Source organism: Arthrobacter sp. JUb119 (genome assembly GCF_024807995.1).
Taxonomy (GTDB): domain Bacteria; phylum Actinomycetota; class Actinomycetes; order Actinomycetales; family Micrococcaceae; genus Glutamicibacter.
In genome coordinates this window covers 1-57,472 of record NZ_JANUFE010000008.1, presented here as the reverse complement: position 1 = coordinate 57,472, position 57,472 = coordinate 1, and the positions used below count along the sequence as shown (strand labels likewise).

Annotated in this window: 54 protein-coding genes and 2 pseudogenes (1 of these 56 cut by a window edge); 36 read left to right on the top strand and 20 right to left on the bottom strand. The window is 54.0% G+C overall.

What is annotated here, in order from left to right; translation table 11 throughout:
• The 6 genes from M2368_RS17115 to M2368_RS17090 form a co-directional block, all read left to right on the top strand.
• Positions 1–172 carry the 3' portion of a hypothetical protein gene (locus M2368_RS17115; RefSeq protein WP_133834556.1) on the top strand. Its footprint begins 53 nt before the window's first position, so only the last 172 of its 225 coding nucleotides appear in the window; its start codon lies off the left edge, out of view; it ends in the stop codon at positions 170–172.
• A gap of 142 nt (positions 173–314) precedes the next feature.
• Positions 315–3,332: a LysM peptidoglycan-binding domain-containing protein gene (locus tag M2368_RS17110; protein ID WP_166650832.1), complete on the top strand. Its 3,018-nt coding sequence runs from the start codon at positions 315–317 to the stop codon at positions 3,330–3,332.
• Positions 3,322–3,960: a prepilin peptidase gene (locus M2368_RS17105; RefSeq protein ID WP_133834554.1), complete on the top strand. Its 639-nt coding sequence runs from the start codon at positions 3,322–3,324 to the stop codon at positions 3,958–3,960. The genes M2368_RS17110 and M2368_RS17105 overlap by 11 nt, the downstream gene beginning before the upstream one ends.
• 15 nt (positions 3,961–3,975) lie before the next feature.
• The gene (locus tag M2368_RS17100) at positions 3,976–4,212 is read left to right on the top strand and encodes a DUF3263 domain-containing protein (RefSeq protein ID WP_133834553.1); all 237 of its coding nucleotides are present in this window, start codon (positions 3,976–3,978) and stop codon (positions 4,210–4,212) included.
• A 108-nt stretch (positions 4,213–4,320) separates the two neighbouring features.
• On the top strand, positions 4,321–4,983 hold the full coding sequence (locus M2368_RS17095; RefSeq protein ID WP_133834552.1) for a hypothetical protein: 663 nt from the start codon (positions 4,321–4,323) through the stop codon (positions 4,981–4,983).
• Positions 4,984–5,024: 41 nt separating this feature from the next.
• Positions 5,025–5,282 (top strand): glutaredoxin family protein, encoded by a 258-nt coding sequence (locus M2368_RS17090; RefSeq protein ID WP_133834551.1) that lies wholly within the window; start codon positions 5,025–5,027, stop codon positions 5,280–5,282.
• 804 nt (positions 5,283–6,086) lie between these two features.
• Here M2368_RS17090 and M2368_RS17085 read toward each other — a convergent pair.
• Together M2368_RS17085 and M2368_RS17080 are read right to left on the bottom strand one after the other, a co-directional pair.
• Positions 6,087–7,073: a hypothetical protein gene (locus M2368_RS17085; protein WP_133834550.1), complete on the bottom strand. Its 987-nt coding sequence runs from the start codon at positions 7,071–7,073 to the stop codon at positions 6,087–6,089.
• Between the two features lie 451 nt (positions 7,074–7,524).
• Complete coding sequence (locus M2368_RS17080) at positions 7,525–8,136, bottom strand: hypothetical protein (RefSeq protein WP_133834549.1); 612 nt, start codon at positions 8,134–8,136, stop codon at positions 7,525–7,527.
• Positions 8,137–8,494: 358 nt separating this feature from the next.
• Here M2368_RS17080 and M2368_RS17075 point away from each other — a divergent pair, with 358 nt between their 5' ends.
• From M2368_RS17075 to M2368_RS17060, 4 genes are read left to right on the top strand one after another with little or no spacing between them, the layout of a single operon-like run.
• A complete protein-coding gene (locus M2368_RS17075; protein WP_133834548.1) occupies positions 8,495–9,841 on the top strand; it encodes an MFS transporter in 1,347 nt (448 codons plus the stop codon).
• A 33-nt stretch (positions 9,842–9,874) separates the two neighbouring features.
• Entirely contained in the window at positions 9,875–10,714 is an 840-nt protein-coding gene (locus M2368_RS17070; RefSeq protein WP_133834547.1) for a class II fructose-bisphosphate aldolase, read from the top strand.
• A gap of 15 nt (positions 10,715–10,729) precedes the next feature.
• Entirely contained in the window at positions 10,730–12,175 is a 1,446-nt protein-coding gene (locus M2368_RS17065; RefSeq protein ID WP_166650829.1) for an FGGY-family carbohydrate kinase, read from the top strand.
• A complete protein-coding gene (locus tag M2368_RS17060) occupies positions 12,172–13,632 on the top strand; it encodes an FGGY family carbohydrate kinase (protein WP_133834545.1) in 1,461 nt (486 codons plus the stop codon). The genes M2368_RS17065 and M2368_RS17060 overlap by 4 nt, the downstream gene beginning before the upstream one ends.
• A gap of 68 nt (positions 13,633–13,700) precedes the next feature.
• Here the strand turns inward: M2368_RS17060 and M2368_RS17055 are convergent, their stop codons facing one another.
• On the bottom strand, positions 13,701–14,456 hold the full coding sequence (locus M2368_RS17055; RefSeq protein ID WP_133834544.1) for a GntR family transcriptional regulator: 756 nt from the start codon (positions 14,454–14,456) through the stop codon (positions 13,701–13,703).
• A 153-nt stretch (positions 14,457–14,609) separates the two neighbouring features.
• Between M2368_RS17055 and M2368_RS17050 the strand changes: the two genes are divergently transcribed.
• The 3 genes from M2368_RS17050 to glpX all read left to right on the top strand — a co-directional run bounded on the left by M2368_RS17050 (position 14,610) and on the right by glpX (position 18,058).
• The gene (locus M2368_RS17050; RefSeq protein ID WP_133834543.1) at positions 14,610–15,611 is read left to right on the top strand and encodes an alcohol dehydrogenase catalytic domain-containing protein; all 1,002 of its coding nucleotides are present in this window, start codon (positions 14,610–14,612) and stop codon (positions 15,609–15,611) included.
• An 89-nt stretch (positions 15,612–15,700) separates the two neighbouring features.
• Positions 15,701–17,008, top strand: coding sequence for an MFS transporter (locus M2368_RS17045; RefSeq protein ID WP_166650828.1), 1,308 nt, complete (start codon positions 15,701–15,703; stop codon positions 17,006–17,008).
• A gap of 54 nt (positions 17,009–17,062) precedes the next feature.
• Complete coding sequence (glpX, locus tag M2368_RS17040; RefSeq protein WP_133834541.1) at positions 17,063–18,058, top strand: class II fructose-bisphosphatase; 996 nt, start codon at positions 17,063–17,065, stop codon at positions 18,056–18,058.
• 259 nt (positions 18,059–18,317) lie between these two features.
• Here the strand turns inward: glpX and M2368_RS17035 are convergent.
• The 4 genes and pseudogenes from M2368_RS17035 to M2368_RS17020 form a co-directional block, all read right to left on the bottom strand.
• Positions 18,318–19,339 (bottom strand): annotated as a pseudogene (locus M2368_RS17035) (IS110 family transposase).
• Positions 19,340–19,642: 303 nt separating this feature from the next.
• Positions 19,643–20,760: pseudogene (locus M2368_RS17030) on the bottom strand (IS3 family transposase); the annotation flags it as partial.
• 124 nt (positions 20,761–20,884) lie between these two features.
• Positions 20,885–21,391: a hypothetical protein gene (locus tag M2368_RS17025; protein WP_133834540.1), complete on the bottom strand. Its 507-nt coding sequence runs from the start codon at positions 21,389–21,391 to the stop codon at positions 20,885–20,887.
• Positions 21,392–21,397: 6 nt separating this feature from the next.
• Positions 21,398–22,588 (bottom strand): DUF3238 domain-containing protein, encoded by a 1,191-nt coding sequence (locus M2368_RS17020; protein ID WP_133834539.1) that lies wholly within the window; start codon positions 22,586–22,588, stop codon positions 21,398–21,400.
• A 655-nt stretch (positions 22,589–23,243) separates the two neighbouring features.
• Here M2368_RS17020 and M2368_RS17015 point away from each other — a divergent pair.
• Entirely contained in the window at positions 23,244–24,197 is a 954-nt protein-coding gene (locus tag M2368_RS17015; protein WP_133834538.1) for a hypothetical protein, read from the top strand.
• Between the two features lie 213 nt (positions 24,198–24,410).
• Here M2368_RS17015 and M2368_RS17010 read toward each other — a convergent pair whose 3' ends face one another.
• The 5 genes from M2368_RS17010 to M2368_RS16990 all read right to left on the bottom strand — a co-directional run bounded on the left by M2368_RS17010 (position 24,411) and on the right by M2368_RS16990 (position 26,689).
• Positions 24,411–24,728 carry a histone-like nucleoid-structuring protein Lsr2 gene (locus tag M2368_RS17010; protein ID WP_121867936.1) on the bottom strand — a complete coding sequence of 106 codons (318 nt, stop codon included), beginning with the start codon at positions 24,726–24,728 and terminating at the stop codon, positions 24,411–24,413.
• 44 nt (positions 24,729–24,772) lie between these two features.
• Positions 24,773–25,150 carry an A1S_2505 family phage non-structural protein gene (locus M2368_RS17005; RefSeq protein ID WP_133834537.1) on the bottom strand — a complete coding sequence of 126 codons (378 nt, stop codon included), beginning with the start codon at positions 25,148–25,150 and terminating at the stop codon, positions 24,773–24,775.
• Between the two features lie 32 nt (positions 25,151–25,182).
• The gene (locus M2368_RS17000) at positions 25,183–25,446 is read right to left on the bottom strand and encodes a hypothetical protein (protein WP_133834536.1); all 264 of its coding nucleotides are present in this window, start codon (positions 25,444–25,446) and stop codon (positions 25,183–25,185) included.
• Between the two features lie 129 nt (positions 25,447–25,575).
• A complete protein-coding gene (locus M2368_RS16995) occupies positions 25,576–26,277 on the bottom strand; it encodes an HNH endonuclease family protein (protein ID WP_286172273.1) in 702 nt (233 codons plus the stop codon).
• Between the two features lie 10 nt (positions 26,278–26,287).
• A complete protein-coding gene (locus M2368_RS16990) occupies positions 26,288–26,689 on the bottom strand; it encodes a hypothetical protein (RefSeq protein ID WP_498724752.1) in 402 nt (133 codons plus the stop codon).
• Between the two features lie 179 nt (positions 26,690–26,868).
• Between M2368_RS16990 and M2368_RS16985 the strand changes: the two genes are divergently transcribed.
• From M2368_RS16985 to M2368_RS16945, 9 genes are all read left to right on the top strand, one after another.
• Entirely contained in the window at positions 26,869–27,075 is a 207-nt protein-coding gene (locus M2368_RS16985) for a hypothetical protein (protein ID WP_060700378.1), read from the top strand.
• A 61-nt stretch (positions 27,076–27,136) separates the two neighbouring features.
• Positions 27,137–27,631 (top strand): hypothetical protein, encoded by a 495-nt coding sequence (locus M2368_RS16980; RefSeq protein WP_133834534.1) that lies wholly within the window; start codon positions 27,137–27,139, stop codon positions 27,629–27,631.
• Positions 27,632–27,707: 76 nt separating this feature from the next.
• Positions 27,708–27,971, top strand: a complete 264-nt coding sequence (locus M2368_RS16975) for a hypothetical protein (RefSeq protein WP_133834533.1) — start codon at positions 27,708–27,710, stop codon at positions 27,969–27,971.
• Positions 27,968–28,381: a DUF8317 domain-containing protein gene (locus M2368_RS16970; protein WP_166650827.1), complete on the top strand. Its 414-nt coding sequence runs from the start codon at positions 27,968–27,970 to the stop codon at positions 28,379–28,381. Before M2368_RS16975 ends, M2368_RS16970 begins: the two co-directional genes overlap by 4 nt.
• A gap of 13 nt (positions 28,382–28,394) precedes the next feature.
• On the top strand, positions 28,395–29,357 hold the full coding sequence (locus M2368_RS16965; protein WP_166650826.1) for a DUF3560 domain-containing protein: 963 nt from the start codon (positions 28,395–28,397) through the stop codon (positions 29,355–29,357).
• An 80-nt stretch (positions 29,358–29,437) separates the two neighbouring features.
• Positions 29,438–29,710, top strand: a complete 273-nt coding sequence (locus tag M2368_RS16960) for a hypothetical protein (protein ID WP_133834531.1) — start codon at positions 29,438–29,440, stop codon at positions 29,708–29,710.
• A gap of 35 nt (positions 29,711–29,745) precedes the next feature.
• Positions 29,746–30,408, top strand: a complete 663-nt coding sequence (locus M2368_RS16955; RefSeq protein WP_133834530.1) for a hypothetical protein — start codon at positions 29,746–29,748, stop codon at positions 30,406–30,408.
• 402 nt (positions 30,409–30,810) lie between these two features.
• Complete coding sequence (locus tag M2368_RS16950) at positions 30,811–31,014, top strand: hypothetical protein (RefSeq protein ID WP_133834529.1); 204 nt, start codon at positions 30,811–30,813, stop codon at positions 31,012–31,014.
• A 275-nt stretch (positions 31,015–31,289) separates the two neighbouring features.
• The gene (locus M2368_RS16945; protein WP_133834528.1) at positions 31,290–32,057 is read left to right on the top strand and encodes a hypothetical protein; all 768 of its coding nucleotides are present in this window, start codon (positions 31,290–31,292) and stop codon (positions 32,055–32,057) included.
• A 340-nt stretch (positions 32,058–32,397) separates the two neighbouring features.
• On the opposite strand, the gene M2368_RS16940 is transcribed toward M2368_RS16945, so the two are convergent.
• The 4 genes from M2368_RS16940 to M2368_RS16925 form a co-directional block, all read right to left on the bottom strand.
• Positions 32,398–33,225: a TIGR02391 family protein gene (locus M2368_RS16940; protein ID WP_133834527.1), complete on the bottom strand. Its 828-nt coding sequence runs from the start codon at positions 33,223–33,225 to the stop codon at positions 32,398–32,400.
• Positions 33,226–33,319: 94 nt separating this feature from the next.
• On the bottom strand, positions 33,320–33,907 hold the full coding sequence (locus tag M2368_RS16935; protein WP_286172272.1) for a hypothetical protein: 588 nt from the start codon (positions 33,905–33,907) through the stop codon (positions 33,320–33,322).
• 60 nt (positions 33,908–33,967) lie between these two features.
• Positions 33,968–34,156 carry a hypothetical protein gene (locus M2368_RS16930; protein WP_133834526.1) on the bottom strand — a complete coding sequence of 63 codons (189 nt, stop codon included), beginning with the start codon at positions 34,154–34,156 and terminating at the stop codon, positions 33,968–33,970.
• A 1,705-nt stretch (positions 34,157–35,861) separates the two neighbouring features.
• Complete coding sequence (locus M2368_RS16925; RefSeq protein WP_133834525.1) at positions 35,862–36,287, bottom strand: hypothetical protein; 426 nt, start codon at positions 36,285–36,287, stop codon at positions 35,862–35,864.
• Between the two features lie 220 nt (positions 36,288–36,507).
• Here M2368_RS16925 and M2368_RS16920 point away from each other — a divergent pair, with 220 nt between their 5' ends.
• The 3 genes from M2368_RS16920 to M2368_RS16910 all read left to right on the top strand — a co-directional run bounded on the left by M2368_RS16920 (position 36,508) and on the right by M2368_RS16910 (position 38,262).
• A complete protein-coding gene (locus M2368_RS16920) occupies positions 36,508–36,888 on the top strand; it encodes a hypothetical protein (protein ID WP_133834524.1) in 381 nt (126 codons plus the stop codon).
• A 10-nt stretch (positions 36,889–36,898) separates the two neighbouring features.
• Positions 36,899–37,531 carry a hypothetical protein gene (locus M2368_RS16915; protein ID WP_133834523.1) on the top strand — a complete coding sequence of 211 codons (633 nt, stop codon included), beginning with the start codon at positions 36,899–36,901 and terminating at the stop codon, positions 37,529–37,531.
• 179 nt (positions 37,532–37,710) lie between these two features.
• The gene (locus M2368_RS16910; RefSeq protein ID WP_133834522.1) at positions 37,711–38,262 is read left to right on the top strand and encodes a hypothetical protein; all 552 of its coding nucleotides are present in this window, start codon (positions 37,711–37,713) and stop codon (positions 38,260–38,262) included.
• Between the two features lie 1,448 nt (positions 38,263–39,710).
• Here M2368_RS16910 and M2368_RS16905 read toward each other — a convergent pair.
• Positions 39,711–40,520, bottom strand: a complete 810-nt coding sequence (locus M2368_RS16905) for a short-chain dehydrogenase/reductase (protein WP_208294276.1) — start codon at positions 40,518–40,520, stop codon at positions 39,711–39,713.
• Positions 40,521–40,890: 370 nt separating this feature from the next.
• On the opposite strand from M2368_RS16905, the gene M2368_RS16900 reads away from it, so the two are divergent.
• From M2368_RS16900 to M2368_RS16855, 10 genes are all read left to right on the top strand, one after another.
• On the top strand, positions 40,891–42,189 hold the full coding sequence (locus M2368_RS16900; protein ID WP_133834520.1) for an ATP-grasp domain-containing protein: 1,299 nt from the start codon (positions 40,891–40,893) through the stop codon (positions 42,187–42,189).
• A complete protein-coding gene (locus tag M2368_RS16895) occupies positions 42,186–43,409 on the top strand; it encodes an MFS transporter (protein ID WP_133834519.1) in 1,224 nt (407 codons plus the stop codon). The genes M2368_RS16900 and M2368_RS16895 overlap by 4 nt, the downstream gene beginning before the upstream one ends.
• Positions 43,410–43,649: 240 nt before the next feature.
• Complete coding sequence (locus M2368_RS16890) at positions 43,650–44,942, top strand: tetratricopeptide repeat protein (protein WP_133834518.1); 1,293 nt, start codon at positions 43,650–43,652, stop codon at positions 44,940–44,942.
• Entirely contained in the window at positions 44,929–46,437 is a 1,509-nt protein-coding gene (locus tag M2368_RS16885) for an aldehyde dehydrogenase family protein (RefSeq protein ID WP_133834517.1), read from the top strand. The genes M2368_RS16890 and M2368_RS16885 overlap by 14 nt, the downstream gene beginning before the upstream one ends.
• Before the next feature lie 2 nt (positions 46,438–46,439).
• Entirely contained in the window at positions 46,440–47,117 is a 678-nt protein-coding gene (locus M2368_RS16880; RefSeq protein ID WP_133834516.1) for an RraA family protein, read from the top strand.
• Entirely contained in the window at positions 47,074–48,120 is a 1,047-nt protein-coding gene (locus tag M2368_RS16875) for an aldo/keto reductase (protein ID WP_166650824.1), read from the top strand. Before M2368_RS16880 ends, M2368_RS16875 begins: the two co-directional genes overlap by 44 nt.
• Positions 48,117–49,202, top strand: a complete 1,086-nt coding sequence (locus tag M2368_RS16870; RefSeq protein ID WP_166650823.1) for a Gfo/Idh/MocA family protein — start codon at positions 48,117–48,119, stop codon at positions 49,200–49,202. The genes M2368_RS16875 and M2368_RS16870 overlap by 4 nt, the downstream gene beginning before the upstream one ends.
• Positions 49,199–50,458, top strand: coding sequence for a DUF4147 domain-containing protein (locus M2368_RS16865; protein ID WP_133834513.1), 1,260 nt, complete (start codon positions 49,199–49,201; stop codon positions 50,456–50,458). The genes M2368_RS16870 and M2368_RS16865 overlap by 4 nt, the downstream gene beginning before the upstream one ends.
• A gap of 61 nt (positions 50,459–50,519) precedes the next feature.
• Entirely contained in the window at positions 50,520–51,326 is an 807-nt protein-coding gene (locus tag M2368_RS16860) for an SDR family oxidoreductase (protein WP_166650822.1), read from the top strand.
• 170 nt (positions 51,327–51,496) lie between these two features.
• Positions 51,497–51,832, top strand: coding sequence for a hypothetical protein (locus M2368_RS16855; protein ID WP_133834511.1), 336 nt, complete (start codon positions 51,497–51,499; stop codon positions 51,830–51,832).
• 1,868 nt (positions 51,833–53,700) lie between these two features.
• Here the strand turns inward: M2368_RS16855 and M2368_RS16850 are convergent.
• The 3 genes from M2368_RS16850 to M2368_RS16840 form a co-directional block, all read right to left on the bottom strand.
• A complete protein-coding gene (locus M2368_RS16850) occupies positions 53,701–54,804 on the bottom strand; it encodes a CHAT domain-containing protein (RefSeq protein ID WP_133834510.1) in 1,104 nt (367 codons plus the stop codon).
• 457 nt (positions 54,805–55,261) lie between these two features.
• Positions 55,262–55,906, bottom strand: coding sequence for an Abi family protein (locus M2368_RS16845; protein ID WP_166650821.1), 645 nt, complete (start codon positions 55,904–55,906; stop codon positions 55,262–55,264).
• Between the two features lie 216 nt (positions 55,907–56,122).
• Positions 56,123–56,956 carry a hypothetical protein gene (locus M2368_RS16840; protein WP_133834508.1) on the bottom strand — a complete coding sequence of 278 codons (834 nt, stop codon included), beginning with the start codon at positions 56,954–56,956 and terminating at the stop codon, positions 56,123–56,125.
• Positions 56,957–57,472: the final 516 nt, after the last annotated feature.

Below are 57,472 nucleotides of genomic sequence, written 5' to 3'. Positions count from 1 at the left end.
GCAGAACAGCAAGGCACCGTGGCGAGGGACAAATAAATTTTCGCCAACTGTGACCGGTTTTCACCCAGAGAGGGGCTATCCCCTGATGGAAGGCGTTGTTTGCGTTTCACAAGGTGGTACGTCCCCCTTGGTACAAGGATCGAAGATTGAGGTCAACGATGAAATTAGTTAAAGGCCTAGCGGCCCTCATAGTCCTTCTTGGGCTCATTGCGGGTCTGCCATTTGCTCTTTTCGCTGCAGCCGGCAACCCACTAGAACGCCTGCCTGATATCCTTCAGCTAGCATCGCGCCCAGACTACGGGCTCATCATCACGATGAGCACAATTCTCCCGCTACTTGGCTGGGGCTTCTGGCTCTATTTCATGCTCTCAGTGCTTATGGAGTTGCCAGCAGCCATCAAGGGGATCAAAGCCCCACGCATCAAGGGCTTCGGCTCCGCCCAAGGCATCACCGGGGCATTGCTGGCAGCTGTGATCGGCATCTTCGGTATCGCTGGCCCAGCCAACGCCGCCACTGTAGACACCTCCATGAGCAGTCACACGGTGATCTCTGCACCGCAACAATCCGGCAATGTCACCATCGACCAAAAGGCAGCTGCGACCGCAGCACAGAAAACCGACGGCCCGGAAACGTTCAAACACACTGTCCAATCAGGCGATACGCTCTGGGGACTGGCAGAAAAGCACCTCGGTGACGGCGCAAAGTACAAGAAGATCCTGGACTGCAACCCAGGCATCACCGACGCCGACGAGATCTACGCCGGCACCACCATCAACATCCCCAAGATCAAAGCGTCCACTGCGAAATCCGCACCGAAACCTGTCAAGACAGCACCCACCAACGAGTCCGTTCAACAGACCCAGAAAGACACCGCAAGCTCCTCTGAGCAAGACCACACCAATAAAGACGTCTCCGAGGCACTCAGCGCTCCAGCACCTGTTGCTACCCCAGAAGTGCAGGCCGCAGACGAAGCTCCCGCTGTTGAAACCTCCGAGGGCGATCAAGCAGATGACAGCTTCATGGGCAATCAGCTGCTCCAGACCGCTACCGGCATTGGTGGCCTGCTCGCAGCAGGAATCCTGGCACTACTAGGCCGCCGCCGCTTGCACCAGCGCCGCATTCGCACCGCAGGGCAACGCACAGAAGCAGTGAGCGAAACAGCCGCGCGAACCGAACGCGAACTACGCGATGTCGAAGACCCGCTAACCCAAGCCACCATCGATGCAGCACTACGCTTCCTCGGATCCTGGGCCAAAGAAAACGGTACGTCCCTCCCCAAGATCTTCTGCCTCCGCGCAGCCACCGGCAGCTTGACGTTCTACCTCTCAGAAGCCGCAGAACTACCTGCGCCGTGGACTAAAGACGACGTCGACGGTACGGTATGGAGCCTAGCTCCTGACGACGTACCAGACGCCGAAGAAGGCAGCGAAGCACCGTACCCGGCCATGGTCACTTTGGGCGAAGACACCAAAAACGCCCAGATCCTCGTCGACGCCGAGTACATCGGCGCCCTCGGCGTGGAAGACCACCACAACGGAACCAGCCACGAAATCCTCACCGCACTGGCCGTAGAGATGGCCTGCAGCCCATGGGCCGAGCAACTGACCCTGAGCCTTTGCGGAGTTGCAGATGACCTCCCATCAGCCCTCGGCACCGGACGAGTCACCAGCTACGAGAACATCCCAGAACTGCTGACCATGCTGGAAGGCAAAGCAGCTGACGTCAAAGCTGCCATGGAAGCCGCCGGTACCGAAACCATGCATCAAGCAAGGGTGCTCTCTGGACAATCCTGGATGCCAGAAATAGTCCTACTGGGAATTGAACCCACCGACCGGCAGCGTCACCAACTACTGAACCTCGTTGGCCAGATCCCGCGCCTGGGCATCGCAGCGATCACTGCAGGCTTCACCATGGGCGACTGGAAGTTCAATGTCGACGATGACGGCTATGCCACCCTCGACCCCTTGGGTCTGTCGCTGAAACCACAGAAGCTTGACCAAGAACAACAGCAAGCTGTGATGGAACTGCTGGCCAAGAGCAGCAAGCAGCCACAAGCACCAGCAAACGGTACGTCCCCTCAGAAGGAATTCAACGACGAAGAGTTCGTCGTTGAGCTTCGCGCCGTCCCCGAAACAAATGAAACGCTCGTTGAGCCTGGGACAACTGGCCAAGCAGAGCCGGAACAGCAGGAGGTGCCTGCAGAACCAGTTGGCTCCGAACAGCCGGAAGAAGAGGCCTCCTCACCTCAGATCGAAGCAACCGATGCCATCGCACAGGAACACGAAGCTACCGAAACGATTGCGTCTGCAGCCGACGAAAACGCGGAAAGTCCAGATAGCTCACTAGAGCCAGAGGCTCTAGATGCTGCTGGCGCAGAAGACGCGCAGACTACCGTCAGTGACGAAGCCAAACCAAGCCTGGAGATCGTCAAAGACCAGGAGCCTGCAGCTGTTCCCGCAGACGGTATGTCCCCTGTAAACAGCGACGAGCTCGATAACCCTGAAGCTGAGCTGGATTCAGAAGCCCAGCAGCTATTGGCATCCCTCGCTGAAGAAAAGGTCCCAATGATCCGTCTTCTGGGCACCGTCGATGTCCTCAATACACGGGGCAAAATGCCGCTTTCGCCAAATAGTGGAAAAGAATCACCAGGTACTGCAGCCCGCTGCATCTCACTACTGGCCTATTTGGCCATGAATCCAGGGGCAACCACCGAGCAGTACAACGAAGCCTTCTGGCCAGGAACACAACCTTCAGGAGCCAAAGGCGCGCAGAACCGCAACAAGCTGGCCAACCTCACCCGTGACTATCTTGGCCAGGATGAAGATGGCACCATGCTCTTCCCGCACGCCCGCAACGAGCGATACAGCCTCGACGAACGAGTGATGTGCGACTGGACTATTTTCACCAAGCTCATTGGGAACAACGTCTACACCGTTTCCCTGCCTCGACTCATCGCCGCCATAAAGCTGGTCCGCGGTGCACCATTCGAAGGGATCCGCCCGAAGAACTACCTCTGGAACACTGAGCTGCACACCGAAATGATTGAACTGATCACGGAAGCAGCGCACGAACTAGTAGACCGCGCCATGGCCATGAAGAACCCAAAGCTTGCCCGCCTCGGAGCCACCGTCGGTCGTATCGTCGACCCTGCCAACGAGCAGGCCTGGCGAGATGCGTTGAACGCCGAGTACATCGCCAAGAACCGCAACGCGGTACAAGAAATCGCTGACAAGTTGCAGGACTACCTGGGCGCCTACGGAGATGACGACGAGCCAGCTGACGAGACTCAAGAGCTGATCAACCAGCTGCGAGAGGTCGGATATGTCGCCTAACCCCGGAACCCCAGGCACCAGCCGTGGTGCGGTGGCCTTCATGAAAGCAGAAGCAGCGCGCATGAAGGCCAGCGATGGTATGTCCCCGGCCGTAAGCATTCCCATCAGCGTTGCCTGCACACTGCTCCTGGTACTGCTGATGCAACAGACCATCCTGCTGTACCAAATGCCGGCCATGGCACTATCGCTAGTTTTCGGTGCACTGGTCAGCATCAAAGACCTCAAACAGCGGCGGGTCCCAGATGCCTACACTCTGCCTTGGACCGCAGGGCTCCTGGCAGCCTTAGCCATGGTCATCGTCATAGTGCCCCAAGGATGGTCTATTGCCGGGCAAACCCTGGCTCTTACCGGCGTACATGTCGGCTTCTACGGCCTGCTGCTTCTCGGCAAGGCCACCAGCATGGGGGACCTCAAGCTCAGCTTGCCACTCGGCCTGCTCCTAGCTCCCTTAGGCCTCGGTCCCATGATTTGGGCTGTCGCCCTGGCCGGAATCACCGGGCTGATCCACGGCTTGGTACTCAAACGCCAAGGCCAAAGCTCCTATCCGGCAGCTCCCCATATGGTAGTTGCCGCCCTACTCGTTTCCACTCTGGCGATCCTCGCCGAGCTTTCTCAAGTACTTCTCTAACCCAAGGACGAGACCATGGACAATGAAGAGCAGCACCTAGACGAGCTATCCCAAAAAATCCTGGACTTCGAAACCAAGCACTGGAAATACGCGGGCGCCAAAGAAGCGGCTATTACCGAACAGTTGGGCCTGCAGCCAACGCACTACTACCAACTGCTCAACCGCCTTATTGAATCAGACCAAGCCCTGGCCCATAATCCCATGCTGATCAAGCAGCTTCGCGGTAAACGCAGCACCAGGCGCCGACTGTAGTTCAAGTAAAGCTGGCTCATACAGGAACCCCCATGGCTGAAATGCCACCCGTTGGCGACCGGCAAGCTAAGCCACCACCAATCAACGAATTCCGGAAAGATGAGATTCATGAGTTCCCCAGCAACTGGCCGTTCCCGTACCGTCAACGAGATCTCCAAAACTCCGTGGTGGTATGTCCCCGGTGCTGCAGGAATCATGGCGGCAGCCTTCTCCCGGCACGAGCCAGGAGCAGGAATGATGCGCGTGATCACCTACCCGGTTTACCTTTCCCTTGCCTTCGGAGCGAAGCTTCGTGGACGGCTCTATCAGCAGAATCATGCGGTAGGGATCGTCAATGACCTCAAGCCATCGGCGGCCCATAGGCTAGCCGACATGCTCGGCCTTCTAATCGTTTTGATCTCACCTTTCTTGGCGGCTTCGCTCATTGATCCTTTCGGTATCTGGTGGGGCCTGGCACTGGCCTATGCTTTCGTGCCGGTCCTTGCCGTCCGTCGGCAGGGGAGCAGGAGCGCTGAACGGGAAATGAGCCGGAAGAAGCTCGCTAAAGATCTTGGACCGACTGGTGTTGAACTCAGCTGCATTGCCCGCGGAAAAAAGTCGGCTTCTGGTGACGGAAAACTTCTCATCCAGGGGCTAGCTCATCAATACCAGCAGAACCATACTGTGGGGTTGGTTGCTCATACTGACAAGCACCTGACGTTGTATGCGCTCATGGGATTCAAACGCATTGGAACCACGCTGGCCATGAAATATCCAGCTGCAGGGGAGTAGCGACAACTACGATACGTCCCCTCTAAAAGAAGGGGACGACCATGCTAGAGCTATTCTCGAAACCACACTGCGGCCCATGCACCGGAATAAAAAACTACCTGGAGAGCCGCAACGCCGATTTCAAGATCCACGACGTTACCGCTGAGCCGGACGCACTCGAACGCCTGAAAGACCTCGGCTACATCCAAACCCCTGTCGTCTTCGATACCCATACAGGCGATCACTGGTACGGATTCGACCCCACCAAGATCGACGCGGCCATCACAGCAGCGAACGCCCTGGAATTATCGGTTCATTAGACGGCCAGGTCCCCACAGACATGAGCTAACTGAGGGTGGCAGTCGCTGGAAACCTCACCTTATTAACCCGCCATCTTGTCGGAGGAAGAAACTTATCAGCGCAGCCGGTTATAAGGCAACAACCTTCACTCGATGAGAGCGCATGAAACAGGAAAGATTCCTGTTTTACCCGAAGGCAGATATACGGAGCCTAGGGGATGGGTAGCGGTTGAATGTCGACATTCGTGGTTCGGGGCTGGCGCGATTGTCGAGCTTCCGTAGGAGGAAGGCGAGAACGAGTCAGTAGCCGAACTTCTCGCCCACTTGCTTACGAGCGCAGGTAATAACGGATAGGTTTTCTGCTGCAGTGACTAGCGAATCAGTCAGAACAAGGGGAATGGATAGGTTCAGGACCTTCAACCGTTGGTTCCTAAACCGTTATGTCGAGTCCAAACCAATATCCCGATCCTGAATCATCGCATGAAACAGATCAGAATATTAATACCGAAAAAGTGCCTATGATTACAGGAAGACTTAGGACCAATGAAAGTAACATGGCATATTCAGATAACCGATGGTTCCTGGGGAGGGAATCCTTGAAATCTCGCGAAATCAAAAATGACACGAGAAGTCCGATCGGAGGGATTGCGACGGCGAGGACAAATAGGAGTACAGTACGGAACCTTACAAACTCCACTGAACTGGTCGAGTCAATGATAATCACCTATCCCTAAGAACCTTAGACATACCCTTGTAAAGTATGTGGCACTTCGAAAGTATACCAACAACTAGGCCCCTAACGCCCGGCCAGTATTAGGCTGTAAACTATGTATCTCGTTTCATGTTTTTCAGTTGTTTGCCCGAAGTGATAATAAAACAGAGAATTAACGAACAGCTGATACCCAAATAAAATGTCTGCAAGATATTGGTCACCCCTATGGCAAAGTCGTAAAAGACAAAGCCCATTAAAGGCGAAACTGCAGAAAGTATTGAAAATGCAAGTATAAGAGCGAAAAGTTGAATCAAAAATATTTCAATAACTGCAACGATCGTTGATTCGTGCCTTCTGAATCCCAAAGTCATATACAAGAAGAACTCGTGCCGACGAATAAAAATACATAAACTGGCAATCAAGCCAGTCAAGACCCCGGCAGCTACCCAATAATATTGTGATTGCCTTTGGCTCCAACGCTTTTCGATACTTTCAATATCAGTATCAGAAACTTTTTCAAGGGATAGACTTTCGATCTCATGAAAAAACGAACTTAATAACGGGATAACTTTCGTTTGCATTGCTGGAGAAATCTTTATCCAACATTCGGCTACATCTGACGTAGACCTGTACTCTTGGAATACCCACCTGTTCATACCCTCAGAAATAGGTGTAGAGGTCACTCTGTTCAGAGCCTGGGGTTCCCTGTCGCCAGGGAACTTGATCTTCGTCTCGCCAATTTCTTTGATAAGCTCCTCTGTCACCGTATATTTAGTTGCAGGATCAAAATGCTTTTCAAAAACAATTAACATGAAATTTCCGTCTACTTTAGAGACGGTTAGCAAGGTTCCAGGTGCCTTATTGGAAGGCAAAGATTCCTTTTTATATAACATGCCAACTGTTTCGACACCTGAAATATTTTCCGTTCTCTTGCATAGTTCATTGTCTATTCCGCCATCTGCGCGTGCGACAACAATTCCAGCACCTGAGCTAATTGCGACTTCAATTTCAGTGCGATATGTGCGAGCAGCTAATGATTCAGTTAAACATACCCCAAACAAGATTGAAGATAATAGAATTTTCGAATAAGTTGAGACCATTCTGTAATAATCATTGAACTGACGACAACTTGCCCTTGTTCCTTTCTTGCCCGAATCCTGGCAACTGTTACGAATACCGGAAATTCATTCCGTTCGCTTCAGTATCTTCGCAGCACAATGGTCACCGTTAGACTATTTTCCGTTCCTTCACTGTTCAGACATGTTTCAGATCGATGATCAGTAACTTCATGTTCTACCGTCAGTTTTGGCATTTTCGATCCGGTAACCGGTGCCGCGAAAATGGAATCAAGTCATAATATGAGGCTATAGAGGGCCTGTAGGTCAAAAGTGAGTTCGTTTCAGGCAAGAAAAAGCGCCCCGGAGAAGAGGTTGATTGTCAGATCATTCCTCGCAGCTTCACCACAAAGGGAAGCCTCGCGAACGGGGCGCTTTCATATAAATTGTAACAGGCTAGAAGCCTTGCAGGCAGGCCAAACTGGTATGTCCCCGACTATTTACCTGCCAGCAATTGCTGAATGCGTTGGGGAGTCATTCCCATCGCAGCAGCGATCTCATTGTTTCTCCAACCGGCCTTGACCAAGCCCCGAATTCCTTCCAACCGATGCTGCTCCGCCTTCAGGCGTGTAGCTTCTGCCTCGACTGCGAGCTGGCGCCCTGTCTCGAAGTGCGCAGCTTGTTCAGCGGGGAATTCAACGGTGACGTCGACAACCAGTTCTTCTAGCTCGATCCCTAGTTTTTCCGCAGCTTTCATGCGACTCAAGGACCAAGCCCGCTGTAAGGTGTTGGCCTCTACCAGGATGGATGGATCTTCAACGGAAACAGTCCACCCGTTGCCATTGGTAGTCCTGACCGCTGTTCCGGCCACGTGCGTCTGCGCATCGGTATCTTCTGGAACCGAAGTCCGCTCAGACGCTGGAAGCGGCTTCCCGTTCTTTATCCAGGCTGCAAGCTTCTGCGGGCTGTACCGGCGAGCGCGTTCGCCTGGTTCTGGTGGGGTGCGTAGGTCGAGGTTGGTGCCGTTGAGTTGGGACATGAGGTAGCGGAAGTAGGCGGGTTTGATGCCTGCTTTGTCGGCTGCTTGTTCGAGGGTGAGTCCGCGCATGGGGTTGTCCTTGGGTGAGGTTGATCTGACCTTCCTAATTGTAGCAAATTGTATTTTACTAAATTCCGACGATGGTTGGTTGGTTAATGTTGCCTACAAAGGTGTGGCCCTGTGTGGGTTTGCGGGTCGATGTCATGCGATGAACCTGATGGTTGTTTTGGCGCTGTTCGTTTCGATTGTGTGGTCGTGGTTTGGTTGGCGGAGAGGGTTTGTGTGCGGCTCAATTTGGGAGTGTTGCGCGTCTCATTATTCTGGTACAGTCTGTACATACCAGCCAGGCAAGAGTTGTGCGATCTGTCCGGCTTCCTGCCGTCAAGGCCACACTCGCGGATTACCGCTCGGGATCAGAAGGAATCGCATGTCTTCAACGACGAATTCGGGCTCTTATCAGCCCTCTCAGGGGCTCATTGAAAAACTGGGCCTGCCTCGGCCGCTTGTCTGGGGCTTCGTAGGCCTACTCCTCTTCATGATTGGCGATGGAGTGGAGTCAGGGTACATCGCTCCGTACCTTGCTGCCCACGGAGCCGGGTCGGAAACCAACGCGGCAGTCATCATCTCCGTCTACGGACTCATGGTCACTCTGGGTTCTTGGCTCTCCGGAGCATTGTCGGACGTCTGGGGTCCCCGGCGGGTAATGCTGATCGGCCTGGCGTTATGGGCCGCACTCCAGGTTGTTTTCCTGGCTGTCGCACTGCCCGCCGAGAATTTCACGCTTATGCTCGTTGTTTACGGGCTTCGCGGTATTGCCTACCCGCTTTTCGCCTACGGCTTCCTGGTATGGGTTCTTGGCGCAAGCCCTGCAAACCGCCTCGGCTCCGCAGTGGGATGGTTCTATTTCGCCTTTACCGGCGGCCTGCCCACGCTGGGTTCCCTGGTCGCCAGCGGAACCGAGCCCTTGATCGGCCAGTACCTGACGTTCTGGGTCTCCTTGGGATTGGTCATCCTCGGCGGCATCGTTTCGCTGGTCGGGCTTCGCAAAGCGCAGGGCGGCGAACGGCTCGTTCCGCAGGACGTCACTGTCGGACGCAGCCTCGTCAACAGCGTCGCCATCGCATTCACCAACCCGCGAGTCGGCCTCGGCTGCCTGGTTCGTGTCGTCAATACCGCACCGCAATTTGGCCTGTTCGTCTTCTTCCCGGCGGTGTTCGCCGATGATCTGGGCTTCGGAACTTCAGGATGGCTCCAGCTCGTCTTCATCCTGGGCGCAGCCAACATCTTCGCAAACCTGTTCTTCGGGGTGCTCAGCGACAAGCTCGGCTGGCACCGGACGCTGCGCTGGTTTGGCTGCATCGGCTCAGCCGTCGCTGTCACGCTGTTCTACTTCCTCCCGCAATATGTCAACGACGATTATTGGGTCGCAGCGCTCTGCTCCGCGCTCTTCGGTATTACCTTGGCTGGATTCACCCCGATCTCCGTGCTGATGTCCCTCATGGCACCCGGCCAGAAGGGCAATGCCATTGCGGTGCTCAACCTCGGAGCAGGCGCCGCGACGTTCGTTGGACCGCTGATCGTCGCGATCTTCCTGGCACCGCTCGGTGCCGGTGGAGTCACCATCATCTTTGCAGCGCTCTATGTCCTCGCTGGCATCTCGGTTCGCTGGCTCCAGGTACCGGATGAGGCGCAGAAGGCCGTGGAGCAGGGCCTGGCACTCGACGACCTGACAGATGTCGAATCCGCGAACACCGGACACACCAAGAACTCCTAACCCGAAACACCGACCCGAAAGGATCATGAATCCATGCCACTAGTCAGCGGACATGAAGTCATCGCGAAATGCACCGAGGAAAAGTTGGTTGCCGGCGCATTCAACACCACCAACATCGAAACAACCATGGGAATCGTCGAAGCCATCGAGCGCACAGGCGTCCCGACCTTCATCCAGGTCGCTCCGACCAATGCCGTCCTCTCGGGCTTCGACTACATCTACGACATGGTCAGCCGACGCCTTGCAGACTGCCCGGTTCCGGTCGCTTTGCACTTGGATCACGGCAAATCGATCCAGCCCGTCAAGGATGCCCTGGCGGCAAAGTTCACTTCCATCATGATCGACGCTTCTGAAGAGCCCTATGAAGAGAACGTACGCGTTTCCCAAATCGCTCGAGACCTGTGCGGTCCGGAGATCTCCCTAGAAGCAGAACTCGGGAGCATCGGCGGCAAGGAAGACGACCATGGGCCAGAAATCGCTAATTCAACCGACCCTTCGCAGGTCGCTGACTTCATTGCCAAAGTTGGTTGCGACATGCTGGCAGTCTCCGTCGGAAATGTCCACGGATACTCCCCGGATGCACGCATCGATTTCGATTTGCTGAGCAAGGTTCGAGAAGCAAGCTCGGTCCCACTGGTCATCCACGGCGGCTCAGGCCTGCCAGAAGAACAGCTGGCCCGCCTCGGCGAGTTCGGCGTCGTGAAGGTCAATGTAGCCAGCGACTTGCGCAATGCCATGATCCGCAGCTTTGGCGAGGCCTACAACGCCAACCCCGATGAAGTATCCCTGATTCGAGTATCGAAGCAGTCAGTAAACGCCATTGCCGACGTTGTCGAACGCCGTATTCGGATGTTCAACCCGTCAGTGAACTAGTCAAGGAGAACCTTGGTGCTCGGTACCATCACCATTGACATCGGAACCACCAGTGTCAAGCTTTGCCTCTTCCGTCCCGACGGCGGACTTGCCCTCGTACGCCGGGCGGCGACCCCCACCGTCAATGATGAATTCGGAGAGATCTACGACGCAGCAGAGCTGCTGTCCGTCATCCATTCATTCATTCGCCAGCTGGAGCCCCAGCAACGTGAATCAGTGCAGCGTATTGCCATCACGGGGGTCGGCGAATCCGGTGGACTTGTTGACGAAGATATCGCGCTGGTATCCCCAATGGTGCTTTGGCATGACCAAAGAGGTACCGAGTACCTGGCGAAGCTCAGCAAGGAACAGCGAGCCCGGGTCTACCGCGTAACAGGCCTGCCGGTCAACGGAAACTACGGCATCTCAAAAACTGCCTGGACTGCCAACCGGGCCGGAGACGCAGCGGAAGCAAGCTACTGGCTCAACATAGCTGAATACGTCGCAGCAACCATGACCGGCACGCGCTGGTCCGAGCTCTCGCTGGCCAGCAGAACCATGGCCTTGGACCTGACCAGCAAAACCTGGTCGGCTGAGGTGTGCCAGGACTTTGGTTTGCACACCTCCAATTTCCCACCCCTTGCGCCTGCGAAAATCGGGCATGAGATCACCTCGGCATTTGCCGCTGAAGTAGGCCTGGACCCGGAAACGCGCGTACATGTCGCCGGGCACGACCACATGGTCGGAGCTGTCGGTGCCTCACTCCAGCCAGGCGAACTGCTCAATTCGACTGGGACCACCGAGGGGCTGCTGATGCTGCGCGACCAGCCACGCCTTGACAAAGATGCAGAGCACGCCAAATTGGCCAACGGGATTTCGTGCACCGGGGACCACTACACCCTCTTCGCTTCGATCCCTACCGGCGGATCCGCATTCGCGACCTTGCAGAAGCTCTTGGACACTACCGCGATCACGCTCAATGGAGTCCTCGAAGATCTCCACGAGAAGTACGTATCGGGCGTTATCGACCTCGGCCACATCCCCCTGGTCCTCCCGCAGTTCAGAGGCAGTCCACCTCCAACCAAGAACTCGGGCGCTACAGCTGTTATCTCAGGCCTGGGGAACAACAGCACCATGGAACAGCTCGTCTTCGGAACCTTCTTGGGCATGGTGGCTCAGTTCCACGATGTCCTTGCCCTATTCGACGAGCCAGTTGATCGAGTGAAAGTCATTGGCCCGGCCAGCGGGAATATGCTCTGGCTCCAGTTGAAAGCTGATTACCTCGGAGTTCCGCTGGCAGTCTCCCGATTCCCCGAAGTCGTATCTCGCGGCGCCCAAGTCCTTGCTTCGGGCTCGCCCATCAGCTGGTACGAGAATGACGTCTTCGAGATCCACCCGAACCTCGAACGCCATACGCAGCTCATGAAATGGCGTGCTGATAATTCAGCCAAGTGGGAATACATGAAGGGATTCCCCGCATGAGTGCCATCAGGGTCACCGACAGCGACCACGCCTCGAACGCCACACTGATAGCCGGTATCGACTCTTCGACCCAAAGCTGCAAAGTCACCGTGAGGGATCTCGCAACAGGAAAGCAGGTCCGCTGGGGCAAGGCCTCCCACCCTTCGTCAACGATCGTCGATCCAGAAGTATGGTGGGAAGCGCTCCTCACCGCGGTTCGCCGCGCCGGAGGCTTCTCGGATGTCTCCGCGATATCAATTAGCGGGCAGCAGCACACGCCGATCTTCCTTGACGTCAACGGAAGCGTGACCACAGATTCTCCTTTATGGAATGATCTCGGCTCCCACAGCCATATGGTTGCACTCAACGATGAACTGGGGAAAGACGAATGGATCAAGCGCACCGGCTTGCCTATTACCCTCTCCGATACCGTTTCCAAGCTGCGCTGGCTGAAAGATGAGCGTCCCGACGCTGCCGACCGCACCTTTGCAGTAGCCGTGGTGCATGACTGGCTCTCCTGGCGGCTCATGGGCGAGGGACCAGGAGGAAATCTCGCCCGCCTGATGACCGACCGCTCCGAAGCAAGCGGCACCGGTTATTGGTCTCCCGACAACGGGGATTACTGCCTGGATCTGGTCAAGCATGCCCTGGGCAAGGAAGTGCTCTTGCCAAAGATCCTTGGGCCCACAGACGTTGCAGGCGTCACCGGGCGTGGAATCCCGGGGATCCCGGAGGGCATTCCCATTGGCGTGGGCAGCGGCGACAACGCAGCCGCAGCGCTCTCCCTGGGCATCAATAATGGCGATGTCGTCATGTCTCTGGGTACTTCAGGGGTGGTCTATACACGATCCGATAAATCAGTGCACGACCTCAACGGCTACGTCTGCAACTACGCCGATGCCACAGGCAAGCACCTGCCGCTGGTTGCGACATTCAATGCCGCAAGAAATTTCGAGGCCGGTGCCGCGCTCTTGAACTGCAGCTACACCGAGCTATCAGAGCTCGCCTTGCAGGCCAATCCCGGTGCGGGCGGCTTGACGCTGCTGCCCTTCTTCGAAGGCGAGCGGACCCCCGATCTGCCAACGGCCCGTGCTTCACTGCACGATGCGACGCTCGGGAATTTCACGCGGCCGAACTTTGCGCGCGCAATCATCGAAGGAACGCTTGCTAGCCAAGTTGGAATGCTGGATGCCCTCAAGCAGTGCGGATTGGAGTCGCAGCGATTGCTTCTGATCGGCGGTGCGGCGCCTAGCGCCGCAGTGCAGACAGTTCTGTCCCAGCTGGTTGATTTGCCCATGATCATCCCTGAACCGGACGAATATGTGGCCAAAGGTGCCGCAATGCAAGCAGCCGCGGCGCTTGATGGGGAATTCCCCCAATGGCAGGTCGAAGCCGTGCAGCTGCCGCCCATGGCTCATGAGTCCCGGATTCTCGACCAGCATCAAAGTGCAATGGATCGGCTCGGGTACTTGAACTGATTTGTCCATGATGCTGTTGGGGGCTGGGCTCGGCGTGAATCGCCGAGCCCAGCCCCAACAGCGTTTAATTACGCTGCGGCGGTGACGTTGACTTCCAGCGGAACCGTGTCGGTACGGACCCAGGTCTCGAAGTAATCGAAGACCCCATGGGAGCTATCCCAGGACTGCGAGCAGATCCGCAGGACCGGGAACCCAATGGAGACCCGCAGGTGCTTTGCGACGACCTCGGTCGCAGGCAAGGCATGTATCACGCGCTTCGCGCCTGCTATATTCAGGCCTTCACGGCGCAATGCAGCGTTGACAGAACCTGTGCCGTCCAGGACTGCACGGTCTTTGGCGATGAGGGTCCCGATCTCTGCCGGAAACCAGTTCACGCTATAGAGCGCTGGTTCTTGATCCAACGTGCGCGAGCGCTCGATGAAGTACACCTGCTCGTGGGCAGGAAGGCCCAGCGCCTGGGTGACGTGCTCGGCCGGCACGACAAAACCCGAACTGATGACATGGGTTTCTATTCCCGTGCGCCCATGCTGCATCTGGGATTCCAAGAAGCCTTCAGTGTCCTGGACAATCCAGCCCGACGGAGCAGGAGGCAGCGTTGCGAAGACCCCCCTCCGCGCCACTTTGCGCGCGTAGCCTTCGTTTTCCAGCTTCAACAGCGTTTGGCGCACAGTGGCCCTTGCCAAGCCATAATCGCGGCTGAGTTCGAGCTCACTGGGCAGCTTCTCTCCTTGGGGGTATTTGCCCTCGACAATGTGTTCCCGAAGTATGCCGAGAAGTTGCTCGTAGTAAGGAACTGGTGAGCTGCGATCGATTGTGATGGTCACTGAATCCTCCTTGATTCACATGGTATCGCGTTGATTCGCAGATTTGATTCCAATCTTGTATGTACAGACTAGACAATATGCTGTGCATCACGTTAGCATAAATTGGTCGGCAACCGCCGAAGCATCTTTTAGCGTCAAAGGGGAACAGAAGAAATGGCCAAAACCATGCGCGCAGCAGTTGCTGACGGCCGAGGCGGCATCGAGATTCAGGATGTTCCAGTCCCAACTGCCGCAGAAGGGTGGGTCGTCATTTCTCCGGTAGGAACCGGCGTTTGCGGTACGGACTTGCATCTGGTTTCAGGAGACTACCCGCACGGAAAATTTCCCGTTGTGCCAGGCCACGAGTTCGCCGGCTACATCACGGAAGTCGGAGCAGGCGTCACCAGATTCCACGAAGGAGATTACGTAGGCGTCAACCCCAACATTTCCTGCGGGACCTGCCAGTGGTGCCACAAGGGCGCGACCAACCTCTGCCTTGACCTGCGCCCGGTGGGTGTCGCGGTCGATGGCTCGTGCGCTGAGTTCGTCGCCGTGCCAAGCCGCATCGTCCACAAGATCAGTGATTCGATCTCGCATCGCGCCGCTCCGCTGATTGAGCCATTCTCTTGCGTCCTGCACGCATTGGAACGCGTCCCGGATTGGCGGGAGCAAGAAATCGTCATCTTCGGGGCAGGATCCATCGGCCTGATGGCCATCATTCTCGCCGAAGCCGAAGGAGCCGCAGGAATTCGAGTGGTCGAGCCGAACCAGGCACGACGAGAAGCGGCGGCAGAGCTGGGAGCAATGCACGCAGTATCGTCGCTTGAGCACCTGAACCGCGACTCCTTCGACATCGCCCTCGATGCCAGCGGCCACCCCGCAGCCATTGGCCAAGCGATCGCATCGCTCGGCACTCGGGGCCGCCTCATTCAGATGGGCGTGGCCTCCCCGGAGGCAACGGTGCAGCTGAACCCCTATGAGGTTTTTGCCAAGGAGCTGAGCATCATCGGTTCGAACTCGCTCGCTGAAAAGTACGCTGAATCAGCCGAACGCATGGTCGACCTCCAACCACGTCTTGAGAATCTCGTGACGTCCCTGTACCAACTCGAAGACTATGCCGAAGCGCTAAAAGCCGCCACCAGCCCGGACCAAATCAAAGTCCAGATCGTCAACTAGCCTTCCGGCAGCCACAACCATCGCTCCACTATGCATTCCTTGGAGCGATGGCGGTTGGCGCGCCCAATTCCACCTCTGAGGATTCCACCATGAACCAACCACCCACCAGGACTTCACACAAAGTTCTCGATAAGCTCGGCCTTCCCGCACCACTGCTTCTGGGGTTCGTCGGAATCCTCATATTCATGATCGGCGACGGGGTCGAGTCCAATTACCTCGCCCCGTTCCTCGTCAATAGCCAGGGTTTCACCGAAAACGCCGCAACGCTGACCATCAGCGCCTACGGCATCTTCGTGACCCTCGGTTCATGGTTGTCAGGTGCCCTGTCCAACGTTTTTGGCCCTCGCAAGGTGATGTGGATCGGCGCCATCAACTGGGTCGTTTTCGAAGCGATCTTCCTGGGTTTCGGTGTCCATCTGGGCATCCAGTGGATCGCGGTTCTCGCCTACGTCCTGCGCGGCATCGGCTACCCGTTCTTCGCCTATGCGTTCCTGGTGTGGATCAACCTCGCAGCACCCGCAAAACAACGAGGCACCTCCGTGGGCTGGTTCTGGTTTGCCTTCGGCGCAGGCCTGCCAACGCTTGGGTCCCTCGTCGCCAGCAAGACAATTCCCATCCTGGGAGAAGAAGGCACGCTCTGGTTGTCAGTTGCCCTTGTCGCATTGGGCGCAGCACTAGCACTCTTCGGCATTCGCGACCGCACCCATGCCGGACCAGTAGCCACTGGCAACGGAACGGTACTCCAGGGAATGGCCCAAGGCCTGAGCATCATCTGGCGCGAACCCAAGGTCACCGTCGGATCGGTAGTCCGCCTGATAAACACAGCTCCCAATTTCGCCCTCTTCATTGTGGCTCCAATCTATTTCGTTGAAGTCATCGGGTTCTCCCAAGCTCAGTATCTGCTCATCGTCACGATCGTCTACACCGCCAATATCTTCGCCAACCTCTTCTTCGGGGTCATCGGGGACCGGTTCGGCTGGCGAAATACCGTCATGTGGTTTGGCTGCGTCATGAGCGCCATCGGGCTTGTCCTGCTGTACTACGTGCCGCTGGCTGTGGGGCCGCAGTTCTGGATCACGGTACTTTGCTGGTCGGTATTCTCCATCGGACTGGCCGGGTTCGTTCCGCTGACGGCCCTCGTCCCAGCCATTGTCCAACCAAGCGAACGTGCAAATGCCCTCGCCGTCTATACGCTGGCGGCCGGCCTCTCCTCTTTCGTCGGCCCAGTCCTGGTCGGCGTTCTCGGCGGATCCCAAAACCTGCAAGCCACCATCTGGGTCTTCGCGGCGATCTACATCATCGGCGCATTGCTCTGCCTCACCCTCAAGAGCACCGAAGACCCTGGGCAGGCCAAAAAATCCCTCCCAGCGGCCCAGCAGCACTCGGCCAAGGCCTGAACCCGGCCTCCGGGCCTCATCCAGCAGCAACTACCAACTATCCATGGAGCATTAATGACCATCGCATCCCCCGCTTCCTCGTCCAAGCCCCACAAAGATCGAAATCTGGCGCTGGAACTCGTGCGGGCGACGGAGGCAGCGGCCATCGCGGCCACGCCATGGGTCGGAGCCGGCGACAAGAACAGCGCCGACGGGGCGGCCGTGGATGCAATGCGCTTGCAGCTGGCGACGGTCAATTTCGACGGGGTCGTGGTCATCGGAGAAGGGGAAAAAGACCAAGCGCCCATGCTCTACAACGGCGAACGAGTTGGAAATGGAACAGGGCAAAAGTTCGATGTCGCCGTGGACCCGATCGACGGAACCCGCCTGGCAGCACTGGGGTTCAATAATGCCCTGTCGGTGCTAGCCGTTGCCGACGCAGGGAGCATGCTGGATGCCTCTTCCGTGTTCTACATGGAAAAACTCGTCACTGGTCCCGAAGCCGCCGATGACGTTGATCTGCGTCTGCCGGTCAAAGAAAATCTGCGCCTGATTGCCAAGGCCAAGGGTCTCAGCATCAGCCAGTTAACAGTGAGCGTCCTGGACCGCGACAGGCACCAGGATCTTGTGCGTGAAATCCATGAAGCCGGCGCTCGTACCCAAGCGGTCATTGATGGAGATGTGGCCGCAGCCATCGCCGCAGTGCGTGGCAACACAGGCATTGATGCCCTCATGGGCATCGGCGGTTCACCAGAGGGCGTCGTGACGGCGTGCGCCATCAAAGCGCTGGGCGGAGTGATCCAGGGTCGGCTAATGCCAACCTCCCCAGAAGAACAGGACAGGGGCCTGCACGCTGGCTTGGACATGGAAAAGATCTATTCCACCAATGATCTAGTCAACAGCGAGAACTGCTTCTTCGCGGCGACCGGAATCACCAACGGCGACCTGCTCAAGGGAGTCACCGTCGACAGTGCTAAGTTGACTACACAATCCATTGTCATGCGCTCCAAAACAGGAACCGTGAGAACCATCGACGCAGAGCACAAGATCACTAAATGGTCTCAGGATTGATGAAAGTGGTTCTACAGTTTTGAGCTCGAATCACTGAAACTGGTTTTTCGAAAAGTGGTGCAAATGAGAACAATATAGTGCGCTAGTACAACCACGATCTGAGCTGGTCAAGTTTCTGAGACACAATCTTTGATTGTTTCCTAAATACCCTCAAGCCGCAACAGCCTGAGAAAACCTCTCCTCATACAAATCCAGGACCGCCTGAGGGCTCAACCCACCATTAGCCGTATGAGGACGCTTCCTGACTCTTCTATATCTGTCAAGATGCTTCCTGCGCCTTTTGCGCTCGTGCCGATGCTGTCAGAATTCTAAACACACGACGAGCCAGATAGCGTTTGATGCACCGCCGAATCTCTTTGTCAGTCTTGCCTTCGGCGCGACGTTTCTCAATGTAGTTTCGCGTCTCGGCATCATAGGTCATTCGGTTAATCGCGGCCATGTGAAGAGTGCTGTTGAGTCTTCGATTGCCTCCCCTGTTCAGCCGATGCCGAACCGTGTTCCCCGACGACGCTGGGATGGGATTCACCCCCGCAAGGCAGGCGAAAGCGGCTTCACTGCGAACTCGTCCCTCATACGACCAAGCCACCAAACACTTCGCCGCGGCCACGGCCCGGAAGCCCTTCTCCATTAGCAGAGGCGCAGCCTCGCTGACCTTGACCAGCTCATCCAATTTCTGCTCGTTGGATTTCAGTTGTTCTTCCAGATCCAAGATGTGCTTCGCCAGCCGAACCGCCTCGGCACGCGCGATACCCAAAGATAGTTCTTCTTCTCGTTCACGCCACCGGGAGATCTCCTCGACTTGTACCGAGGTGAGCTTCCTTCGCGCATCAACGCCAACGCCATTGCTGCGTACCAGAGCATTCAAGGCGTTTACCGAACGGGTTCGGCCTTTGCTTATGGATTCGCGAGCAGTCACCAGAATTCGCAAGCCCTGACGGATCCCCTCATTCATGCGGGGATGACGCAGTTTCTCAACCGGCAAAGGGAGAACAGCCCTAGCCAATCGGTGGGCATCTAACACGTCGGATTTGCCGATGCCACGGTGCCGGCGAGGATCGCTCCGTAGGACGCGGCCCCTTCGATGACCCAGAGGGTGTCGGCGTCGGCGTCGGTGCGCCTGGCCACCTATTTGATGGCCCGGTTGATGCCGGCCGCGGTGGTCGGGAATGATTGGGTGTCTAGCAACGCGCCGTTGGTGGCATCGAGGATAGCATAGACATGGTTGCGTGCGTGAGTGTCGACACCCACGACAAATGGGTGACATTGAGAGACGATTGACATGGCGGTCACCGTTCTTTTCCTCTGGTGATGGACTTGGTGGGTAGCCGCTAACGGCCGGCGCCAGTCCGGGTAGGAATCACGACGGAACAGAACTGTGAAGGGTCACGTCCAAAGGGGCGGACAATCTTCTAATGAAGCTACCGAGGTGGGCCGGGCGGGCACCGGCCAATCCACCACCGTGGGCGGACAAGTCAATCAAATGACACCCAGAGGGGCAGTTGTACCAAGAGTCACTCCTACGGAGGTGGGCGGCCTGCACCCATCCTGCCAGCTCGTCCCAGACCAGCTAGAAAAAGTCTCACAGTTGTACCAAGTCTCGATGTACTCCATCACCGAAGTCCGGGCCGCCATGCGGCTAGTGAACGCCCGGTGATGGAACATCTCATTCTTGATCGTTGAAAACGCTGACTCAGCTACGGCGTTATCCCAACACACCCCGGTGCGGCCCATCGACTGCCGAACCCCGTGCGCAGCGCACCACCTCTGGAATACATCCGCGGTGTACTGCGTGCCTCGGTCTGAGTGGAAAACGCTGCCAGGGCGGATGAAACCCCGCGAAACAGCCATTTCCATCGCATCAATTACCAACTGCGTCTGCATGTTCTCTGCCATCGACCAGCCCACGATCTGACGCGAGTACAAATCGATCACCGTAGCCAGATACAACCAGCCCTTACCGGTACGCAGGTAAGTAATATCGCCAACCAGCTTCGCCCCAGTGCGTGAGGAACGGAAGTCACGCTTGCCGAGCTTATCGACCATATGGTTCTTGATATGCGCCGTCCGAGCCTGATGATCACGCACTGTCGTGGTCTTGAACCCGCTCATCAGCTTGTCCTCGATTCCGAGTTCCTTCATGATCGACAGGATTGTGGACTTCGGGATCTCTTCTTCTTGGTTATTGCGGATCAAGTCCACCAGATGGCCGGCGCCAGCAACTTGGTTGGACGCCTCGTATTCGTCTCAAACTAGTTTCGACCGGTGCGCCCGCAAGACTTTAGCTTCACTCAGCTGCTTGGAGGGGTTCAGCCACCGGTAATAGGCGGCCCGGGAAAAACTGAGTTTCTGGCACATCCACTTCACCGCGTACTGGCCGGTATGGGATTTGATGAAGTTGAAAGCGGCGCTTATTTCTTGTTGTTCGACGCGAAATAGGCGCTGACATCTTTTAAAAATTCGTTCTCCCGTTTCACCTCTAGCAATTTCTTGCGCAGCATCTCGTATTGGGCCCACTCCACAGGGCCTCGTTCTTCGGTTTCCGCTTCGGGGTGCTCGGCGCGGTAGGCGCGGACCCAGTTACCCAGGGTTCCTTTATTGATGCCCAGGCTTGCTGCGACCTCCATGAGGCTCTTCTGGGACGAGATCACCAGCTCTATTGCTTCGGCACGGAATTCCGGGGTGAACTTCTGACGTCTGGTCATGCACACATTCTCCTACGAACGCGTGTCTCACAGGATCATGACAGCTCAAGTGTGATGTGAACGAACTTTCTTTATTTAGCTGTGTGTATGCCTATGCGTTATTTCGGTAGAAATTTCTGCAAGGTTAGCGGTACCGGGCATTGTGGGAGAACCCGTTATCTGTTGAAGTATGGTCCGGCTTTGTTTGGGGAGATTTTATTCTTCTGAGTATTCCGAGTACGCCTATGGAGAGCAGTCCTGCGAGAGGTCCATGTAGGGTTGCGATATCGGCCACTGCAAAGACCATAATCCAATTCAATACTTCGGCAGGCGGGTATCCAGTCCAGTTGCCTGCTGAGATCAGGATGGGTGTCGAGTAGGCAATCATGGCAATGCAGAAGAAGATTGCCCATTTGAGGGGTGGCATGGTCCGTATGTGTGTGCCGCCTAGGACAAGAGCTAATACCAGGAGTGAACCAACCCAGCGCCAGGGGTCGAGAAGCGTTTGATCGACAAAGGTGAGTTTGTTGTGAATCGCTTCGTTCACGAGTCCAGTTGATGCGATGTAAGAAGGAAGGATTGGAACTATTAGGAGAAGGCCTAGTAGTACTGCGTAAATCGGTACCTTCAGTATCGATTGGGAAGTTTTCATCGTAAATTAGTACCCTCCACGGTATCCTGCAAGCTTGACCACTGGGCAGACAAATCGGACCAGGCAGGTGGCATCTTTATATGCACGAGTGTAGACGTTCCGGAAGGCTCCGTTGCCTCCGTGAATGGCGATTTCATGGTTTGGCATCTGTCGGTGTTCGCCGGAGATGATGGACCAGCTGCCTGCTCGTGTCACGGTCATGGTGAATGCGGCTTCAATTGCATTGGGTACACCGGTGCAGAAGGGATTTCCTGCGTGTACCTTGAATCGAAGATCGACTTCTTTGCTGTTGCTCAGTGAAAGGCGGGAGACGGAGATGTTTGCTGAGCTTGCTGTTTTGGTTGCTAGTAGCTTCTTTGTCGACTTGTTGTAAACCTTGGTCGGAGAAACACCCTTTGTGGCTGATGTCAGTTTTCCATTTTGTGTCCAGTCGATCCCGGCTGTTACGCGGGTTTTATAGCCTCCTGTGGGATTCCATGAGCGATTATTTCCATCGAACTCGAACTTTGAGCCACTGTACTGTCCGCAGCCTGCTGGTGGTGCATTAACCTTTGCCATAGGGATAAATGTCTGATGCCTTACTGCAGACGTAGTGCGAGCGGCAGCAGCGACCGAAATGTCAGAAGCAGCGGAAGAGATGCTGGATTGGCTTCCGCTTCCTTCCGGTACTGTGACTTCCAATCCCCACGTAGCGGCCTCCGCAGAATCGTTGCCGACAGTTTCGACACGGTAGGAAGCGAGTTCGCCAGGCACGACGTCTGTGTCGCGGAAGTTGTCCGAATCGACAGATGCAATCTCTAGGTTGTTCTTGAAGATTACCGCTCCCGTAGCTCCTCGCGGAAGTTGCCATGACAGGTCCACGAAGTCTGGCGCGGCTGCCCACATTGCGCGCCCTTTTTCTCTATCGGCGTTTGCCATCGTGAGGTCGGCGACGGCGTAACTGTCTGACGATTTGAGAATTTGTATATCCGCGGCTTCGCTGGCAATGTTTTGCGCGGCTTTCATAGATTGGTATGAGGCTGCTGGCGCTTTGATTTTTTGTCTGGCTATATTTTGAAGCGTGAAACTTGCTTTCTCTGCCGCGTGGTGGTTCGTAGGGGTTTGGGGCACGGTGGAGGCTACTGCCGTACTTGCGCAGAGGCTCAAAGTGGCGACCGATGCGAGAACGATTGATCCAGTCTTTGAGAGAAGGGACATGTGAATCTCCTTAAGTTGTGTGGGATCGCTTGCTTCATTGCAGCGACCTGAAGTCCTGCTGGTTTAGAAAAGTGAATGTCTTAGCACGAATCTACGTACCGGCAATTTAAGAAATTACTCTAGCCGTGTGATTGAGAATAAAAATGGAAATCATAGAATTTGTTATCGGAACGTTAGAAATTGGCCGTTGACACGGTATTATTTTGATTTTTAGCGGTTTTGCGATGGAAAAGATTTGCTATCTTTCGCTATCTGATGTAGCAGAAGTTTGATCTTATGCTGCAGTCCATTCGTTGATCAGAGAATTGCTTCCACTCATGACCAGTGTCCAATCCGTATTTCTCGGGTTTCGCTTCGGGTGGCTTTGGAATCTGGGAATCTGAAAAATGTCGTGTTCTTCGGGATGAGGCGTTCCCTGTTCGTTCAGAGACTTCAATTTGGTGATTGTTGTAATGCCTGCAGTTGATCGGTCTAAATGCGGTGGCTTTGATCTACTCTCAGCACCCTGGCCTCTTATTGCGTGGTGTCTAGTTTCGGCCGGTGGCTTGATCCTGGGGCCGGTGATGGGCTGGTTGGAAGCTCGGGAACTGTGGACGTCAGTATTTTAGTGCGCTAAACTTTGGTTTAGCGCACTAAAATACTGGAGGGAATGACCGTGAAAACTTTTGACCGCCTGCAAGCCTTCACGCAACAAATAGCGGCAGACCCATCGCGGGAAACCCAGCTCAACCTTGAGGTCGGCGAACCGCTTCACTACATCCCAGAAGTCACGCGTCCCTACCTCGCGTATTCACCCAACATTTGGGGCGCCGAAGAATCCAGCGCCTTGAAACTCGGTGATTTCACCAGTTACCTGGAGTCACGCTCAGCCTCGGCAGCAACTCTCAGGGCACTCGCGATCCGCCTCATCATCCGGACCAGGATCATCACAGCCGAAGCCAATAGCGGTGTAGTCGGTGTAACACTTCAGCTATTGCGTGATGACGCTGAGCTCCAGACCAAGCGAGGGCACCGCTGGGCCGATGAAACGCTCTCACTTATCCGGTACGCCCATACCCATCTCAATATCGACTTGGAGACCTTGCACCTAGCGCTCGCAGAGGTGATGGAGATGAACAAGTGCGCAGATATTCCCCATCAGCGCCGAAAGGGGTTTGCGAACGACGAAGCGACGCTTTGGATCGACACAGCCCTGCGCTTCCAGGAGGAAGGCTCTCCTGAGGCTGTGGGACGGGAGGCTTCTGATCTTGTGACTGCGGTCCAAATGATTCGACGGGAAATGCACTTCACTAGTATTTCCAGCGCAATGCGTGCAATTGAGGCTGGCGAGCGTGAAACCAAGGAAGCGATTGCCGAAAGGGACCGGCGAATTGTCTCTGCCTGTGAAGACGGAGTCTCTTCTACGGAGATCAGTAGCTATGCCATGATCTCTAATGGGCGCATTTCGCAGATTCTTAAGAAAGCACGTACTGAACAGCAAGACTTACCGAATGCGTTAAGTCTTCGCGGTCTGGCACAGAAGAACATGACAGCGACTCAAGCAATGGTGGTGGGTGAGGAGCGAACAATGATGTGGGGAGATCCTGCTACGTCCGGTATTGATGACTAGGTTGGCTGCTTGCCTTCGGTAAACGACTGGCGGGGCTTTTGCATCTGCCGCTTTTGTGAATGCTTGTGAGCGGCGCTGGGGAAACTCTAGAGCGCTGCAGGATCGTTACCGGCGTCCTGTCCTCAGGTGTGACTTGGGATGGTGCGGGAGATTGTTGAAAGGGGCCAGGGTGGGGACATACCGTCCCCGCCCTGGCCTCTTTTTGCGTGGTGTCTAGTTTCGGCCGGCTGCTTGTTTGCGCAGCGAGTTGTAGTACTGGTCGATGATTTCTTGTTTGATGCGGCCGCGGGCGTTGACTTGGATGTTGTTCTTGGCGGCCCATTCGCGGATTGCCTGGGAGTCTGTTGTCGCCTGCTGGGTGTTGTGCTGGGCTGAGTCGATGTAGGGCTGGAAGGCGGCGCGGAAGGCTGCGGCGTTGGTGTCGTTGAGGTCGATCTCGTAGCTGTTGGCGTTGATGGTGAAGTTGATGGATTCGGTCGCTTCGGTGCCGTCAATGTCGTCGATGAGGGTGATGCGGGTTTCGCGGGCCAAGTGGGCTCTCCTTAGTGGTGGTATGTCCCCGGATACGGGGTGGGTTAGTTGATGATGCTTGCGAAAGATGCGGGCAGGGTGATGTTGGGTGGTGCATTGCGAAAGAGTGGGGCGACTTGCTCGGCCGTGAGTCCTGCAATGCCGGTGCCGATCGGGGTGAGGAGGAACGTGAGCTCCTGATGCTCCGTGGCATAGTCGATGAACTCTTGGGCCTGGTGTTCGAGGGTAGGTAGTCCGCTCATAGAGTCGATGGCGTAGCTTTGCCCATGGTGGCCGGTTCCTTTGCCGAATTTCGCCCCGAATTTGAGCCATGCGGTGCGGGCCGCGCCACCGAGGTGCCGCCCTTTAGCATTCGAACCGAAGACGAACACTTCGTTTGGGGCTAATCGGGTGATGCGCTCAGGGGTGATGGTATGTCCCATAGGTGTTCCTCCAGAAGACCGTTGTTCACGGATTAGCTGTCTTGTGGCTTGATCTGCAGCAGGGCCAGCTGCGCTTCGAGATCAAGCTTGCGCCGGGTAAAAACAGTGACCACGACCGCAGACATCGCGGCAGCCAGGGCCAGGAATGCGTAGGTAGGCCAAGCGACAGCAGCACTCTGATTACTCAGGGCACTAGTCAACCCATTATCTGCCCAGAGGTAGGCCACTAGGAGGACAATGGCGAGCAAAATAGTCCCGGCAAGGACCCACGCCATCTTCAAGAGCCGGGAATTCACGGCTAATCCTGCTTTGATTGTTCGGATCTCATAAAGTCGAGAAGCTTCAGACACGGTATGTCCCTCCAATATTGCTGATCTCTTCTTCCTAACCAGCCTACAAAAAGTCGAAGTACTGCCTAGAGGCCGTTACATGCAGCGCTCCAAAATCCTCTTGATAGCTTGATGCTCAGCAGGAGTCATCCACACCCCATATTTGGCTTTCACCTCTGTCTGCCTTGCCACGTAATCACACCGGAACCCCTTATTCGGAGGCAACCAGGTCGCAGCGTCCTTATCCCCCTTGGCCGCATTAGTGGGACCATCGGAGGCCAGCAGATTCAACGGGTCATTAGCGAACTGCAACCGCTTCTCACTACTCCACAGCTGGGCGCCCTTTTGCCAGCTGTCAGACAAAGCAACGACATGATCAATCTGCACTGCAGTGCTCGTGGAAGGACCGCGCACGAACTCAATCTGCTCTCCCGTGTACGGATCAGAGAAAATCCCCGAGAGCACCGTGCACTGCGCCGATCCTGGCTTGAACTTCACCTCATGCAGGTCACGGGCCAGCACATCATTGCGCGCATCGCACCCATTGCGGTCAGGGTCCTTCCACCCTTGGCCAAACTGATCCCGCGCATACCCAATTTTCGCGGTACGTCCCTTCACCTCAACCTGATCCAGCTGCTTCAACGCCAGAGCATAGTCCTGCTTCAACGAAGGACTCACCGATTCGGCCGAGTCAGAACGCCACGACGAGAGATCCACAGAATCCACCGCTGAACAACCACTCAAACCCAGACCAATGATCAGCGCAGAGACCCCTGCCCACCGCAGCTTGCCACGCACCAGCGCGCCACTACAGAACATAGCGATCCTCCAATCCAGCGAAGACCTGAGACCGTGAAGCAGCATCCATCTCCAAAGGACCTAGAAAAACCCTCTCCAGCTCATCGAGCACCTCACCAAACGGAACCCGCGCCTGCTCACTAGAAGGCCACTGCACCAAAGGGAGTCGAAACCGCCCCTCACGCAACACCACCACCAAATAGGCCCGCGGAATTCCCGCTTTTTCAGCGTGCGCCTTGTTAGACCACGTAAAAAACCGCACATACTGGTCATCGCCATCACGATGCACGCGATGAAAACTCTGGAAACCGGGCTCCTCGACATACGAGAAGCCATGCCGACCCAAGGTCGGCTCCAACTGCTTGCGTGAAATCATCACATCCCTTTCTCTTCCACGGCGCTCGCCGGGCATCAAGCCTGTCCTGATTGCTCAGGGGATAGCTCTGTCTGGATCGGCTTTCTGCCACGGATTCTCCAATGGTCGCCGAGGCCAAAATCAGTGCCTAGAAAATAAACCTAGACAAATGGTTGTCACATGACAAGTCTTTTAGTAAAGTTGCATTTGTCAGATCAAGAGAAAGAGGTTCGCAGATGCGACACGAAAAAAAGGTTCGCAAGCTCATACCAGAGCTTGAACGCCAAGGATTCCGAGTCAGGGAAACCAAGTCAGGCTGGATGATCTACCCACCCAACAAGGACCAGCTGACCATCGGAACCCACCGGACGCCGAGCGATCACAAAGCATGGAAAAACTTCATGGCTGATCTCAAACGGCAGGGATTCATCGAACCGCAGTAGGTCGCAAGACCGCCGGGAAACCCCGGCGGCCACCCTCCCCACCTCTAGAAAAGGAACCACCATGACCACTTGGCATATCTACACCAAACTGACCCTCCCGCAGCCACTTCACGAAGACGCCGAACTGCTTGATCTCACGGCCCATCTCACTGACCACGGGGTCTCAGCAACCATCGATCCAAAGAACCTCGCCAGCATCACCATCTCGCTCACCCTCGAAGCTGACGAGCACCTCGATGCGGCCCAGCGGACTACAGGACTGCTGACCACCGGCCCCCTTGCCGGAGCCGAAATCACCACGATGACACTACGCACAGAAAAGGACTTCGACGCCGATTACGCCACCGCGCAAATTCCGGATCTGGTCACTCTGACCGACATCGCCACCCACGCGGGCATTACCCGCCAGCGCGTGCGCGAACTATCCCAGAAAGACCCCACCTTCCCGCCGGTAGCCCTCAGCACCAACACCGTTGCCCTCTACCTCAAAGCCAGCGCAGAAGCCTGGGTCCGGAACCGCAACACCACCACAGGGCGCCCAAGGGCTCAACGCTAAAAATTCAGACTCCCATGACAGGAACTGCCCCCACCCAGAGCTAACTACCGCATAACAAGCAGAACAGGATGCCCCGATGACCCACTCACTGGCCCAGCACACCGAGAAACTCGCAGCAACGAACAACCGCGAATCAACCGCTTATCTCGCCACGCTCACTGCAAAAGAACTGACCGGACTGATCAGCGACTGCCAGCAGGTCATCGAGGAAGAAACCGTCCGCACCACAGCAACTAACGAGCGCCCCAGCTGGGCCGCTTGCTCCCACCAGCAACTCATTGACCAAGCCACCAGCGTCCTAGCCCGCCACCAAGACAACAAGAAGGAGAGCGCACCATGAGTACCCCGGAGCACACCACCCTCACCCTTGGGGTCCTCCGTCCAGCAGACAACCCTCACTACATCCACACCGGGCTCAGCGCCATCTATGACGAGCTAACCCTCGTCGGCTACTACGCAGATGAGCAATGGGAAGTCCATCACCTCACTGAGGGCACCAGCACCCAGCACGAAGACATTGAAGCTCCCGTGCTACTTCGCACCAAGACGATCTACGGACAGACGGAAGCCAACCTCATACCGGCCCACTGGGACACCACAAGCAACACCTGGAAACCAGATCATGAATGGCACACCAGCGGGGGAAACCACGCCCACACCAGCGACTCGCGCTATCTGCGCCTCATCCAAAACCAAACGGGCCATAGCTACAACGGCGCGCTGGCAGTCTACGACCGCACCAAGCACTGAGAAGGACAAGGCAATGAGCATAACTATCACGCACACCCCAAGTGCTGGAACACTGCTCGAAGGTACAGCCCGCGGGGACGGGGCCAACGAGATCCTTAAAGCCCGCGGCTGGAAGTGGGGCCGCGGATTAGAGAAATGGTATGTCCCCCAGTCCCGCGACAACACTCCAAAGCTGCAGATCATCAAAGAAACCACGAAAGCACTCACTGCAGCACACCACGCTGTTCACGTACACCTTGATCACTCAGTCCGGAATACGGCCGAAGTTGAAGCGGACCTCGCCGAACGCGCTGCCCAGAGGGCTCAACACTTGCAGGGCGTCGCGGAACGTAAAGCGCACGAAGCCAACGAGGCTGAACAAGCATTCTTTGCCGCCCACCACCGTCTCCCAGCTGCCGGAGAACCAGTCAAGGCTGGCCACCACTCGGAAACTCGGCACCTGCAGGCGATCGACAATGCAAACACCGCCTGGAAGAACAGCGTTGAAGCCGACCAGGCAGCACTTCAGGCGTTCGAAAAAGCCGAAGCCGCCCACCACGCCACAGGCGCGCGGAATAACCCGCAGACAGTATCCAACAGGATCGAAAAGCTCACCGCACAGATGCGCCAGCTCAAGCGGTCCATCGACGGATACACCGCGAACCGTGCCACACCCTATGAGCGTGAAGTTCCACCAGCATCTGGGGAAGCAAAAACCCGCGCCCAGGAAGAAATGGCTGCACTTGCAGAGCAGATCCAGTACTGGCAAAGCGTGCAGCGTGAACACCTCAAAGCCGGACGTATCGGCAACTACAGCAAAGACACCATTAGCCCGGGCGACTACGTCCTGATCGGTCCGCACTGGCACCAGGTGCTCAGGGCCAACGCTAAAACCGTGAGCGTCGATAACACCGGCCGCACTGGCAAAGCTCCATACAGCTCCATCAAAGGCCACCAAAAGGCCGAACCACCAGCTGACCAACTACTCAGCAGCTAACCCTTCATCAGAAAGTAGGTTCCACGATCCAACTCATGAAACTCATCCCACGACCACCACCACAACGAATGGAAAGCATCATGTACACGCACATCAAGATCAAGAAAAACCCTTACGCCTGGCCATCCTGGCTCGTGTCCTATGAGGGACATACCATCGGCTCATCTCACAGCCTGCAGATATCCCGCATTGCAGCGAACTTTGCCCAGTCGCACGTCAAAGAGATCAACCCAGCGAACCTCTGCGCTAGTTATCTCATCACCCACGTCGCCGAAGACATGAACCACGGCGGGTACCAGGAATTCTGGACCCCTGCACCGACTCACCTTCTGGCACTGGCTCCGGCCGCCTGAACACCACCACACCCGAAAACTGAGGATCCCCGGTTATGACTATCCAGAAAAAAGCTCAGGAGTTCACCCAGACCATCGTTGAAGATGTCAAAGGTGCTGAGAGCATCGCTGGACGGGTGCTCAGCTATCAGCGCCAGAAAGCAAAACGCCAGCAACGGGGCCTACCTGCCCCCAGCGCCATCGAGCACGAGAATCTACGAACAGCAATCTCCTACCACTTTGGAGAACCAACAGCACTATTCTTCGACCGGTACGAACGCCTGCCCTACGACCGCCAGTCCCTGCTCGGATGGCCAATGACCTGGGCTGGACGACAAGCGATCAACAGCTGGCTGTTGATAATTACCGGCACACTTTGGGTGCTGTTCTACTTCTATCTGCGGAGAATCCTAGATTTCAAGGAGTTGGGATCTCCTGAAAAATACTTCGCTCACGCTGCTGTGACCGGACTCTGCGCAGTTCTACTTCTTTTCGTGCTGACCCAACTGATCCGACAATTCCCGCCCAAAAACTTAGAACAACGCCTACTCGACTATGAAGGCATGAAGCAAAGGCGGATCGCTGACACTCAGGCCCGTGAAACGGCAGCAGAACAAGAACGGATCGACCGTATTGGCAAAGCGAAAGAACGAGAAATCAACGCCGAACAAGCTCGTGCAGAACGCCTCATCCAGGACTCACGCAAGGAAAGTCAGTAAGGCATGTTTCTGATCGTCTTCGCTCTGCTGATACTCAGCGTTCTCATCTTCTTTACAGCCTCAACCCTCAGAGAATTCGGGATTCGAAGCTTCAGTGGCCCGTCTGCACTCATCGTAACTTCGCTGTGGTCCGCCATGACCTTCTGGATGATCTTGAATCCTCACATCACAACTTGACCAGAAAAGAGGTCCCTATGTGGACAATACTCGGACTAGCCGCTCTAGGAATCTTCAGCTTCTGGCTTCTAGGCTCAGGAGCTCCCATGATCTTCCTCCAGGACAAAAAAGGGGGATTCTCCATCAGAGCTGTCACCCTGGTGCAATTGTTCCTCACCTTCCTAACCATCGGCTGCCTCAGCTCAGCGATACTCCTTGCCGTGACATAGAACGTCAGGAAATGCGATGAACGAGGAGCAAATACACCTAGTCAACGATCAACTATCGATCCCCGGTTTCACCTTTGTCGATAGCTTCATCGCCCGCTGTACAGCACTCACCGCATCAACCACCACCAATATCAAAAAAGTGACCTGCCAGCGCTGCCTCAGGGTCGCCGAACGAAAAACCTCTGGAGCTGTGACCGGTATGTCCCCTGACCGAGGCTAACTACACCTACAGAAAGAGCAATCCCCCAAAGCATGCAAACCAGTCCCAGAAAGTAAAAAGCTATGGTTATCGGAGATTCTGCAATGAACGGGGTCGACTCTTCCTTTCAAGAGATCATCCCTGCACTTGTAGTCGTGATCCTTTTAGGCTGCGTCCTTGCAGCTTTAGCACAAGGAATCAAAGCAGCACGAGGCGAGGCATCTGCAGGCGGGGCACTAGCTATCTTGCTATTTGGAGGGCTAGTCGTCACTGGATTGTCTGTGCTGCCAGGGATCTTGAATAAGGAAACCGGCAACGAGAACAGCGAAGCGAAACCCGATCCTTCACCAACACCCACACCGCTACCTGAGACTACGGCACCAGCAGATACCGGAACACCCCTCATGGTCCTCCTCTGGATCGGCGTGGCCATCGCAGCCATCGCCCTCATCGCAGCCATCATCTGGAGCATCAGCAAGCTGCGCCAGCGCCAACAGCGCCAGCGCAAACAACTAGAAGCCCAAGAGGCGCAGCGCAAAGCGCTAGAGGAAGAACAAGCCAAAATCGCTGAACGCTGGAAGACCGTCACCGACCGCCACGAGGCAATGCGCCGCAACGTACTCAAGGCAGAAACCGACTGGGACATGCTCTTCGACCTCCCCGCACTGACAGACATCAAAATTAGAGCCACCAGCAAGCTCTACCGGGCCATGCGAGACGCAGAAAACGCCATCCCCGACATGCCAGCCACATTCACCCTCTCCACGGACCTCAACACCCTGGCCTACCCCAAAGCAGTCCACGCCTTCGAAGACGCCTGGGAAACCGCCTACGCCAACGCCCAGAGGATCAGCACCACCAAAATCCCAGCCAAAGAACTCAAAACCATCCAGCGCATCCGCGCACTACTCACCATCGCTGAAGGCGTCGGAGCCACCGACCACGAACGCCACACCGCCTACACACAAATCCGCAAAATGCTCGGAGACCTCAAAACCATCAAAGTCCCAAAACGCGCACTACTGCACATCGAAGAAAAACAACGCCTCGCGCTCGCCGTCTAGGCAAAACATGCAGGCGGAAACCATCAAGGATTGACAATGAAGAAGGACGCCATGCGTTACACAGTGTATGAAGATTTCGATGTTTTAGGGGCTGTCAACAACCAACAACATAACGGAAAGTCCTGATAGCGTACTGACTTTTAGTCGGGTGCGGGATCCTGGGGCTGTTCGTGGTGGTGCTGTTGGAGTTTATTCGATCATGGCTTGATAGATTTATAGCTGGAACTTGCTCTTGCTTATCCTTCTCTGGATTTGATGTTCTCTGCTCATCGGGCACCCGTCCAAGGATTTTACAGTCAAGGTGAAGGGGCGCCGAGGGGCATCGATGACGTTTTGGAGCTCATGGCTTTGGCTGTTTTGTAGCAGCATCGAGCCGGCGGTGGATATATGAGAAGAGCGCGAAGGCATCGTAGAAATCTGGCATAATTTCGACATTGTTGATTCGACTCGAATGTGCACGAGGATTCCTATAGTGGCCGTGAACGCCAAGGAGCAGATTCTTGAAACCACGGTGTTCGCTAATCTCTGAATCAGTCTCATATTTGTTGATGTAGAGATGCGGAGTGTCTTGGCGCGTTCCGAAAACTCCGTTGTATAGAGCGTCACCATCACCCGCCAGTTTAGTCATTTCTCGGATGCGATTTGGGATGCTCTTAGACGCTTCTGTCATCGCGTGGAACAGCGACCGTGTAATAAACTCCTCAGCACAGTACCTGAATAACTCTTCGTGGGTACCGCGTCGACGGAGTTCAACATGAAGTGTTCCAGCCAGTGTTGCTGCCTCCGAGATGGTGCTGGCCTTTTTACCGCGGGCCAATTTTCCTTCATCGGTGATCCGATATCCATGGTGGACCATGAATTCGTTCAACTGATCGCGTAGTTGCGTAAATCGCGCGGGGTCACGCGAATAGCGACTTGGTGACATTGTTTTGTTAATGAAGGCGATGACACAGTTGCCGGCCTTTTGGGAGTATTGCTTGTTGTTCAACGTGAAATATAGGCTCTCACGCTTATTCCTTCCATCCTCTCGCCGCTGGATGCCAATCATCGGAAGAAGTGAGTCAAGTTCTGAACCGGTAAGGCCGGGAAAATCGGTCTGAGCGAGAACATCGCAGACTCCCTTAATGAAGTCCATTGGAAATGCCTCAGCTCTTTTTGGCGATGCCATCACATCTCTCCTCCATACTGCGTTCACGTGCATCGTAAACGACTACCGCGGATGACATTCAGTTTTGGTCAGCTGCATAGATCTAGAAGCACATTTAGAAAGGTAAAGACTGTCCGAGCGCTTCGATCACTTCGCGAGCAGTTTCTGCGGTTTCATCCGTTGCCGCCTTGCTAAGACCACTCGCCACTGGCGCCAGCAAACCCTTGACCATCGTTATTCCTCGACGTACAAGACCTTGATCCGGTTCAGCCTTGACTACTTCCTGCAGAACGCTCGTGGCATTTGAGCGGACCTCATCCTCGTCTGAACTATCAAGTTGAAAATTCGGTAAGCTCGCTAGAATATCGGTGAGCAAACCTGCAAGAGTTTCATAGCCAGGAGCAACTTGCTCACTAGCATTCTGCGTCTGTTCAACGTTCTGATTGCCCCAAGCAAGCTGTGCATGATCGCCCTGAACGGTCACTACCGGTCCGTTGTAGTTGTTGATAGTTGTCGCAGTGGGCAAAGAAACAGCTGAAGGGTCAGTTTCCAATGGAACCCTAACGGGATTTTTAGCGAATTCACGCTCGATATCGCGCGTCATCTTCCGGATCGCTTGCTTGTTGATGCTGAATCCTTTAGGCAATGTCAGGCCACTTTCTACTTTGAAAAGTATCGATGATTTGAGTATCTCATGGAGCACCGATGCTGCGTTTTCGTTTCGAGGAGAACATCTGTGAGTTAGTGAGAAATGCTTCCTCTCCTAGTGTTCTACCGGGTCTTCGTCTGCTGGGTGTGCGCACTGGCCCTGTGTCGACTGGTGGTCCTTCCCAGCTCCGCGTTTCAGCTCCAGCGTTCTGGGGTAGTGCTCGGAGTGGTTGCGCTCGCCGTGCACCGGACCCTGGTTCTTTACCTGCACGTGCTGCTTGGTGCCTGGTTGGTGGGGGGACATACCGCCCGTGTGTGGGCCGGCCGCTGTTGGCAGCTCATCGTTGGCGGCTCGTCCTTCCTGTGCGGTGGGGTGTTGGTCTTCCTTGGCGGCCGAAGATCCGGGCGGCCGAAGGTTCTGGCAGTTGATGGTTCGGGTCGGCTTCGTTGACTAGTGCTCCCACAGACCACAGGCCACCGGGCACGGACTAGAGGGCCAAGGGTTGGTGTGGGGTCGAGGCGCGTGGTGGGGCCAGTCCGAGATCCGGGCGCCCTGGGCTCGGGTGCTGGCAGTATGTCCCCTTGGGTGTCTGCCGGCCGCATGCATGAGCCCGCTGGTAGCGGCCGTGACTGCATGCACCATGTAAACCCCCCCCTTTTTTCTGAGGCAGCTTTCTGAGGCAGCGTTCCAAGAAGCTGCACCTCGACCGGCTCAGCGTGGAAGACCGCCCATGTTCGGTGGAGCCTCCAGGCAGCTGCCCACACTCTTTTGGGTGCGTGTATCTTGTGACGGCTGCCTGCACACTGCCTGTCTTCGCTGGTTCTGATGGTGTTGATGAATACGGACGGAACTCGCGTCCTGGGGTGGTGTTCGGAGTGGTTGTTTGCCGTGCGCCGGACATGGCTTCTCTGCCTGGCACTTGGTGCCTGGTTGGTGGGGGACATACCGCCACAGCGGCGGGCCGGCAGCCTAGGCCTCGAGGGCTGGATGCACCCGTGCCGGACAGTAGGTCCTCCATGCCTTGCTGCGCTTGCCGTTCGTTTCTGGCATCGCTGTGGACGCAAGGGGGCGGCTCTCCGGCAGTGTTCTCCTCAACGCGCGGATCTCGCCTAGATCTCGTGCAGCCAGGTGAATGGTGAGTGGGGGCATACCGTCGGCCATGGTCCTGCAGCAGAACTCTGGCCGGTGACGCCGCGCGCGAGACCTGGTCATTGCATCCAGTGGATCGGAGGCCTTGTGCATGACCCAAGGGACGCGGCGTTAATCCGGCCTCGGCGCTAAGCCAGGTCCCGCGGTCCGAGATCCCTGACCGATGGTATGTCCCTGCCCCTGCAGGCCGCGCACTCCAGGGGACCGGCAGTATGCTGTGTCAGATGAGTGCCGCTGGGCGGTATGGTCCGTCTGCCTTGCATGCCTCCCATGCGCTCACCAACAGGTTTCCCGTGCTGTTCCCAGTGGGCTTCAGGTAGGCTGTGGCTCCTCGTGTCTGGAACGGCTTCTTTCGGGACTGTTGGTGGTCAGTTTGAGGTCAAGGTGCGGTGTTGTCGATGTCCGAGTGACATGCGACGGTCGGCCCACATGCGCTGCTGGTCACGAGCGGCGGCGATGACCTCCGGGTTGATGTCAGCGACGGCGATGCCTTCTCTTACCCACTCGCCCATTCAAGCTTGCCGCATGGTACATCTGGACCGCCATGCTAGCTGAAATTAGCCGCCATATAAGGCCAATAGCCACAACTGCCGGAGCTACAAATAAGGCTCTCAACACAAGCGTTGAGAGCCTTTCTGCACACCCGGGTACTTGGGACTTAACCCAGATGCTATTGCCTGGCACCTTGGGGGATTGCCAGGCAACTAGCTAGTGCAGCATTTGGGGATTCCGCACTAGCTGAGAACTCTTCTAGTTTCCTAAAGGTAAGTTCCTATCAATAGGATTACATTCAGAATGAAAAGCGGTCAAACGAGTGGAGGAAGTGGTGCCTGTTCAATAGGCCCCTCCGCTGCTCGTTCTAGCGGTGCAGGTAGATATTCTGATGGATCTGAGTCCAGCCATCACCTGTCAGCGATTTGGGATCTGCGTCATCAGCAACCAGGAGGACTTGGGTTCCGGTCCCGTTGCTTGTGTTGACGATGGCGTTGTTTCCGCCGAGTAACCCGCACCCGCTGAGCCAGTTACTTCCTGTTGTGGGATAGGCCAGCACACAGCCCATTTTTTTATCTGTTGAGGTGCCGATGAAGTAGTTCGCGCCCTCGTATTCGACGGCAAAGCGCAGTGAACCTGGATCAATGATTTCAGGGATTTGGCTTGCCTGAGCCGTGGGCTGTTCGGGTAGCGGATCTTGTTCCAAGATTCCTAGATCGCTGGCTGATGCACAAGCTGTCATGACTAGCGCAGAAGATGCGATCAGCAATGTTGTAAAGAGTCCCTGTTTCAATTCCCGCACCTTTCGAATGGCCCTATTAAGTGATAGTAGCCCAGTCAAGAGCTCCTTGGGGTGCCATGGGGAAAATTCCTGAGTAAAATCACGTCGGTTTATAAAGATACTGTAACAATCAAGTTCGCCTATTATTTTAGCCTCGTAAACTTGATAGGTTTCAAAAACATTCGCGTGTCCATTTTTAGCATCTCATTTTTCCAAAGAAGGGAAATTGAAAATGAGTAGAAAATTAAAGCCTCTCGTGGCCTGTGTTTTCGCTTTCTTGCTTGTCTTCTCGACAGCGCAAGCAAGCCAGGCAACTACGGTGTGGTTCTTTGACGGAGTAAAAGCGCAGTATGTAAAGGCCAGCTGGTATGCCAACGGAACCACTGCAACGAAGCAAACTGAAGGATTCGTTCCTCATCGCTTGATGACTGTGACTGCTCAAGGAATCACGAACGCTGGAGTAAACGGTACCGTCTACAAATCAGTGAGTGGGACTGGCCATGCTATCGCCCCTTATAAGACGGCTTCCAAAACTCATCATTCACAGTGCTGGTGGCAGTATGCAAATGCCGGTACATCTAACTACCAAATTCGCTGCGCTTACGAGAAATGAGGTGATTTAAATGAAGAATAGCACTCGAAAGAAATCAGTACTCTTCGGAGGGGTAGCTGCACTTGCCGCTCTTGGAATTGCTATCGGGGTATCCTCCGGCTTGAATAGCCCTCACGAAGCTGTGGCCAGCGATATTCCATCTCCAGAAGCCCAACTGAAGGTGTTGAGCCAACCTAAAACTGCAGCAGACAAGCTTCCCGCTTTTCTTGCTGAGTCTCTGAAAAATTCTGGTCTTAGACCAAAGACAGTACGTTTCATTGGGGAAGACCAGGAGAACAAATTCTGGGTATCGACTCATGGCGATATTGGTATCTGCCTGTTGACCGAAGCAAAATTCGATGGTGGCGCAGGTGGGATTTCGTGTGGTGACGCACAACATCTGACTGAAACTGGTATCGGACTTGTTTCATATTTTTCTGATGGTAAGACGGAGAAAGCTGTTCAAGCTCATTTGATTCCTGATGGTTATGCTTCGCAAGCCAGGACTCTCAATAAGGCAACGGTTGGAGAGAATCTTATCTTGGGTAACCCGGCTATCAACGGTGAAGAAACAGTGGTGCTTGCCCCTGAGGTTAACCTGCGATCGTCGAAGTTGCTGCCGACTTTGCAAATTTCGGATATTGAGGTGAGCGAAGCACCCTGATAAAAGAAACTAGGGAACAGGAAAGTAGGTGCCACGCCGTTAGGCGTGGCACCTACTTGTCACGGACTTAGTGGCAAAAATTTGTCCGGTTGTGCCTGATTGAGTATTTTCTAGCTGGGTACCCCGGTATCGATCATTTTGGGTGCGCTGGCTATACTAAGAATTTTCTAGGGGCCTGGATGAGTACACACAATTTCGCAACGTTGCGCCGCGCTGTCATCGAAACATCATTATCGAACAACTGGGCGCAGGCAGTCCAGGAATGGCAGGTGGTAAGCGTTGAGGAAGACCCGCGCGGGACAGGAATCTGTGTGTGCGGCAAGACTTCCCTTGTCTATCTCTACACAATTCATAACTGGCGAACCCAAGAGTCTCTATTTCCAATTGGAAGCCAATGTGTCAACCTATTTGAGGTCGAAGAGCTTGATCTCAGCGTTAACGTGCTCCATCAGCTCTTGAAGCTACGATCTGCATACACCTCCCATAAGAACGTTGATCTCACGAGCGAATACTTCTCGCGAGCGTTGCTTGCCGACCTGTGGCAAAACGAGGCGTTCCCACCGAACGATTTCAATCGAGGGAACGGAGACAACGACTACAAATTCCTGCTTGATCTGTTCAATCAGCGGCACGACTTCACTCAGAAAGAAAAACGCAAGGTCTGGGTGCTTATAAACAGAACGATCAAAGAGTTTGTGATGAAGGACGAGCGTCTTGGGGTAGTTGTTTAAGCGCAAGCAGGGCCATTGCCTTAGATAGCCAGAATCGATCGATATTGAACAGGTGCCAACATGGCAGTTATTCCAAGCAGATAGTCCTATTTATCAAAGGTATTGAAGGCTTGGACTCTGATCATCGGCTGATCCAGCAACATAATTCCGGTGCCGAGTGCTACTGCCAGACCGACACATAACGCTAGATTCACCTCAGCCCACACGTTAAGGATTTCGCCTAGCTTGTTCAAGGGCAGAAAACTGCCGTTATCCCTGATGCTATCGACTCATAATGACCGTCTGAACCACTCCTCAGGAAGAGCAGTATGCGCAGTAGCGGGGTGAGAACCAAGAGGGTATGGATCAAATTCGGTCTGCTGCTACGAAGTCCTACGCTAAAGCTCTATGCATCGTTGTCACCTCATAGCTGAAATGTGTCAGTTGTCTTCTATTACATTGCCACCTGGAAGCGCTCGCCGATCATCTCTGTGGGGTGTTCTTTCCTGTTGGTGGGGGAACATGCCGTGCGCAGGGACCTTCGGCCGCTTGAGGCCTGGTTGTAGGCTACTGGCTGCAGGCTGCCTCGATTCACTTGGATTTTCCGGTTCTTGGGGTCTGCTCAACTAGCGGTTGAAGTTGCCGCGGGCGTTTATTTTCGGTAAGCGCAAAAATGTTTGGTTTGTCAGTGGCTGCTCGTCATGCCGTGATCGAAAGCAGGCTGCCGGCCGACGGATTTTGCTGGACTGTGCGATGAGAGGGAATAGGCCCGGGGAGCACACCGCTATTTAGCCGGGGTCGGGTTCCGTTGTTGTTCGTTGTGATACGTGTGAGTCTGTTGAGCGGACCTTGCTAAGTGCGGGCGTTGCCAGGAGTGGTTGTTCGCCCCTATGCATGTTCATCTGGGGTGTTTGTGCAGCGGTTTGGCCGGTGGTTATCCGGCAGCTCGTTTGAGTGGTTTTCGGGTGGCTTCGCTGAATACGCGCAGAACTAGCTCTTTGCTGGCCTGGTATTTTATTCTTGGTGGCTATTTCGTCTGCAGCTAGTTCGCTGTCAGGCTCTGGAACCTTGAGAATTAAGTAATTTACGCGTGTAATTTGTCGATAAGATTGACTGCTTCATCGACTTTCTCTTGGTTATGGCCTGGGAAGCGATTAGTCATGAGTTCAGGATAAGGGAAAGCATTTATCTGGAATTCAAACCAACTCATTCTTGTTGAGTATCCGTCATGCTTAGCTTCGATTTACACGTTGGAATCTTGGGATTTGCTTCCTCAGGATCCAGTTTTTCGAGGCACTATTGTCCATGATTCTAGATGCGAAATAATCGTTTTTTGCGTTAAAGTGGCGTTTCCGATGTGGTGTATTGCTGTGATCGATCTCTCAAGTAAGTAATCAAATATGCAGACAATAACTTATGGCAGGTAGGCGCACGTCTGGGTAGCCCGTTGATGAATCAACGGCTGAAGCTTACTTGGTACCTTGAAATTGTCTGCCGCCATCAATCGTAAGTATTGATCCGGAGATATAGGATGCTTGTTCAGAGCTGAGGAACAAAGTTGCTGAAGCAATCTCAGAAGGAGTAGCCAGTCGACGGAACGGGTACGTGGATAGCAAGTCCCTCCAGCGTTCCGAATCACCGAATTTTTCGTGGGCAAGCAATTTCAGTCGAGACACCTGACGAGGTGTTTCAGTTGGTCCTGGATTAATTCCATTAACCCTAACATTGTGCTCGTGGCTCTGTCCGGCGAGAGATTTTGTAAATGAAATAAGTGCCGCATTAGCACTTGATACAGCAATTGTGTCAAAATTAGGGTTTTCCCCGGAAGTTCCAATAATATTAACTATTGAACCTTTGGAGCGCTCTTTCATGTAACCATAGACAGCTCTAGTTAAATTGATGTATCCAAAGACTTTTAGATCCCATGCGTTTCTCCAAATCGATTCATCGAGACTAACCAAATCACCTTTTGGAATGTCCCCTGCCACATTGACTAAAATATCAGCTTGTAAAAAATGGCATGGAATCGTATTTATGGAAAACCTGTTCCTTAGGTCAACAGCAAACGTCGCGACTGAAACTTTCGAGTTTCGACGGATGGACAATTCCAATTCACGAAGCTTCGACTCACTTCTAGAGAATGCAATGATGTTGCATCCTTCTGCTGCATAAGATTTTGCTACCGAGGCTCCGATTCCTTGAGTTGCCCCGGTAACGAGAACTGTTTTTCCAGACAATCCGAGGTCGAGCAACTTATGTCCTTTCTTCTTGACAGCCAAAGGGCCAGAAGCAGCTGAGTGGCAATCCGGGTGTTTTGAGTGCTGGGAAATCTGATAATCGCGGCGCGAAATTTTATTTTGACGTCCTAAAGCATGATTGCATACCGCCTGGCCCTCACTAAGCGGGCGTCGATATTTGCCCAGAGCTACATTTTCTTAGAAATATATCGATAGGGAGTTGAAAATAATCGAACCATAAGATAGGTTTCGCAAGCTCATATTTGCTCGATCGTCTAGGATGAATTAATCACCTCATTCAAAATTAACGGTAGACATACCCCTAAGTGTGTGACTAGGCTCATGCCAAACACCTGTTTCAGAGATGAGCGGGGCCTGCGTTTGCCCTAGCCGCATGAAGTTGAGGAGGGCCATGAGACTGTTTATGTTGGTTAATCCACTTGTTATGTATGCAGTTGCGCGTGGTCTACGGCAAGAGGCCTCCTTCATCTTGGCCGGATTGTCGGATGCCGAGGATAAATCGCTACACCCTATGAGCGCGAGCAGGTATGTGGATGCAGGAGTTTGGGTTCCACCAGTTCCACAACAAGAGTGGTTGATTGACGTGGACTGTATTACCGCACCCGTCCAAGAATGGGTCTCACACATACAATCCTTGTGCAAAGTATTTGACATAGATACGATCCTCCCGGCCAATGATCATGACCAGTTCTTTCTAACTCTTGCTCAGGAGCAATTTTCCACCCTTGGTATCACGGTTTTAGGTCCTTCTCATCATTCGGTTAGAAGGATGAACGACAAGTATCAGTTAATGCAAGATGCGCAATCAGTGGGGATATCGGTCCCTTGGACAGCTCTTGCATCACAATCAGAAGTGCTGGGTAAAGTTTCAAGAACTTTTCCTGTTGTCCTAAAACGACGGTTCTCCCAAGGAGCATCTGAGGTCTCATATTTTGAGTCTTCTGATGAACTCAGATCTAGAATAAAGGAAATTTCATCTAGAGAGCCGTCCAGCAATTGGATCGTTCAGGAGTATATCCCTGGGCGTATTGAGCCGTCATGTACAGTATTTGCTTCAGGTTCTTCTGTGTTTTTGAGCGCTTTTCACATCAAGCATCGTTATATGGCACCATCGGCATCTACAGCGGTAGAAGTTGTTATGCCTTTTATACCTGAGACTTCACTTCACAGCTTGGTGAAAATCCTAGATTTTGGAGGTGTGGGAGGCCTTCAGTTCAAGCTTGATTGTCGTGACGGTGCTGTCAAATTGATTGAAGCGAACGCACGGATGGGGCAGAACACGCGACTGGTTCTCCCCTTAGTGGAGGCCGCTGGATATGATCCTAGCAAGGTGCTGCTCGCAGCACTTGAAAACGAAATTCACGAGAAGTTCAGCTTGCGTGTTGGTGATATTAGCGTTTCTCCTTGGGACGACTTGGTTTGCATTTGGGTGCATATAAATTTGCGAGGAAGAGCCAACCGGGTAGATAACTCAAGGCCACGACTATCACTCTTCATCCGACAAATTCTTGCCAGCTACTCGGGCCGAAGGGTGTATCTGGACTACATAAGCCGATCTCTATTTACAGATACGCGTGCCGTTCTGAGATTCTTTGCCAGGCTATTCGCTCGGTGCCACAATCCTGAACCTGTTCCTTGGAGCGGATCCGAGAGACGGCATCCAATCCGTTATGTACAGGACGTTGCATGATGGCAACGGGTACGAACAGATTGGCTAAGAACTTCGGAACGACATTTGTCATTAGTGGAGCAACAACTCAGGGTACGTATTTCCTACTGGCGGCCTTGGCAGTTCTAAAAACCGAGGACCCCAAAGCAGTAGCATTCCAGCTGATAGCCCAAGCGCTACCTGCGCTAGTTTTATTGGTATTGATCAAGAAAGCCGGCGATCGATGGAACTTTAGAACCTTGCTGATTTGGTTGCTACTAGGCCAAGCAGCCGTAGAAATTATTTTCAGCATCGCTACATTCATACTTGGTTACCAACTACCTGCAGCGCTGATCGCTAGTCTCCTACTTGGCATAACAACTAATGCGCAGGCGCCAGGACGTAGATCCATTTTGGCGGATCTCCAGCCAGAGGAAACTCGCCGCAAGAATATGTCATTGCTGACTACCTACAGCAATATTGGACGTCTTGTCGCTCCGGCGATCGCCAGCTTCCTCATGGGATCAAATTTCTGGCCGGTATGGTTCATACTTGATGCTGCTTTCTGCGTACTCTCAGCAATTCTGGTCAGGCAGGCACTAAAGATAACTGGACGATCGGCGGCAGCAGATTCATCAACTGAACATGATTCGCGACCTCGCGCTTACAGCAAACCTGTGGTTATATTCATGATTTCCTTCTTCCTGCTGTGTACTTTTGGATTCAACATCCAAGTAATTGCACCCATGGCCGGAAGAGACCTGTTGCACGACGCAGCGGCCTATGCCGGCATCATTGTGTCGGCACACACATTTGGTTCGATTCTAGGAGCATTTGTTGTCACAAGAACTCACGAGTGGCTCAGAGGCACATACATAGTTGGCATCCTCGTTCTTGGATCGTCTTTTTTCCTCATGACCCCATGGAGCGCACCTGTACCTCTCTTGATTTTCGTGGCAATTGGTGGGTTTGGTCGGGGACTTGCATTGACTGCATCTTCAGTCATGACAAGTACGTGGGGCGGAAATTCGGACTTCAGGGAGAAACTGATGGCTTTCACGGCCGTTGTTTTTACGGGTAGCAATCTTTTGAGCGGACCGATCGTCGCCACAACAAACTACTTTGGAGGAGCGATCCTGACCTTAATTGTCTGCGGAATCGGCACCCTTCTTGCGATTATTGGACTTGCCATGGGGAAGGACTGGGAAGCGAAAAGCTCTCTTCCAGCAGAGAACGAATCAACAAAAGAGAAAACCGAATGACTTCCACCTAATTCATGGTGATGAAGGCATGCTCTAGTCGATTGGGTGCATGCAGTAAATCGAGATGGTAACCAGGAAGGAGTGGACACCATGGCTGAAATCGAACGCGCACTTCGCGATCTTGAGAACGAAGAAATGTCTAAGAACCTGCATATGTAGGAACACTTTGTGTTGCGGGAACGAGTCATTCGTTCCCGCAACATTTTCAATCGTAACTAGTCTAGAAAGGCCTGGAGCTAGATGGTAGAACTAGCCGGATACTCATATGGACAAGGGTTACCAGCGATGGCAGCCAGCGTGAAGGGGCTTGCCGAAGCAAACTATCCATCGAGTTGTAACGTGTATTCAGGTCTTCGGAACTCAAGCGAACTTTCAACGCATCATGCGGAAGCAACGTTGGACCTCGCTAAAATAATTGTGGGGACTAAACCTCATTTCGGCTATCGCTATAACAGCAAAGCACCTCCAACAACTAGGATTTTCACGTGTGCCAGTCAGCATCGATTAGATGGCATAACCCCTGAAATCAATGATTTTCCTTCGGACCTCTCATCTTCATTGTTCGTGTCAGTTCGAGAACAGTGTGATGAAAGTTTGAAAACTTCAACTTTTTCACCTTTGATGCGGGAAACAGCGTCAGAACTCATGCTCAGGCTTGGCTACATTCGTGAAGCTGCGAAATTGGTACACCTTCCGGAATCGTTACTTCAGGAGGCGCCACCAACGGATCAGATTGAAATTTCTGTTGAGGATGGGGTCGGTCAGTTTCATGTTCTTTCCAGGGCATATCCAAATCAAAGAGACCTTGCAGAACTATTTTTCCGTTGCGGGCATGACAAGAAGTTCAGCAGCTATCAGAGGTCAATTTTCCTTAAAAATTTTGTGGTCTACTTTGGGCAGCGAAAGACGTGGGATTCACGGTTGCCTGCTGTGGCTGAACGACTGATCAATATGCTCGGCAGCGTTGGCCTCCAAGGTCATCATCAGGACTTGTACGCACAAACAGTGTATAGGGCACTGGCCTTTATTCCATTCTTGCAGCGAAATATTGATGGCGCATTAGACCTCCTGGATAAGGGGCTCGAACATCAGAACAGAGCAAATCTCGAAGGCGAAGACGCCCTGCTCTGGCGTGACCACGCGTTTCCTTTGTTTGAGACCTTATGTAAAACAACGATGTATGCAGGCAAGCTCGACCGAGCATACATTTTTGCGACGAAATTGACAGATCTGAGCCCAGGCGATTATCGAGCATGGATCGCACGAGCAGATGTTCTTATGCGGCTTAACAAGTTACATGAAGCGTCAGCGGATCTTCTACGGGCGGAAAGCCTGGGAGGACGCCATGTTGCCGCGGCAAAATTCGGTCTTTTCCAAATCGCGCTACTAGAGGGAGAGGTAGAGCGAGCCGGCGAACTGCTTGCTGAAGCACGGACTGTAGATCCACTTTCGTCTTCTCTGAGTGAGTTATCGACAAAGAAGATCTCTGACAGGATAAACGGATGGAAAGTCGATAGTCATGACCGTAACTAATTCGATAACGGGTCCTGAGACCGGCGAGCCAGCATCATTTCAATACGTTTTGCCTCGGGGGCAAATGGTCCACAATATCATCGCCGGTGATGAATCGGTTTCAGATTCTGAGTATCGATGGACTTTAGATGCACCTGATGGTCAAAACTGGTTGAAAGTCCCTTCATTTGATGCTGATGCAAATCAAAGAGCCTGCAAAATTGGAAGCAACGCTGAGTCTAGTGTCAGGGATTACGGAAATGACGCGTTGGCTCAAATATTATATGATGCGTCAATTATTTTGACCAATGATCAAGAGCTCCCCTGGATTGTTGTAGCCGAAACGGGAAAACCAATCTCAGAGGCAAGGGGCGAAGTGCTCTCAGCCGCACGAGTTCTCCGGCAATATTCAAGAATTATTCCTGAGGCATCTAGGGGACGTGTTGAGAATTCTGTTTCTATGTCCGTTTGGGGTGTTGCAATACCGGAACCTGTGGGATTGAGCCTTCTGGTTCTCCCATGGAATCTTCCTGTACAAATACTGGTGCACAAATTAGCCGCCGCGTTGTCTGCCCGGTGCCCGGTAATAGTTAAACCTTCACCCTTGTCACCATTAAGCGCAGCGAGAGTAGTTAGAGCTTTCACGCATTCCGGCCTGTGCAGAGAAGCAATCTCCGTGGTTCATGGTGGCCCTCAAACGGTGTATGACCTATTAAGCCGTCCCGAGATTAAGATGATTTCCTTCACGGGAGGTACCAAAGCTGGAAAGGCTGTCAGAATCGCCGCAGCCCAGAATGATGTGAAAGTAGTGACCGAGCTTGGCGGAAAATCGGCAAATATCGTGCTTGAGGATGCTGACTTAGAAAAATTAGTAGCTTCAATCTTGAGAGGTCTCACAAGAAATCAGGGCGCGACATGCACGGCTCCCACAAGGCTGCTTGTTAGCAATCGAAGGTCCGCTGAAATCCGGGATTTGCTCACGAAAAAAATGGATGAGATTTCACCGTCAGATCCCTATGAAGAGGCATCGCGACTTGGGGCAACCCGAACGAAAGATATAGCTGAACGAGCTAATCGAAGATTGGCTGATTCGCGAACGCGAGGTGCTGATGTATGTGGCGGACAAGAAATTACTGTTCCTAACAGAAAAGGAATATTCATCCGCCCTGCCATAGTGTGGGGCCCCTCCGTCGAGGACCCCATTCTGACTGAGGAACTCTTTGCCCCCGTGCTGACTGTCCAAGAATTCGACACAGTTGACAGTGCTGTTGAGCTAACTAATGAATCTCCCTTTGGTTTATCAGCGGGAGTTTGGGCAACCGACACGGAAAAGGCGAAGTGCATCGCTGAGCGTTTACATGTAGGAACGGTTCACATTAATCATTATGGCCGGCGCGATTCGATTGATCTTCCAGCATCAGGGAGAGGGGATTCGGGTACAGGCGCGGAGGGCGGGCCAGAAGGTGTACGTGAATTTCAAGAATTAAAGTCAATACATATTGCGAAAGGTGACTAACAGTGGATGACCGAAATGTTCGAAAAATTGTCCGAGGCTTTAATCGACCAGAATCTGACTTGTTGGCCGAGTTCTCGAAACTCTATACAGGAATCATCGCGGATGCGATGGGAAAACTAGGAATCATGCAAACGAGCATGGCCCCGATTGCTCCTGGAATGAAATTGTGTGGACCTGCAACTACAGCTATGGGTCCTGACCTTACAGTTCGTCGAATGGCGATTGATCTGGCGCAAGAAGGCGATGTGCTAGTGGTCGCTGCAGGTGGCATCAGAGACTACGCGAGTTTCGGTGACGGAACAGCACGCAGAATGATGACCAAAGCAATGTCTGGGGCAGTAATTGATGGGTGTGTCCGTGATGCGGCAGGGCTTCGGAAAATCGGGTTTCCTACATTCTGTTTGGGGACTACTCCCAAAAATTACCATTATCCATCCTACGGAGATGTGGGTGCAGTAAACGTGCCTGTCATCTGCTCTGGTGTGCTAGTCAATCCCGGAGATATCGTCGTAGGCGATGACGATGGAATCGTCGTTGTTCCACTTGAAAACGCCAAACAAGTTTTGGACACGGCCAAAGCAAACTTTATTTCTGAAACAGCATTACGCGATTCTTGGAGCTACTACCCTCCCTTTGATGTTGAAGCAGAACTTTTGGAACGCGGGTATAGCTTTGAATAACAGCAATAAACAAGTATTGGACGTACGGTTTGAGCCTGGTGAGCTGAATAAATTTGGTCGGTTGCCGTTTTCAGTCAGCCCAATCGGGTTGGGCACCTACCACTTAACATCGGATCGACGAGTTTCCCACGAAGATGGTGTTTCAATAATCAGGTCTGCCATTGAACATGGAATAAATGTGATTGATACTGCGCCCTTGTATGGCGTAGGAGAAGCCGAGCAAATCGTTGGTGAAGCCCTGGGCGGAACCAGATCTGAAAATATAACTGTCATTGACAAGATTGGAAGGTTCGAGAAGAGCATAGTTTCACGCCTTTCGCAGGAAGCATACACAGATCCAGAACTTATGCTTTCTCAGCTTAATCACTCACTTCGAACCCTCGGAACAGACCACATACCTCTGCTTCTCCTACATGAAACAGACTGGGATGAATGGGGACTGTATCCAGATAGCTCGGGGGCACCAGTCTGGGAATTCATAGAAAAGGCTAGGAAACAAGGAAAAATCGGAGGAATTGGTCTTTCCGTACGAAAACCTGATCGAGCTGAATTCCTCTGCAAAACGGGTAGATTCGATGCGATGCTCTTCGTTCATTATCACAATCTGGTCTGGCAGGACGTCGCAGATCGACTACTGAACTTGGCAACAAAACTTGATATCGGTGTTGCGGTGGGTGCCCCTTATCGTCAGGGACTATTGACATCGACTGATCCAGGACTGAGAAACCGGCTTTTGGCAGAAAGAAGGACTTCGGTACCTCCTGGAATCATTGAACGTATCGCGGCAGCTCAAGATCTGGCTCGCAAGTATGAGATGTCGTTAATGGAACTAGGTCTTCGATGGCTCGTTAGCGACGAACGAGTTCACACCATAATTGTGGGCCCTAGAAATCCTGCAGAACTACGGCAAAACGTGGAATGGGCCAAACTTGGAGGTTTACCAACCGAGATACTTAGGGATGTACGGGAACTGGGGCAGATAGAACCGGGGGAATGGCAATGAGTTCACCCCTCCGCGTCGGAATTATCGGTGAATCAGGTTCCGGAGACTACGGGCATAAGATTCATCTCGGTTTCGCGGCTTGCAAAGATATCGAAATTCTCGCACTAAGCGACGCTAATGCAACAGAAATAGATGTAATTGGTGACCAGCTTGGTGTCACACATCGGTATCTGGACTATCGAGATATGCTCAGAAAAACTGAACTTGATGCGGTAGTTGTAGCCACCAGAAACATTGCCCGGCATCACGAATATGTAGTCGCTGCATTGCAAGCTGGCCTGCATGTCTATTGCGAAAAACCCATGGCTCAGGATCTCGTCCAGGCAGATAGTATGACCGATTGTGCTCAAAGGATGGGACTCAAACTTGCCGTAGCCTTGCCAGGAGGGCATGAACCGAGATTTCTCGATGTGCTGAGAAGAATTGACAATGGCGAAATCGGCGAAATCCTTTCAACCAGGGGCATTTGCAAGTGGGACCACCGTGGAGGTGGAGAAGATGCGTTCGTACTCGGAATGCATTTTTCAGATCTGTCACGCAGAATACTTGGTGATGTGATCCATGTTTATGGGCAAGTATCCCAAACCAACGAAATGTTTCCAGAAACCCATAGCCGCGATGGGGCTGAAGGCGTCGGACTTGTTGCAGGTGATCATTTTTATGCAACATGCAAACACAAAAATGGAAAAATTTCGACCATCGAATCACACAAATCTCAGACAGAAGACAGAGCTCTTCAACCGTACAGACTCGAGATCTACGGTACAAAAGGGACGATTGTTCATCGTGCACCTTATGCGGATGGAAGCACATATATATCTAGGCATGTTGTACCTCATCCAAACAACAGCGACTGGAAGCTAATTCATCAAGAAGCAGACAACTATAAAGATCATCATACGCGCGCTGCCTATAATTTTGCTTCAGCAATAAACAGCAAAACTCCATTGTACTGTTCTGGTATAGATGGCATGAAGGCGATGGAGGTCATCCATGCAGCTTATCTTTCTAGTAGAACAAATCAAGTAATTGATCTACCGCTAACACAACGTGCTCATCCGCTAGTGAGCACCAATAAATGATTGATTCTATTTTAGAACAAATTCATACTGTCTTGAAGCTTGTTTCTTCCGAGAAGCTGCATATGGATTTTTTTGAAAAAGAAGGCTCTCAAATCTTGGCTGAATATGAGAGAATTTTTGCGATTTGTATTGGCAAGTCGTCACAGAAGTCTGCAATGGGCATTGCTTTATCGATTGGTTCCGAACTACGAGAGGGAGTTATCGTTGATGACCAAACCGAGCTGATGCCTTTCCCTTTTTCCTCAAAGTTTTCGCATTTTTTAGGCAATCACCCTATCCCGGACGGAGCGAGTGAACTGGCAGCTAAGGCGCTGTCAGCTAAGATAGCTGATTGGAATCTTAGCGGTAATGACCTGGTCATTGTAAGTATCAGTGGTGGTACTTCCTCTCTTATTTGTTCGCCTGTTGCCCCGATAGAGATGTCTGAGCTGCAGAATGCAGTTAGGCAATTATTGGGATCAGGAATTACGGTCACCGAAATCAATTCAATCCGTCGGCTTGTTGGAACCCTTCACAACGGCAGATTGCGAAGACTGATGGAGCCCGCTTCAGTGATTACTCTGCTGCAAAGTGATAACGCGCAGTTTGATCTCTCAGCTGTAGGATCTGGACCAACTATTGCGGTGAATGAAGTTCCCAGTGCGAATGCACTAGATATATTGCTCAAGTCTCAGCCGAAATTTCATTCGAAAGTTTCAAAAATTATTGATGGCAAATGGACGGGTGACAAATTTCGCGGCAGTCATCGAATTATTGAGCTTTCGAATTTGGACACCCTATTGCAGGCTTGCGTTAAGGTTTTCTCATCTCATGGTTTTGAGGTGATTCCTGTAGATGCGCCAATCGGTGGCAGTTGCCATGAAATATCTGACTCTTTTTATAGTTCAATTGAACAAAACCCGAGGAGGGGAAGATTCATTTATTTTGTCTGTGGCGAGGCCACGGTTTCTGTTCCTCAAGGATCATATGACTTGGGGGGAAGGTGCCAGCATATGGCAGTTACTTTGAGCGAGAAGATCATGCCTATTGCTGACGCAACGGTTGTCTGCTTTGCAACTGATGGTTGTGACAATATATCAGGAATTCACGGCGCAGCTATTTCATCTTTGATGGCAAGAAATATGGCTGCAGAGTTCAACGTTCGTCAGGTTCTTGATGTATCCGAAACGCACCCCATGCTGGATTCCATAGGAGCCCTTATTACCGGAGATAAAACAGGTGTGAACCTCTGCGACATATATCTGGTCGTCTGTTAACAAATTTTACTGTCAATGTATATCTTCAAACCGATTCGAGGATTCTATAGTGTCGATATCAATGAGGTCTGTAATTGTGACCGGGGCTGCAGGGGGAGGGACAGGTGCTGAAATTTGCAGGGCATTTGCAGCTGAAGGTCTAAGGGTATATGCGAATGGCAAGCCTGGCCAAGAGCCTGAGATTGAGCGACTAAGGATTGAAGGGCAGGCGCTGAGCGGGGAAATCATTCCCGCAATATTTGATGTTTCAGATCCGGATGAAGTTCAATCCTTCTTCGAATGCCTGGATGAGGATCAACGAGGACGGATAACTACATTAGTTCACAATGCCGCACCATCTAACAGTTATATCGGCATCGACATGCTTGACCAGGAAGTCTGGTTCCAAGACACTTCCACAATTCTGAACGGCGCCTTTCATTTGACGAAAGCCTGCATTCCAGCGATGAAAAATGCTAGGTGGGGCAGAGTTATCTATATATCTTCCAATGCTGCGTTTCGGGGCGCCTATGGACGCAGTGCTTCATATGTCGCTTCCAAGTCTGCTCTTATAGGGTTATCAAATCAGGTCGCATTGGAACTTGCCGCTTTTAACGTTACTTCGAACGTCGTGGCTCCAAGCCAGATTGATACCCCTCGCGCGAGACGTGGTGGTAGGAGAGACGACAACTCCATGGCCGCCTATGCATCGCACGTACCTCTTGGGAGAGTCGCTTGCACCAGAGACGTTGCTGATCTGGCAGTGTTTCTAGCTAGCGAAGCAGCTAACTACATTACAGCACAAACAATTAGGCTTGATGGCGGGGCGAAACTAGCGTCTGCTTCAACCCGTCCAAAGCAGTCGTTTGGTCACCGGAGGGCGCGCTGATTGGCGCGTTAACGAGGTTCAACGTTCTTTTTCGAACCTATTCATGAAGGACCCTTCAATGGCTGACCCCTGTCACGAACTATGTTGAGTTTACGCGAAAATTAAGCCGACGGCCTGTCGCGCGGCAGCGCTTGGGTTCTTGGAGCTCACAGTTTTGATGGTGCTGATGAATGCGGACGGAACTCGCGCCCTGGTGTGGTGCTCGAAGTGGTGGCGCTCGCCGTGTAGCGGGCCTGGTTTCTCTTTTTGGCACCTGGTGCTGCCAGGCGTGGTGGGGGACATACCGCCTGTGCGCGGGCGGCCCGCGGCGGCGGGCCGGCTGCTGGTGGCAGCTCGTCATTGGCGGCTCTTCCTTCCTGGGCGGGTACCGCGGCTTTTGGCGCGGCGGGCTGTTGGTCTTCCTGGTCTACTTGCTTTCCCTGGTCGCCGAAGGTTTGGGCGGCCGGTGGTTCTGGCAGGTGATGGTCCATGGCGGCTTCGTTGATTCGCGCTCCCACCGGCCGTAGGCCACGGACTGGAGAGGGCCACGGGCTGGTGCGGGATCGAAGTTCGTGTTGGGTCCGGTCTGAGATCCGGGCGCCCTGGGCACGGCTGCAGGTGGCGGTATGTCCCCTCGGCCGCGGGCCGATTCGGGATGTGCGATTGTCAAAGCGTTGATGTCCCCTTCGGGGGTGCTGGCCGCGTCCTCATCAGAGCTACAGGCCTGCCAGCAAAATGAAAGTACTGGCATGTGACTCACTCCACTGCTGTCTTGGTCTACATTTGAGGGGGAGGGGGGAGGATCGGCAAAAGCCGATCCCGGGGGAGCGGGTGAAAGCTTGTAGATGCTCCAGCTCGCTGAACAGCGGCCAGCTAGAGGGATAAAGACCTTATGCGCCGCGGAGTTGTCCAGCATCTTGGCGCGAAGCCTTCTCTTATCTGAGCAACCGTGGTGTCCCCAAAAGATGGGTGCTCTGGGGGCCTCGGTAAGAAGCCCCCAGAGCAAGGTCCCTAGTTTCCGAAAGCGTCAGCGATTGCTGCTGCCGTTTCCAGAATGATCAGTGCTCCATGGATCAGAATCCACAGAGCAACGCTGATGATAATCAAGGTGCGCACCTTCATGGCGGTCCTTCTTTCTTTCGTGGGTGGATGAGTCTCAAGAACTTTTGGACTCAAACTCACCCCCGGGTCAGCTGTGCTGACCCCCGTTTTTTAGTTCATTGGCACCTGCGTCAGCGATCGGTATCAGCAGGACGGGTTCTCCCATGGCCAGTGCTTCAAGAACGGGTGAACAGGTACTGCAATATGGCAGCGCGTGGATTGTGTGCTGCCGGTCGCCTACCTGGTGCCTGGCTGGTGGGGGACATACCATCGGGCGGCCGGCCTCAGCAGGCCAGCCGGCGCCATCGGGAACGCCTGGTTCTCCCACTCGTGGACGGGATGTCCTGTGCAACGCCGAGAACGAGAAGCATGCCGATTCCAAACTAGGCCTCTTGTGCTGGATGCCCCCGTGCCGGACAGCAGGCCCTCCATGCCCGTCTGCGCTCGCCGTGGCCACACGGGACCGGGCATCCAGCAGCGTTCTTATCAACGCGCGGATCTCGCGTAGATCTCGTGCAGCCAGGCGCCTGGTTGGTGGGGACATACCGTAGGCCACGGTCCCGCAGCGGAGCTCTGTCCGCTGACGCCGGGCGCGGGCGGGCCCTGGTCGTTGCCTCCAGAGAATCCGGGAGCCTTGCACGTGACCCGGGCGCGGTTTCAAACGGGCCTCGGCGCTCTACCATGCCCCGCGGTCCACGATCCTTGGCCGGTGGCATGCGCCCTGTTTCTGCAGTTCGTGCACTCCAGGGCTCCGACTGGTCCTGGTGTGCGCTGCAGGCCGCTGGGGGACATACCACCGGGGCGGGCATCCGGCTGCGCGGCCGCCGGCTCCTTCTGGGTCAGGTCGTTCTGGGCGCGGTCTGCTGGTGGTACGTCGCCTGCTTTCCTTCAACGCCTGCTCTCGGAAGGGGCGGGCCCAGGGTAGCTGCATCTCCTCGGCCTGGCGGCGGCCACATGACGGTATGTCCCTCCCTGCCGAAACTGAATCTTCTTGTGGTCTCGGGGCTGCACACCTCGTGAAGCGTGCACCTCCTGCATCCTGGTGCGCGCCCCAGGGGACCAAGGAGCCTCCACTACGGGCCACGCCTGACAGCATGCATCCGCTGTTTCACCTCGCAGGCGGTGAGGGCGCTCGCCGTGCATCACGTCAGGCAAGAGTTACCTGTGCCGGGGATTCAAAGACTGTGAATCATGTTCAAACGTTCAGCAGGACGGTAAGACGCGGGCTAATGGGATTGCTGAGTGTGGGTGAGCCACTCAGTGGCAGTTGCCACTCGGACAAGTTTGCGTGATGCTATGTTGCAGGTGGAGTGACGAGTACCAGATCGCGGGGGACAACATCGTCACGGACGCGGAGCTCTGGAAGCTCGGAGCCTTCCAAAGACGCCAACTTCATACGGGTTTTCGCTTGGTTCAATGAAGTTTCCAGCGACTGAGCAGAAGCAATCGCAGAGTAGAACGCTGAAGCGAAAATAATCGCTGAACTGTCGTTGATGCTTTCAGACATCCCGATCACTGCTGGCACCGTATAGAGGATCTCATCGGACCCAGCAAGGCTTTCGCAGGCATTGAGAACAAGGAGCCGCGGCGGATCGTCAGTGTTGCCGAGGACCTGGGCGAGCAGCTCGAAGGTGATTCCTTTGCCCTCATTGCCTCCAGTTTCATTCTCTAAGAGGAGGCCTTCAAAGTTGGCATGGCCGGAGAAATGGACGATGTGTGGCCGGTGGTCATTGAGTCCGTCAATCAAGTCACCAGCGGTGGCAGCGGGTAGGTGTTCAACTTCCACGAGGTCGCGGTATTTTGAACCACGCAGAGCTTTGCGAACTTCGCGAACTTCCCTGTCTACGCGGAGCCATGTTCCATACTGTTGTTCAGTGCCGTCAGGCAGAACGATGGTTTCTTCGGTAGCTTCGGGATTCGCCGTGAGATAAAGAACCCGCAATTTTTCAGGTTCTGGCGGGCGCACTTGGACAAAACGAATTTCCGAACGCGGCGTCGAGAGCCGAGAGACTTCCCGGGCATGAGCCAGTTCTTCGCGCCGTCGCTGAGAGTCAACCTGTTTTTGCTTGGAAGCGGCGCTACGAGCTTCACTGGCTTCAGCGGAGCGCAGCGAGGCTCTTTTAGTTGCTATGGTCTTCTCCACAGCAGCTGCATCTTTTCGAGCTTTCGCAATCTTAGCTTCTGCGGCAGCCACTTTCTTGTCCTCTCTTTCAGCTGCGGACGACGCACTGCGGATAGTAGAGAGACTTTTGGACCGCGCTGCCTGGTCACGCTTTCTTCTGGCAGATTCACGCGCTGTAGCCGCGTCTTTTTCAGCTTTCGCAATATCGGAGGACAAGGGACTTTTACGCGCTTCTAACCGAGCGATCTCCGAACGAAGCGAGTCACTTCGAGCCATGGTCTCTTGCCTTTCTTGCTAAATGAAAGATTCCGCCAGCTTGTCCTCAGGACATTCACCATCTGGCAGGAGTTCCGAACCTTGGGCTTATCGTACTGAAGTGCACTGACATTTTGTCCGCGAGAGGCTTTGAAGTGAACTTCTGCGCTTGGTGCGATTGGCGGGGACATACCATCAAGCAGGCTACTGGCAGCGAGCCCGCCGGCGCCTTCGGGCACAGAGTCCTTCATCGGGAGAGATCGTCTTGGGCACGGCCGTGGGTGGTACGTCCTGGTCTTCCGTCAACGGATGCCTTCGGAAGGGCCGGACCTGGTCACTACCCGGAATCTGACTGCCTGGGGTCGGCCGGTGACGGTATGTCCCCGCTCTGCTGCACACCGCGGTCCGCGCGCCGCACCCTGTTGGACTACCATGGCGCTCGCCGAAGATCCTTTGCCCCGAGAACAGAATGCCTGCTTTAGATGGCAGGACGTTCGCGGGCTACATCCCTGACTCGCTGCTGACCCATGATCCAATCAGCGATGGGCTGATCGATATAGCCGGTCAACCGCGCAATGTCCCGCAGTCGTCGATTCGCCTCAACGTGGAGCAGCGGTTCGCAGTGGGCCACGCGGTTACGCAGGCCGTGGAGGTTATTCAAGGGCACCTTGACCTGCCGCAAACCCTCAATTCCGGGTTTGATGCCGGGGAAGGCGTTCTTGACCGCTTCTTCCCAGAGGTGCAGCTGGGGCGTTGGATTGCTGTTGGGCCACGGGACCAGATGGTTCCATGTACCGAAACTGAGCTGGGAGACCAAATCGTCGTGGGTGACCTCAGCATGCTTGCGGGCATGAGATGAAGGGCGGGAAGACTTTGCAGCACCCGCATTATTACGAGCTTTCTTCAAAGGCGTGGCCACTAGGCCATGCAGCGGGATAGCGGTGTCGATGCACCATTGATCGGTGAAGATTTTACCCGGATTTCGGGGGTTATCCGATTGCTGCTGATTCCAGTCCCTCAACTGGGTGTCGATGGCATTGCGAACAGCAACCTCGGCATGACCCAAGACTTCATGGAATGCCCCGGCGAGACGGGCATTCCAAGCATAGAGGTCATAGGCCAAGGCCACGTCGCCGCCAGCTGCAGTGAGGTAGGTGCTGAAACGGGAGTCCCCGAAAAACTGGGCGGGGTCAGGTACTGGTGAATCTTGCAAAGTAGAGTCCTCCAAAAGTGAAAGTTGAATACGGTGTAGCGCGCGCGTAGGATGGAGGTATCGCGAGGAACAAGGATTCTCGCTGAATACATCGTACGAGCCCCGCCTTCAAGCGGGGTTTCTGCGTTAAACGGATAGTTTCGGATCTTGTTTTGCCGATGATCTAGCGGCAGCTTTCGCTTGGGTAAGAAGCGACTTCCTGTTCTCCTTGGAGTACGCTTCCAACGGCCATCGATGCCAGATATGCCGATATGTATTAGTCGTGAACGGGTCATTAGCTTTACGGCTGATCTCCTGCATGAGACCTAGACGGCGCAGTTCTCCAAACCCTCGTTCCGCGGTCCTCTCGCTAATTCCGTACCACTTACCGATCTGCTCATAAGACTTATCTAGTGTCATCGCTTTAGGGTCTTGGGTTTCCCGTAGCAAAATGAGCAACGTGACTTTTCCTGGCATAGTCAACTGGTCGACGTGGCCTTCGGTCCAATACGCGTAGGGCAATGCGAAATAGCGTTTCTTGCCTTTGTGATCCAGCCCTGCTTTAAGAGTGAAAACAGGCTTCTTTGCGTGCAGATCATCTACCGCAAGAAGATCGACCTCGGGGCCGGAAAGAGAGTTTGCTGCACGTTTCACAGCGCGCATTTCACTGTTGAGCACTAGAGCCCATGCCTTCCACGACAGTGGTGTGCCTTCGAGAATAGGACTCAGCGCGTGAATGCTCAGCAGCAGATCCAGTTCGAGACGGCTGCGTCGTTTTAGCAGCTTGGAAAGCACGGTGTCGCCACGGTCATCTCCAGTGAACTTCTGAACGAATTCAAAGTCGATATTAACGAATCCGCGTTTTGCGCGCGTGAATAGATCTTCGCGAATCGTTTCGGGGGTATACGGGTCCTCATCTGTTAGCTGGTCAGCGATGGAAATTTCTTTACCATCTGGGGATGTCAAAAGTTCGGTGTTCATGCTTGAACTGTACAACTTCAGGTTCGTATTCACCGCATAAAATGATCAGTCGAAACGACCATTTGAGGTGCCATTATGCAAGGTCATGCGATTCCTAAGTGCAATACCTCTGCGATACCCTGCAACACCGTTAAGCAATAAGGCTCTAGACGACCGATGAGCGCATTTTCGGAATTGCGAAATGAACGCTCGGCTCTAACTTGCTATCAATTTCGGCCGATAACCCAAAAGCCACTGCTAAACCGCGCCAGCTCCTCTCACTGAGGACTCCAGAAGCAGCGACCTGGCACTGTGCAGGCACCGCCCGGGGACATACCAGCGGGCGGGCCGCCGGCAGCACGGCCGCCGGCGCCTTCGGGAACAGAGTCCTTCATTGGGACAGACCGTCCTGGGCGTGGCCGCCATGGTATCTCCCCACGGGGGCTCACCTGGTGAGGGAATTCCTTCTTCGACCTGGCTCACGCCCAGGGCCCAGTGTTCTCCAGCGCGGACCAGGCGCGGTACCTTGTGCTCACC

What these genes read in the sequence shown, in the direction of transcription:
- M2368_RS17110 (WP_166650832.1), top strand. Translation starts at nt 315, where the DNA reads ATGAGCACAATTCTCCCGCTACTTGGCTGGGGCTTCTGGCTCTATTTC.
- M2368_RS17105 (WP_133834554.1), top strand. Translation starts at nt 3,322, where the DNA reads ATGTCGCCTAACCCCGGAACCCCAGGCACCAGCCGTGGTGCGGTGGCC.
- M2368_RS17100 (WP_133834553.1), top strand. Translation starts at nt 3,976, where the DNA reads ATGGACAATGAAGAGCAGCACCTAGACGAGCTATCCCAAAAAATCCTG.
- M2368_RS17095 (WP_133834552.1), top strand. Translation starts at nt 4,321, where the DNA reads ATGAGTTCCCCAGCAACTGGCCGTTCCCGTACCGTCAACGAGATCTCC.
- M2368_RS17090 (WP_133834551.1), top strand. Translation starts at nt 5,025, where the DNA reads ATGCTAGAGCTATTCTCGAAACCACACTGCGGCCCATGCACCGGAATA.
- M2368_RS17085 (WP_133834550.1), bottom strand. Translation starts at nt 7,073, where the DNA reads ATGGTCTCAACTTATTCGAAAATTCTATTATCTTCAATCTTGTTTGGG.
- M2368_RS17080 (WP_133834549.1), bottom strand. Translation starts at nt 8,136, where the DNA reads ATGCGCGGACTCACCCTCGAACAAGCAGCCGACAAAGCAGGCATCAAA.
- M2368_RS17075 (WP_133834548.1), top strand. Translation starts at nt 8,495, where the DNA reads ATGTCTTCAACGACGAATTCGGGCTCTTATCAGCCCTCTCAGGGGCTC.
- M2368_RS17070 (WP_133834547.1), top strand. Translation starts at nt 9,875, where the DNA reads ATGCCACTAGTCAGCGGACATGAAGTCATCGCGAAATGCACCGAGGAA.
- M2368_RS17060 (WP_133834545.1), top strand. Translation starts at nt 12,172, where the DNA reads ATGAGTGCCATCAGGGTCACCGACAGCGACCACGCCTCGAACGCCACA.
- M2368_RS17050 (WP_133834543.1), top strand. Translation starts at nt 14,610, where the DNA reads ATGGCCAAAACCATGCGCGCAGCAGTTGCTGACGGCCGAGGCGGCATC.
- M2368_RS17045 (WP_166650828.1), top strand. Translation starts at nt 15,701, where the DNA reads ATGAACCAACCACCCACCAGGACTTCACACAAAGTTCTCGATAAGCTC.
- glpX (WP_133834541.1), top strand. Translation starts at nt 17,063, where the DNA reads ATGACCATCGCATCCCCCGCTTCCTCGTCCAAGCCCCACAAAGATCGA.
- M2368_RS17025 (WP_133834540.1), bottom strand. Translation starts at nt 21,391, where the DNA reads ATGAAAACTTCCCAATCGATACTGAAGGTACCGATTTACGCAGTACTA.
- M2368_RS17020 (WP_133834539.1), bottom strand. Translation starts at nt 22,588, where the DNA reads ATGTCCCTTCTCTCAAAGACTGGATCAATCGTTCTCGCATCGGTCGCC.
- M2368_RS17005 (WP_133834537.1), bottom strand. Translation starts at nt 25,150, where the DNA reads ATGGGACATACCATCACCCCTGAGCGCATCACCCGATTAGCCCCAAAC.
- M2368_RS16990 (WP_498724752.1), bottom strand. Translation starts at nt 26,689, where the DNA reads ATGCCCGGCGAGCGCCGTGGAAGAGAAAGGGATGTGATGATTTCACGC.
- M2368_RS16985 (WP_060700378.1), top strand. Translation starts at nt 26,869, where the DNA reads ATGCGACACGAAAAAAAGGTTCGCAAGCTCATACCAGAGCTTGAACGC.
- M2368_RS16980 (WP_133834534.1), top strand. Translation starts at nt 27,137, where the DNA reads ATGACCACTTGGCATATCTACACCAAACTGACCCTCCCGCAGCCACTT.
- M2368_RS16975 (WP_133834533.1), top strand. Translation starts at nt 27,708, where the DNA reads ATGACCCACTCACTGGCCCAGCACACCGAGAAACTCGCAGCAACGAAC.
- M2368_RS16970 (WP_166650827.1), top strand. Translation starts at nt 27,968, where the DNA reads ATGAGTACCCCGGAGCACACCACCCTCACCCTTGGGGTCCTCCGTCCA.
- M2368_RS16965 (WP_166650826.1), top strand. Translation starts at nt 28,395, where the DNA reads ATGAGCATAACTATCACGCACACCCCAAGTGCTGGAACACTGCTCGAA.
- M2368_RS16960 (WP_133834531.1), top strand. Translation starts at nt 29,438, where the DNA reads ATGTACACGCACATCAAGATCAAGAAAAACCCTTACGCCTGGCCATCC.
- M2368_RS16955 (WP_133834530.1), top strand. Translation starts at nt 29,746, where the DNA reads ATGACTATCCAGAAAAAAGCTCAGGAGTTCACCCAGACCATCGTTGAA.
- M2368_RS16950 (WP_133834529.1), top strand. Translation starts at nt 30,811, where the DNA reads ATGAACGAGGAGCAAATACACCTAGTCAACGATCAACTATCGATCCCC.
- M2368_RS16940 (WP_133834527.1), bottom strand. Translation starts at nt 33,225, where the DNA reads ATGGCATCGCCAAAAAGAGCTGAGGCATTTCCAATGGACTTCATTAAG.
- M2368_RS16930 (WP_133834526.1), bottom strand. Translation starts at nt 34,156, where the DNA reads ATGTCCCCCCACCAACCAGGCACCAAGCAGCACGTGCAGGTAAAGAAC.
- M2368_RS16920 (WP_133834524.1), top strand. Translation starts at nt 36,508, where the DNA reads ATGAGTAGAAAATTAAAGCCTCTCGTGGCCTGTGTTTTCGCTTTCTTG.
- M2368_RS16915 (WP_133834523.1), top strand. Translation starts at nt 36,899, where the DNA reads ATGAAGAATAGCACTCGAAAGAAATCAGTACTCTTCGGAGGGGTAGCT.
- M2368_RS16910 (WP_133834522.1), top strand. Translation starts at nt 37,711, where the DNA reads ATGAGTACACACAATTTCGCAACGTTGCGCCGCGCTGTCATCGAAACA.
- M2368_RS16900 (WP_133834520.1), top strand. Translation starts at nt 40,891, where the DNA reads ATGAGACTGTTTATGTTGGTTAATCCACTTGTTATGTATGCAGTTGCG.
- M2368_RS16895 (WP_133834519.1), top strand. Translation starts at nt 42,186, where the DNA reads ATGATGGCAACGGGTACGAACAGATTGGCTAAGAACTTCGGAACGACA.
- M2368_RS16890 (WP_133834518.1), top strand. Translation starts at nt 43,650, where the DNA reads ATGGTAGAACTAGCCGGATACTCATATGGACAAGGGTTACCAGCGATG.
- M2368_RS16885 (WP_133834517.1), top strand. Translation starts at nt 44,929, where the DNA reads ATGACCGTAACTAATTCGATAACGGGTCCTGAGACCGGCGAGCCAGCA.
- M2368_RS16875 (WP_166650824.1), top strand. Translation starts at nt 47,074, where the DNA reads ATGTTGAAGCAGAACTTTTGGAACGCGGGTATAGCTTTGAATAACAGC.
- M2368_RS16870 (WP_166650823.1), top strand. Translation starts at nt 48,117, where the DNA reads ATGAGTTCACCCCTCCGCGTCGGAATTATCGGTGAATCAGGTTCCGGA.
- M2368_RS16865 (WP_133834513.1), top strand. Translation starts at nt 49,199, where the DNA reads ATGATTGATTCTATTTTAGAACAAATTCATACTGTCTTGAAGCTTGTT.
- M2368_RS16860 (WP_166650822.1), top strand. Translation starts at nt 50,520, where the DNA reads ATGAGGTCTGTAATTGTGACCGGGGCTGCAGGGGGAGGGACAGGTGCT.
- M2368_RS16855 (WP_133834511.1), top strand. Translation starts at nt 51,497, where the DNA reads ATGCGGACGGAACTCGCGCCCTGGTGTGGTGCTCGAAGTGGTGGCGCT.
- M2368_RS16850 (WP_133834510.1), bottom strand. Translation starts at nt 54,804, where the DNA reads ATGGCTCGAAGTGACTCGCTTCGTTCGGAGATCGCTCGGTTAGAAGCG.
- M2368_RS16840 (WP_133834508.1), bottom strand. Translation starts at nt 56,956, where the DNA reads ATGAACACCGAACTTTTGACATCCCCAGATGGTAAAGAAATTTCCATC.